The organism is Exiguobacterium sp. (assembly GCF_020832205.1).
In the GTDB taxonomy this organism is placed as follows: Bacteria; Bacillota; Bacilli; order Exiguobacteriales; family Exiguobacteriaceae; genus Exiguobacterium.
Genome location: NZ_JAFIFD010000033.1, coordinates 171,597 through 215,734, shown reverse-complemented (window position 1 = coordinate 215,734; position 44,138 = coordinate 171,597). Strand labels below are relative to the sequence as shown.

The following is a 44,138-nucleotide window of genomic DNA, read 5'->3' as shown; positions in this document are numbered from 1 at the left end:
CGGTGCGACTTCCCTCATCTTGATGGACGGTGTCCGCCGAGCTCGATCAGGAAAGCGTGTCGTGTGGAGCTATCTCGCGTTCGCCTGCACGTTTTTGTTGACGATTTTGAACGTGTTCGTCTGGTTCGCCGGGGAAATCGTTTCCTGACGTCGACGAAAACAAAGCGCCTCTCGCAAATTCGCGAGAGGCGCTTTTCGTAGTCAGTTTCCGAGCAACTCGTCCATTTTCGCTTTCGCGTCGTATGCGAGTGCGTGGTCCGGTTGCAGTTCGAGCACACGTTCGAGCTCGGCGTACGTCTTGTCTTGTTCCCCGAGGAACGCGTAAGCGATTGCCAAGTTGTAGCGTGCGTCCGTATGCGACGCGTCGAGGTCGAGCGTCATCTCAAGTGCCTCGACGGCCAAGTCGAGCTGTTCGTTTTGCGCGAGCGCGAGCCCGTACTGGAACGAGATCTCGACGTCTTCCGGCGATTGCTCTTGCGCTTCCCGGAGGCGAGGCAAGGCACGGACGAAGTCGCCCATCGCTTTGTACGTCAACCCGAGCATGAAGTGCAAGTCCGCATCGTTCATCCCGGCGAGAAGCGCCTGACGAAGCGAAGCCTCGGCCAAGTCGAGCTGCTCGAGCTCATAGGCGAGCGCTCCTTTCGCATAGTGGGCCGCACCGAACGCGCTGTCGAGTTCGAGCGCTTTATCGTAAAAGACGACAGCCCGATCGTGGTCCCCGATCGCTTGAAGGAGCGTCCCCATATTGACGTAACCTGTCGGGTCCGACGAGTCAGCTTCGATTGCGGCGTTAAAATGTTTGGCCGCTTGTTCAAACTCGCCTTGTTGCATCGCTTGGATGCCTAATTCGTTTGCGTTCACAGTCATCACCTCATCCGATATAGTCGAGTCGTTTTCCGTTTCGATACGCTTCGTCAATCGTCGCCCCGCCGAGGCAAGTGTCGCCGTCATAAAAGACGACGGCTTGTCCTGGCGTGATGGCGCGTTGCGGCTCATCAAACTTGACGAGCACTTCCCCGTTCTCAAGCGGTGCGATCGTCACCGGCACGTCTTGTTGACGGTACCGGAACTTCGCCGTCGCCCGGAACTCACCCTCAGGCGCGGCACCTGTCCACGATAGTTTCGAGGCGAGCAGCGCGTCTGAATAGAGCGCATCGTGATGGAACCCTTGTCCGACGTAAAGAATGTTTGCTTCCACGTTCTTTCCGACGACAAACCATGGGTCCCCGTCGCCGCCGATGCCGAGACCATGGCGTTGACCGAGCGTATAATACATAAGCCCGTCGTGGCGTCCTTTGACGACACCGTCAAGCGTCTGCATGGCACCTGGCTGTGACGGCAAATATTCCGAGAGGAACTCTTTGAAGTTCCGCTCCCCGATGAAGCAAATCCCTGTCGAGTCTTTCTTCTTCGCCGTCGCGAGACCGGCCGCTTCGGCGATGACACGGACGTCTTTTTTGTCCATATGCCCGATCGGGAACATCGTCCGCGCGAGCTGGTCTTGCGACAGTTGGTTCAAGAAGTACGTCTGGTCTTTATTGTCATCTTTTCCGCGGAGAAGCCGGTGCTCTCCGTCGACGTAATCGACGCGTGCGTAATGTCCGGTCGCGACGAAGTCGGCACCGAGACGAAGCGCATGGTCGAGGAACGCTTTAAATTTGATTTCCTTGTTGCACATGACGTCCGGGTTCGGCGTCCGTCCGAGACGGTACTCGGCCAAGAAATATTCGAACACGCGGTCCCAATATTCTTTCTCGAAATTGACCGCGTAATAAGGGATGCCGATTTGGTTCGCAACGGCGATGACGTCTTCATAGTCTTCCGTCGCCGTACACACACCGTTTTCGTCCGTGTCATCCCAGTTTTTCATAAAGATCCCGATGACGTTATACCCTTGTTCTTTCAAGAGATGGGCCGTCACCGATGAATCGACGCCGCCTGACATCCCGACGACAACCGTCGTGTCTGCAGGGGCTTTTGTACGTAAGTTCATTTTCTCACTCCGTTCGTGAATGTCGAGACGACTTCAGAAAGCCGTTCGGCGAGCCGCTCCACGTCTTCGACCGAGTTGCCGAGTCCGAAACTGATGCGGACCGACTGATGCGTGCGGTCCGAGGACCCGAACATCGCCGTCAATACGTGCGACGGTTCGATCGACCCGGCCGTGCAGGCGCTCCCGCTCGAGATGGCGACACCGCGCATGTCCATCATGATGAGGAACGGTTCGAGCTCGATGCCCGGAAGATACAAGTTGACGATGTGGGGCAAACGATTCGCCCCGTTCACTTCAAACTCGACCCCGAGTGCATCAAGACGACCGCATAACGCGTCCGCCAACGCTTCATAAGTCACGACCCGCTCTGTCCGTTCGGCCATGACGAGTTCAGCCGCTGTTTTAAATCCGACGGCACCTGGAACGTTTTCCGTGCCGGCTCGACGTTTCCGTTCTTGTTGGCCACCAAAAGAACGCGTCGCTAATTTTACACCTGTTTTTATAAAAAGAAAACCGATACCTTTCGGCCCGTTGATTTTATGGGCCGATGCCGACAACAAATCGACACCGAGCACCTTGACGTCAATCGCTTCCGTCCCGAGCGCTTGGACCGCGTCCGTGTGGAAGAGCGCTTGGTGGCCGCTGAGCACTTCACCGATTTCGGCGATCGGCTGAAGGGTGCCGACCTCATTGTTCCCATACATGACCGAGACGAGAATCGTATCATCCCGGAGCGCGGCACGAACGGATTCAAGCGTCACCGTTCCCGTCGCGTCGACATCGAGATAGGTCACTTCGAACCCGTCCCGCTCGAGTTGCTCCATCGCGTGCAGGACGGCATGGTGCTCGACTTTCGTCGTAATCACATGTTTCCCTTTATGTTGATTCGCGTACGCCGCGCCGAACAACGCGTAGTTGTCAGACTCGGTGCCGCCCGACGTGAACACGATCTCGTTCGGCGTCGCCCCGACGAACCGGGCCAGTGACCGACGGGCCTCATCGAGCGCGGCCCGGGCAGTCCGTCCGATGGCGTGGATGCTCGACGGGTTCCCGTACTGTTCTAAAAAGTATGGCGTCATCGCCTCGAGCACTTCTTTGCGCATCGGGGTCGTGGCGGCATGATCAAAATAGTTCATCTTCGTTCACCTCGTCCTTAAATGTAAAACATGTAGCCGTTCGTGTCTTCTTCGGCCAAATCGGCGAGTGTCGTCTCATCGAGCACCGTCTCAATCGCCACTTTGATTTTATCCCACAGCTTCCGCTTCACCGCATCGTCTGCTTCTGAGTCTTCGACAATCGTGAGCGGTCCTTCGAGCAAACGGATGATTTCTCCGGCCGTGATATCCTCGGCCGGCTTGACGAGCTGGTAGCCCCCATATGCACCGCGGACGCTCTTGACGAGGCCGCCGTTCCGGAGCGGACCGATCAACTGTTCTAAATAATGCTCCGGCAATTCGTGACGGGCTGCAATTTTCTTCAAGCTGAGTGGCTTGTTGTCGGTCTCACGGGCAAGGGCGATCATGATCGTTAGTCCGTAGCGACCTTTTGTAGATATTTTCATCTTCATGTCTCCTTCTGTTATACTGTTCGAACAAACGTTTGTCGAAAGGAATGTGTACGTATGAGTGATTTATTTCAGCAATCGAATGGCGGTCCGCTTGCCAACCGGCTACGCCCCGAGACGTTAGACGAAGTCATCGGTCAACGGCACATTATCGGTGAAGGGAAATTGCTTCGCCGCGCCATCGAGGCCGATCGGCTCGGCACGATCATTCTTTACGGACCGCCGGGAACGGGCAAGACGACGCTCGCCCGGGTCATCTCGAACTATACGAAAGCGACGTTCGTCCAGCTGAACGCCGTCACGGCGAAACTCGACGAACTGCGCAGCGTCATCCGCGAAGCCGAATCGCGTTACGACTTCGAGAATGAGCGGACGATTTTGTTTTTAGACGAGATTCATCGCTTCAATAAGTTGCAACAAGACGCCCTGCTACCGGCACTAGAAGCCGGAAAGCTCATCTTGATCGGGGCGACTACCGAAAATCCAAGTTTCGAAGTGAACGCGGCGTTGTTGTCGCGTGCGACCGTATTTCGGCTCGAACCGCCAGGATCAGACGAACTTCGCGTCGTCCTCGAACGGGCGCTTACCGACAAAAGAGGGTTCGGCAACTATCCCGTTCAAATCGACGAGGCGGCTGTTGACCATTATATCAAAATGGCGGACGGTGACTATCGTGTGCTGTTGAACGGACTCGAACTCGCCGTCTTGACGACACCCGAAATCGATGGGGTCATTCATCTCACGCTTGAAGTCGCCGAAGAATCGGTGCAACAAAAAGCGATCAAATACGATAAGACCGGGGACCGGCACTATGACGTCATCTCGGCGTTCATCAAGTCGATTCGTGGCTCGGACCCGGACGCGGCGTTATATTGGCTTGCCGTCATGATCGAGGCCGGAGAATCGCCGCGCTTCATCATGCGCCGGCTTTACGTCCATGCGGCCGAAGACATCGGTATGAGCGACCCGAACGCCCTCGTCATCGTCGATGCGGCGGCGCGGGCGAGTGAATATATCGGTTTCCCTGAGGCGCGCATCCCGATTGCCGAGGCCGTGCTTTACTTGGCGACGGCACCGAAGTCGAACGCGGTCATCACCGCCATCGACAAGGCGCTACATCACGTCCGGACGGTCGAAGGCGGGCCTGTTCCCGTCCATCTCCGGGATGCCCATAGCCCTGGGGCCCGTGAACTCGGGAACGGCGCCGGTTACAAGTATCCGCACGATGAGAAAGACGGGTTCGTCGCCCAAAACTACTGGCCGGAAAACTTGGCCCGAAAACGTCCGAATTATTATACACCGACATCCCGCGGCTTCGAGCAACAAGTACAAAAGCGGCTCGAGTATTGGGAAAAACGACGCTGACTCACTCGAGTCGGCGTCGTTTTATCATTTTTGGATACGATTGATCTCGACACCGGCTGTCTCGAGCATTTCATTGATGACGTAACCGGCTGCGACGAGGCCAGCAACCGACGGGACGAACGCGTTCGAGCTCGGCGGCATCTTCGCTTTGCGGATCGGAGCGTCTTTTTTCCCGACGACCTCGTTCACGTCTTCGCGCGTCACGATCGGTGACTCGTCCGAGAACACGACCGGCACTCCTTTATAGATGTTCTCTTTCCGCAGACGGGTCCGGACCATCTTCGCGATCGGGTCGTACGACGTATCTTTGATGTCGATGACTTGAATGCGTGTCGGATCCATCTTGTTGGCCATTCCCATGCTCGAGATGACCGGGATACCGCGGCGCTTACACTCGACGATCAAATGAATCTTGTAAATGATCGTGTCCGAGGCGTCGATGACAAAGTCGATGTTTTGGGCAAAGAACTCCTCGAACGTCTCTTCTGTATAAAACATCTTCAATTTGACGAGCTCGAGATCGGGGTTGATATCAAGCAGACGTGTCCCCATCGCTTCAACTTTCGGTTGCCCGACCGTTGACAGGAGCGCATGGATTTGGCGGTTGACGTTTGTAATGTCGATGTCGTCTTTATCGACAAGGACGATCCGTCCGACGCCGCTCCGCGCGAGCGCTTCGGCTGCGAATGAGCCGACACCGCCGACTCCAAGAATGGCGACCGTCTTCCCTTTCAATGTTTCTATACCTTCTTGACCGATGGCTAACTCATTACGTGAAAATTGGTGTAACATACTCTTCCTCCACTTTATCTCTATTTCTCGCACTATTTTACTCGGAATTATAATCAAAAAAAAGACGTCTAGCGACGTTTTTACAAATAAAATCGATGGGGCCCGGAGTGCCGTGACGATGCCCTGCTTTTGAACCTGCTTAAGCAGGTGGGTGACCTAGCGTCCCCTTCACAAGTCCTCCTGCACGTGATGAGGCAGTTGATCTGGATAGCAGTTCGGTCTCCCGTATTCAAAGTGTTGGCTCAAAATAACGAAGGCGGCTCTCGTACACCTCAGGTATCCCATCTGTTGCCTTTACTATAGCTTGTCTATAAAAAGAAGTCAATCAGAAACGATGACTTCTCGTGACAGTTTCGTCACAACCACGTGTTACGAAACGCACCGGTCGGGTCGTAGATTTCTTGTTGCCGGCTGACGTTGAACCGTCGGTCGCGCGAGTCGTTGCCGACGCCGGCTTGGTACGCCCAGTTTCCGTAGTTGCTCGCGACGTCGTAATCAATCAAATTCGCTTCAAAGTACGCTGCCCCGATGCGCCAATCTTGTCCGAGCTCTTTCGTGAAATAACTCGCGACGATTTGACGGCCCCGGTTCGACATCCATCCGGTCGCGTTCAATTCTCGCATGAACGCGTCCACGAAAAGAACGCCGGTCTGACCGGTTTGCCAACGCTCGATGACGTCAGCGTCCACACGCCACGACTTCTCTTTCGAGCGGATGCCTTGCGCCCGGAAGAGGCGCACCCCTTGTTCGAGGGCGACCCATTGGAAGAATTCTCGCCAGAGCAGTTCGAAATAGAGCCAGTACGTCGACTCGTTCGCCCCGTTCTCCCGCTCATGCGTCTCTAACTCATGCAACACACGGCGCGGCGACAACGACCCGTTGGCAAGATACGCCGACAGTTTTGACGAGTCGTCGACGCCAAAGCCGTTCCGTGTCTCTTTATACGTCCGGACGGGACCGTTCAAATAGGCGGCGAGCCGCGCTCGGCCCGCCCGTTCCCCGCCTCGGAACGGGAAGGCGGTACGGGTGTCACGCTCCGGCCGTTCATATGCGACCGGGAACTCGATGGAACGCGCTTCCCCTTCGCACTTTCGGTCAATGGGCCGTTCCGGTCTCGCGTCAGGTTCGACCGCTTTTCGGAACTCCGTGAAAAGAAACGGCATGCGCTCAAACGGGATCTCTGCACGCGGATAAAGCGTGAAGCCGTCGAACGCGTGCCATTCTCCTTTCCACTTTGCCGTGACGTCTTGTTCGCGCGATCGTTCATTATAGCCGAGCGAGCGCTGGAACAACAGGCGGTCGGTGTGGTCGAGAATATCGAGCGGATGCCCGACGTGCACGTATAACGGAATGCCGAGTGCGTTGAGCGAACCACTTAAATCTTCGAGCGATTCATATAAAAACTGTAGCCGTCTCGGTCCGATCGGTGTGACACCAAATCGATTTTCGATTAACTCTTCCGCCCGGATAAAATAATGCCCTTCGACCGGGTCGTCGTGCCGTAACGCAGTTTCTAACGGAAGATGGTCGTCGACCCTTAAATCGTTTCCGTACCAGATGATCGTTTTCAATTGCGCCACCCCCTCTTTTCATTATGCCTAGTTGGTGAGTAGAAGAAACCGCTCAACCTGCACGAAACATGTTTTCAATTCCGCCACGTGTGGAATATACATCATTAGAACAGAAAGGGGTGCAGCAACATGGCTAGAAAAGGTAAATTCGGTACACTCATTAAAGTCGCGACGGCGGTCGCTCCGTTCGTCTACGATTACTATAAAAAGAACAAAGCAAAAAAATCATCGACTCCTAAAAAATAATCACGAGCGCTTCAGACGACGTCTGAAGCGCTTTTTTTCTTGCCACAATCTGAATTGTGATATGATGATGGAACATTTTAGGGAAACGAGGCGACACACATGCAAGCGGTATGGGTACAATCTTTGCGCATCACGTTGAAGTGGGCATTGTTCATGGGCGGCTTGTTCCTCCTCGCCCTCGGCTCATCGATGATGATCACGGCCGACCTCGGCGTCTCGACGTGGGACGTCCTTCATCTCGGCCTCGCCCGCCATACCCCGATCTCGGTCGGGACGATCATTCTGCTCGTCGGGCTGTTGCTCGTGTTGGTCAAGTACATACTCGACCGTATCCGTCCCCAGTTCGGGACGCTCGTCAACGCCATCTTTGTCGGGGTGTTCATGAACCTGATCCTCGACCACCAATGGCTGCCTCGGCTTGACGGCATCGCTTTGAACGTCGGCTGGCTCGTCCTCGGCATCTTCGTCATCGGGATGGGAGCCGGTCTTTACGTTGCCATCGGATACGGGGCCGGTCCGCGCGACGGGTTAACGCTCGCTTTGGCCGACCGCTTCAACACGTCTGTCCGCATGATGCGGACGTGGATGGAGCTGACAGCTTGTCTGATCGGTTGGGTACTCGGTGGTCCGGTTTTCTTCGGGACGGTGCTGTCGATTTTCTTGATCGGTCCGTTCTTTCAATTTTGGCTCGAACAGTTCCGGCGGCTCGTCTCGTTCATCGACCGTCTGAAAGTGGATATCGCCTAACAAAAGAGGCAACCGGATGCTCGCACCGGTTGCCTCTTTTGTTGTCACGGTAGGAGCACGATCTTCCCGAACTTTCCTTTTTGTTTGAAGTACGTCTGGGCAGCTCGCGCCTCGACGAGCGGGAACGTGCGGTCGATGACCGGTTTGATCCGGCCTGCCGCGATGGCATCGAGCATCGCCTTGAACTCTTCACGTGTCCCGAGGACGGAACCGTACATCGTGATGTGCTTCAAGTAAAGCGTCCGAAAATCGAGGTGTGTCGTCTGTCCGCCGGCCGACCCGGAAATGCAGAACTTCCCGCCGTTCTTTAAAATCTCAAACGACGTCTTGAACAACGCGTCGCCGACGACGTCGAGCACCGCATCGACTGGTCCGCCGTTCGCTTCAAGAATCTCGTCCGCTAACGTCTCGGAGCGATAGGAAAAGACGCGGCTCGCGCCGAGCGCTTTCAACTTATCCGCTTCTTTTAAATCCCCGACGATGGCGTACACGTTCGCGCCGTGGACGTTCGCCGCGATTTGGACGTTGAGTGAACCGACCCCGCCGCTCGCTCCCGTGACGACGATCGTCTGTCCCGGTTGAATGTCGATTTGTTCGTTCATGTGCCACGCCGTCAGCCCGCTCACCGAGAACGCGGCGCTGTCGACAAAACTGTCGAGCGGCATGTCGTAACAAAGTGCGGCCGGCCAGGCGACATACTCGGCGTAACCGCCGTCGTATTCCGAGCCGATGAACGACATATCGTCGGCGATATGCTCTTCGCCGTCTTGTCCGCTCGAAGTGAACGGGAACAAGACGACGCGCCGACCGATCATCGAGTCATCCATCCCGCTGCCGACTTCAACGACTTCTCCCGTAATGTCGGAGCCAGGAATCCGCGGGAACTGGACGCCTTCCGGGCGCCAGCCTGACTCCTCGTCCGTCCCGTACGCCCCTTCCCGCATCCAAATCTCAGTATTGTTGATGCCGCACGCCTTCACGCGAACGAGCACTTCATCTTGTTTCGGGCTCGGGGGCAGAAGATCAACGACTTGTAATTGGTCGACATCCCCGTACCCTGTCACTTGAACAGCTTTCATCATCATTGGATTTCCTCCTCATTTCTTCTCGTTCCTGTTTGTCTATACCCGCATCACGCAACACCGCCACCAGAAATCTGATGGCGGTCTGAATGTTACAGTTGTTGACGTCTGAGCAGTCCGGCGAAAACGCCGCCTTGTTTGCTCAGTTCATCGTGCGTCCCGTCCTCGACGATGCCGTCCGATGTGACGACAAGGATGCGGTCGGCATTTTTCACGGTCGCGAGGCGATGGGCGATGATGAGCGTCGTTCGATCGGCCGCGAGTTCGTTGAGCGAATCTTGAATGATCGCTTCCGTCTCGGTATCGAGCGCGGACGTCGCCTCGTCCAAAATCAAAATCGGCGGATTTTTCAAGAACATGCGGGCGATGGCGATCCGTTGCTTCTGTCCGCCCGACAGCTTCAAGCCCCGCTCTCCGATTTGCGTCTCGAGCCCATATTGCAACTCTTCGACGAGCGAGTTCAAGTGCGCTTTCTCGACCGCGTGCATGATTTCTTCATCCGTCGCGTCGAGCTTGCCGTAGGAGATATTTTCCCGCAGCGTCCCGGCGAACAAGAACACGTCTTGTTGCACGATACCGATTTGACGGCGCAGGCTCTCTTTCGTCATATCGCGGATGTCCATGCCGTCGATCGTGATCGCCCCATCCGTCACGTCATAAAAACGCGGGATGAGCGAACAAATCGTCGTCTTGCCGGCCCCGCTCGTCCCGACGAGAGCGACCGTCGTACCCGACTCGATGTCGAGGTCGATATGCGTCAACACTTGGCGGTAGTCCGAGTAGCCGAACGACACGTCGTGGAACGCGATATTTCCTTTTAACGTCTTGACGTCGAGTGCGTCCGGACGGTTCTCGATGTCCGGCGCCTCATCTAAGAGCTGGGTGAACCGCTTGAAGCCGGCCATCCCTTTTGGATACATCTCAAGGAGTGCCGTGATCTTCTCGATCGGTTTGATGAGCAAGTTCATATACAAGATGAACCCGACGAGCTGACCGTAAGACAACTGGCCTTGATACGTTAAATACGCCCCGTAGACGAGAACGAGCAACGTCATGAGCCGCGTCGTGATGTAGATGCCGGCGAGCGACTTACTCATGACCCGATACGCCTCGATCTTCGAGCCGCGGTAAAAGTTATTGTCTTTTTGGAAGCGATCGATCTCGAACGTCTCGTTCGTGAACGATTGGACGACGCGCGCACCGGAGACGCTATCCTCGACGCGGGCGTTCACTTCCCCGATGTTCGTATACATCTTTTGCCACGCCTTGTTCATGTTCTTATTGGCGTATGTAATCATGATGACAAGGAACGGCACGGCGACGACCGTGACGAGCGCGAGTTGCGGATCGATCGAGAACATGATCCCGAACGCACCGAGCAACGTCATGATGGCGATGAAGAAATCTTCCGGCCCGTGGTGCGCCACTTCGCCGATATCGAACAAGTCGTTCGTCACCCGGCTCATCAAGTGACCGGTCTTATGGTTGTCAAAGAAACGAAACGACTGCTTATGGATGTGGGTGAACAGCTCTTCGCGCATATCGGTCTCGATATTGATGCCGAGCTTATGCCCCCAGTAGTTGACGACGTATTGCATCATCATGGCGAGTATGTACAGAATGAGCAAGCCGATGCTGATGATGATGATCCAGTTCCATTCGCCCCCTGGCAACAGGTCGTCGATGAACCATTGGACGGCGAGCGGAAAGCCGAGCTCGAGCAGGCCGACGAGGATGGCGAACGAGAAATCAAGGATGAATAACTTCTTATGTGGACGATAATAACTAAAAAAACGTGAAATCATTTCTTTTCCCCCTTCTATCCCATTAGTTTACGCCTCTTTACAGGAAGAGGAAAATGAGAAGCACGTCTTTTTCAATCTTTTTTCAGACGATGTATAATGAACATAAGGAGTGATTCATATGAACGTACACATTACAGAACGCGCGATAGAGCGCATCAACGCCTTGAAAGGTGACCGTGACGGACAGATGCACTTGTTTTACGAGACGGAAGGTTGCGGCTGCGGCAACAGCGGCATCTTCGAGATCCGCTATGTGACCGAGACGACACCGGAAGACGTCGAGATCGACTCGAACATCGGACCCGTCCTCATCAAGAACTGGACGAAAGTGTTCTTAGACGAAGACATGATCATCGACTATCGTGACGATAAACGGTCACTCGTCTTGAAGAGCAACGGCCAAGTGTTCAATTCGAACTTGCTCGTGACCGACGGGACCGGTTGCCAGTTGAACGTACCGAGCGCATGAAACAAGCGTTACGAGACCATCCGAGCCTCTGGCTATGGTTCATCTTCAGCTTCGGGCTCGGCCTGTTCGGCATCTATCTCGCTTTCACCGATTCCGTCTATACGATGACGGCGGTGATCGTGTCGTTGTTCGCGTTCGGGTTCGCGCTTCAGCAAACAGCGAAGAAAATGAATGACCAGAAAGAGTAGAGAATGGACAAGAGCTAGCCCTCAATCTACTCTGATACGTACGAAAACTTAGCATCATCGAATAGCGCAGAAAAACGTCACTCCTAAAAAGTTGGAGTGACGTTTTCTAATGCTTCAATCGAGCTCAATCGTATTGAATGTAATCAACCCATCATCTTTTAGCACCCCATAGGCCACACGCCCGTCGACAAAAATCGGTTTCGACGTCATCCCGCCCGTGTTCGGTATTGTCGCCACGCTCTCTTGGCTCAAGTCCGCAATCAACAATCGATTCATCCCTTCACGGAAAAGGATTCGGTCGTCATCGAGGAAACGAAACGCATCGAACGTGATTTTCGTCTGCGAACTTCTATGCTCAAACGTTTCAGACGATGACTTCTTGATAAATACCGCTCGTCCTTCTTTGCCGAGCGCCACATAATCGGTCCCCGTCTCAAAATCAATCAATGCGTCCATCTCTTCGTCAAACGCACCATCGACCGACACGAGCCTCGTCGTTTTGTCCCCTTGTTCGAAGAGGCTTTGATGGACGATGCCACCGTTCATACCGCCGCGGTAGTCGAATGCGTACTCACCGTCTCGGTTTTCTCCTTCTTGCAGCGTGTACGTCCGTAGCGTTTCAATCGTACGTTCCGTCGGCGAGTACTGCACCAGACTTGACGTCGTCACCGCCTCTGAGGCCACATAGTCGACCCACATGAAGCCATCTTCTGATGTGACCACATGCGGGGGAGGCGTCTGAAACGCGCTAAGCCCCTTGTCAAGTTCAGTCGGCTCCGTTTCATTCAACTTCATCCGGTACATCGTCCAGGAGAAGGCATCACCTTCGACCCGTTCATACTCAAGCCATACCAACTCGTCTTTGATTCCGACGAGGTTCCCAATCGTTTGATTCGTTTTGTAAACCGATTGATTGGACGCCTCTTCCGTGTCATAGACGAACACTTCATGAGTCGTTTCCCCCGTCGAATGCGTATAGACGATTCGCGTGTCGACGATATGCTCCGGTGCGATCATCGGTGATTGATCGGCGAAGAATAACGAGAGGTCATATGTATTCACTTCCCCGAATGATTTAACTTCCCCGGCATGCGACAATGAAATCGTACCGGCGTTCACAGGCTCTGATTTTGTTGCCGTCTCCTTGGCGACTTCCTCGACTGGCGGTGTCGCCTTCGTTTCCTCGAAACACCCCGATAAAATGGCCGCCAATCCGAGCGTCAGCCCGACCGTTGTCGCTCGTTTTTTTATTCTCATCTTTTCCCCACTTTCAAAAATACAATTTATCCCATAATCATAACATCATTTCCCTTCTTTACATATACGAAAAAAGACCCGCCAATTGACGGGTCCTTGTAACTACAAGTTATTTCTTCTCTTTCACCGCTGTCCGGATCGACAACTCTTCAAGTTGCGCGTCCGCGACCGGGCTCGGAGCTTGCGTCAACAGACAGCTCGCCGATGCCGTTTTCGGGAAGGCAATCGTGTCACGAAGGTTCGAACGACCCGCGAGGATCATGACGAGACGGTCGAGACCGAGTGCGATACCAGCGTGTGGCGGTGTGCCGTATTCGAACGCTTCGAGCAAGAAGCCGAACTGGTCGACCGCTTCTTCTTCTGTGAAGCCGAGCAGTTTGAACATGCGCTCTTGAATGTCGCGCTCATAAATCCGTTGCGATCCGCCGCCGAGCTCGTAGCCGTTCAAGACGAGGTCATAAGCGAGCGCGCGTACGCTCGCCGGGTCTGTCTCGAGAAGATGGAGGTCTTCGCGGTTTGGCATCGTGAACGGGTGGTGGTTGGCGTAGAAGCGGCCGTCTTCTTCTTCGAACGTGACGAGCGGGAAGTCCGTCACCCAAAGGAAGTTGAACTTCGACTCGTCGATGAGACCGAGCTCATGACCGAGCTTGACGCGAAGGGCGCCGAGGCTGTCAGCGACGACCGTCGGTTTTGCTGCCACGAAGAGAAGAAGGTCGCCCGCTTCCGCGTTCGTCGCTTCGATCAATTTCGCTGCATACGTCTCGTCGAAGAACTTGGCGATCGGTCCGTTCAAGCCTTCTGCCGTCACTTTGAGCCACGCGAGTCCTTTCGCGCCGTAGACGGCCGTGAACTCTTGAAGCTTGTCGATGTCTTTACGCGAGAACTTGTCGGCCTCGCCTTTGACGTTGATCGCTTTCACGTGTCCGTTTGACTCGAGCGCCATATCGAACACTTTGAAGCCCGCGCCTGTGACGGCGTCGGCGACGTCGATCAGTTCCAGACCGAAACGTGTGTCCGGCTTGTCTGAACCGAAACGGCGCATCGCTTCCGCGTGCGTCATGCGTTCGAACTTCGCTGGCGTATCGGTGCGACCGAGCGTCGCTTCCATCACTTGCGCCATCATCGACTCCATCATCGCCATCAAGTCTTCGACGTCCATGAAACTCGTCTCGATGTCGACTTGTGTGAATTCCGGTTGACGGTCGGCCCGAAGGTCTTCGTCACGGAAGCAGCGTGCGATTTGGAAGTAACGATCGAATCCGGCCACCATCAAGAGCTGTTTGAACAACTGCGGTGATTGCGGGAGCGCGTAGAACTCACCGCCGTGGACACGGCTCGGGACGAGATAGTCACGCGCGCCTTCTGGTGTCGACTTCGTCAAGATCGGTGTCTCGACTTCGAGGAACTCCTCTTCCGTCAAGAAGTTCCGGATCGTGTTCGACGCTTTCGAACGGAGACGGAACGTCTCTTGGAGCGCCGGACGACGAAGGTCGAGGTAACGATATTTGAGACGAAGGTCTTCTGAGACGTTCTCGGCCTCGTCCCCGATCGGAATTGGTGTCATCTTCGCCGCATTCAAGATGTTGATCTCTGAAGCGATGACTTCGACGTTTCCGGTCGGCATGTTCGGGTTCTTGTTCTCGCGTTCGAGGACGGTCCCTTTAATGTCTAAGACGTATTCGCTGCGGATCGATTCGGCGAGTTGGTGGACCGATTCGTTTTCTGGGCGAACGACGACTTGGACGATGCCCGTCCGGTCACGAAGGTCGATGAAGATGAGGCCTCCGAGGTCACGACGTTTCTGTACCCATCCTTTAAGTTGTACTTCTTGACCGATGAGTGACTCTGTCACGCGGCCGTTCATATGTGTGCGTCCGATCATTGTCCTGCTCCTTCCGATAGTTCACGAATTTTGTCTGCGACGGCCGAGAGCGGCACGTCGACTTGTTCCCCGGTCGCCATGACCTTGAGGGAAGCTGACCCGCGTTCGACTTCATCATCTCCGAGGATGACGGTGAACGACGCTTTCAACCGGTCGGCTTGTTTAAATTGCCCTTTGAACTTGCGTCCGAGATAATCACGGTCCGCTTTGAAGCCTTCGATGCGAAGCAGTTGCAACAGGCGTGTCGCTGTCACTTCGACTTCTTTGCCGCCTTGGGCGACGACGAAGACGTCAAGGCCAGTCTCAAGCTCCGGCAGCACCCCTTCGTTCTCGAGCGCGAGAATGAGTCGCTCGAGACCGATGCCAAAACCGATTCCCGGCATGTCCGGCCCGCCGATGTCTTGGACGAGACCGTTATAGCGTCCCCCGCCGCACAGCGTCGTGATGGCGCCGAAGCCCTCTGCTTCTGACATGATCTCGAACGCCGTGTGCGTGTAGTAGTCAAGACCACGGACGAGCGTCGGATCGACAACGTATGCGACACCGAGCGCGTCCAAGTGCTCGAGCACTTTGTCGAAGTAAGCTTTCGATTCCGCGTTCAAGAAATCGAGAATCGACGGCGCCGACTTCATCGCCGGGTGGTCGCGGTCGACTTTACAGTCGAGGACGCGGAGCGGGTTTTGGTGAAGCCGCGTCTGACAATCCTGGCATAGTTCACTCGCGACCGGCTCGAAGTGACGGATGAGCGCTTCGCGGTGGGCGTTACGGCTCTCGGCGTCCCCGAGCGAGTTGACGACGACTTTGATTTTTTTCAAACCGAACGATTTGTAGATCGAATAGGCGAGACTGATGACTTCGGCGTCAACGGCCGGGTCACTGCTGCCGATCGCCTCGACACCGTATTGGTGCAGTTGGCGGAAGCGGCCTTTTTGCGGACGCTCATAGCGGAACATCGGACCCATGTAATACAACTTTGTCGGCTGGTCGGGGCTCCCGAACAGCTTGTTCGTGACGAAAGCGCGGACGACCGAGGCCGTCCCTTCCGGACGGAGCGTGTACTCGTCCTTGCCTTTTTTCACGAGCGTGAACATCTCTTTTTGGACGATGTCCGTCGTCTCGCCGACGCTGCGTGTGAACAGGTCGGTCGTCTCAAAGATTGGCGTGCGAATCTCTTTATAGTTATAACGGGCACTGATGTCGCGTAATTTCTCTTCGACATATTGCCACGTTTCGACCGTGCCCGGGAGCAGGTCTTGTGTACCGCGTGGTGCTTTCATCAACATTCCCTCCTTAAAATACAAAAAAGGCCCTCGTCCGCAAAGGGACGAGAGCCTGTCTAGGTTTCCCGTGGTACCACCCTCGTTGCAGAGCCAATGCTTGAAACTCTGCCACTCGAAATCGGTTAACGCCCGATGAAACGGCTTCCCCTACTGAAGTTCAAGGAAGCACCTCCAAAGTGTCGTTCGGGTCATCATCCAGTCGATGCTTTCAGCCTCGGCATCGCTCTCTTTACTGGTGGGGTGACCGTACTCTTCTTTATCACAGGTGTTAGGTTATATGCTTCATGATGCCGAATTTTGACACCTTCTGTCAAGCGTTTTTTTCGAGCATGAGCGTCACCGGTCCGTCGTTGACGAGCGCGACGTCCATCATCGCCCCGAACGTTCCGGTCTCGACGACGAGACCGTGCGTGCGAAGACGGGCGTTGAACTGCTCATAGAGCGTCTCGGCGACGTCAGGCTTCGCGGCCTGCGTGAAGGCCGGCCGTCGTCCTTTTAGCGTGTCGCCGTAGAGCGTGAACTGGGACACCGACAACACTTTTCCAGCGACGTCTTGAATCGACAAGTTCATCTTCTCATTCGCGTCTTCAAACACACGGAGACCGGCCACTTTATCGGCAAGCCAGTTCACTTCCGCTTCCGTGTCCTCATGGGTGACCCCGACGAGGAGCAGGTAGCCGGCGTCGATCGCGCCGACGATTTCCTCGTCGACGGTGACGGATGCTTGTTTTACTCGTTGCAACAATACACGCACTTAAAATCTTCCTTTCGTCACGTCATCATGACTCGGCTCACCGAGTACACGTCCGAAATCTGCTTGATCCGGTCGACGACTTTTTGCAAATGGTTCACGTTCGGGATCGAAATCGTCATCGAGATGCGAGCTTGTTTGTTCGTGTCCCCGCGTCCGCTGACGGCGACGATGTTCGTGTTCGTCGCCGAGACGGCTTGGAGCACGTCGTTCAACAGTCCCGAACGGTCATATCCAGTAATCTCGATATCGACGTTGTAGTTCTTCTCTTTCGCCTGACCCGCTTCCCACTCGACCGTGAGAAGCCGTTCCGGATGCTGCTCGTTGATGATGTTCAAGCAGTCTTTCCGGTGAATCGACACGCCGCGCCCGCGCGTGATATAGCCGACGATCTCATCGCCCGGCACCGGGTTACAGCATCGGCTCATCCGGATGAGCATGTTGTCGATTCCTTTCACGGAGACGCCGGCCTCGGCCGTCTTCTTCTTCGGCGATTGGCTCACTTTCAGCTCGTTGATCGCATCAGACAGCTCGAGTTTCGGCTCTTTCCGTTGCTTCTCGGTCAACTTGTGCGCGACTTGCGCGGCGGTGATGCCGTGATAGCCGACAGCGGCGTACATCTCTTCTTCATTGCCGAAGTTGAACTTCTCAACGACAACGCTGATCGATTGGTCGTCGATGACTTCTTTCGGCTCGAAGCCGAGTTTTTTGATCTCGACGTCGACGAGTTCTTTCCCTTTCTCGACGTTCTCTTCACGTTGTTGACGTTTGAACCATTGGCGAATCTTGTTCTTCGCTTGGCTCGAGACAGCGAGTTTGAGCCAGTCCTTGCTCGGACCGTAACTATGTTTCGACGTGATGATCTCGATGATGTCACCCGTCTCGAGTTTATGGTCGAGCGGCACCATCCGTCCGTTCACTTTAGCGCCCGTCATCCGGTGGCCGATCTCGGTGTGGATGCGATACGCATAGTCGATCGGGACCGATCCTTTCGGCAACTCGAAGACGTCGCCTTTCGGCGTGAAGACGTAGAGCATGTCGCTGAAGAAATCGACTTTTAGCGACTCCATGAACTCTTCTGCGTCCGTCGTGTCTTTTTGCAGTTCAAGAATTTCGCGAAGATGGGCGATTTTCTCATCGAACCCGTTCGTCGCGACGTTCTTCCCTTCTTTATACGCCCAGTGTGCGGCGATCCCGAACTCGGCGATGAAGTGCATGTCTTTCGTTCGAATCTGCACTTCGAGCGGCTCACCTTTCGGTCCGATCACCGTCGTGTGAAGCGACTGATACATGTTTGGTTTCGGCATGGCGATATAGTCTTTGAACCGGCCCGGCATCGGCTTGTACTGCGTATGGATGATACCGAGGACGGCGTAGCAGTCACGAATCGAATCGACGATGATCCGGACGGCCATCAAATCATAAATCTCATTGAATTCTTTCTTATGTTTCACCATCTTGTTATAGATGGAATAAATATGTTTCGGGCGACCGTTCACATCCGCCTCGATGCTCACTTCCTCGAGGACAGCGTTCACTTCCGTGATGACCGACGTGACGAGCGCTTCCCGCTCGGTGCGCTTTTGTTTCATCATCGAGACGATCTTGTAGTATTGCTGCGGATTGATATATCGTAGCGAAATATCTTCGAGCTCCCACTTGATCGTCGAGATCCCCATCCGGTGTGCGAGCGGGGCGAAAATCTCGAGCGTCTCCTCGGCCTTTTGGACTTGCTTCTCTTTCGGCATATGTTGAAGCGTCCGCATGTTGTGGAGACGGTCGGCGAGCTTAATCAAGATGACCCGCACATCTTCTGCCATCGCGATGATCATCTTGCGATGATTCTCGGCGAGCTCTTCTTTTTTCGACTTGTACTTGATTTTCCCGAGCTTCGTCACGCCATCGACGAGCATGGCCACATCCGCACCGAATTCGTCCGCGAGCTCTTTGAGCGTCACGTCCGTGTCCTCGACGACGTCATGCAGGAGTGCCCCGATGATCGTCGTCGCGTCCAACCCGATATCGACGAGAATCCCGGCCACTTGGACCGGGTGGAGGATGTAAGGTTCGCCGGAACGTCTGAACTGACCGGTATGATGCAGTTTTGCGTATTCGTAAGCGCGTTTCACTTCAGCAATATCGTCTTCACTCATATACTCCCCGAGCGCGTCGAGAAGGTCCTCAATACTTACGATTTGTTTTTTGGTCATAACATTCGACACCCTTTTTCTTACCGCCCCAATCGTCTCGGATTCGACGCAGCATGGTAGTAGTAAACGTTCATATATATTCTAATTTTACTTACTATTATCAAAAAAATCTGACGACCTGTCAAAGGTTGCGGGTTATTTTCCTCAAAAACTATTCAAAAAAGGGAAGCGAAACGCTTCCCTTCGAATCAGTCTTCGTAGCGGATGAGTGAGAACACGTCGTATCCTTCGAGACGTTCCCGTCCTCCAAGGCCGTCAAGTTCGATCAAGAACCCGATTCCGGCAACGACGCCGCCAAGTTGTTCGATCATTTTGATCGTCGCTTCGATCGTGCCGCCCGTCGCGAGCAAGTCGTCCAAGATGACGACTTGTTGACCTGGTTTGATCGAATCTTTGTGCATCGTCAAAATGTCTGTCCCGTATTCGAGGCCATAAGCGACGCGAACCGTCTCGCGCGGCAATTTGCCTTCTTTACGGACCGGCACGAAACCGATCTCGAGCGCGTAAGCGGCCGGGCAACCGACGACGAAACCGCGTGCCTCAGGACCGGCGATGAGTTCTGCGCCGCGCTCCTGTGCATACGTGACGAGTTCGTCCACTGCTTTTTTATAAGCGACACCGTCTTGCATAAGTGACGTGATGTCTTTGAAGCTGATTCCTTCTTTCGGGTAATCCGCTACTTCTTTAATATGTTGTTTGAAATCCATTTTATGAGTAAGCCTCCTGCATCTTGTTCGATCGCAACGTTTGTAACCGCTCTTTTAGTTCCGCCAACGACGCATAGACGTAACGCTCTTCGAGTTGTTGTTTCCCGACTCGACGTTTATAGCATGGCGCTTCGGTCAAATCACGTTTCGGCGCTTCTGGATTTACTCCAGGCAGTCCGTCTTCCATTGTAACAAGAAATTCGAGTTCAGAGAATACTTGATGCATAAATTGAATCGTATTTTTTGACCATTTTCGCTCGATTGACAAACGAATCAAGTTTTCTCGCAAGTTTTTCCGTTCGCACGTCGCCATATGGACGTAGTATGTTCGGAAATCTTCTCGTGTCGGCAATTTCTCGAAGAACGATCCCCCGCCTTGACCGAACGCACAGTAGACACGTTCGACCCCTTCGTGCAGACGCTCAGCTAGCTCAGACTCATCATCCGGCAAATCGAGCAACACGACGAATCGATTGAGCGGCTCATCGCCTTCATGAAGCGGGAACGTCTCATCCGTCCCTTGGAACGAGACGAAGGAAGTCGCGTCTTTCGGCAAGTCATTCAGCTCTTGCCGCGAATTCTTCTTGCCGCGATAATCGAACACTTGGAAATCATCGACGCGCATGTCTTGAATCATGAGCTGAGGCTTTCGCATCCCGTTCCATTCGTTCACTTGCAGACTGCCCATGAGCGAGACGTGGGCCATCTTAGAAATTTCTGAGACGACGTGGCCGAAACCAAAACCGATGCCGTCAAGTTCACGCTTGTCACCGGCGAGTTGCACTTTCAAATGGGAATTATCGCGGCCGATTTGTCGGATGTCGCGCAGACGCGCATCTGACACGACGACGCGTGGCGACGGGTTTCCCATCCCGAACGGAGCGAGCTTGCCGATCTCTGCGATCAAGTCGAGCGTCACATCGTTCACATCAAGTTTCAAATCGACGTTCACCCGGGCGACGAACGTCTCGTCCGGGATCAACTCCGCTTGTTCGTTCAACCGTTTCCGCAGTTCGGCGACGTTTTCTGACAAGAGCGTCATCCCGGCGGCAGCCGGGTGCCCACCGAAGTGCGGCAAAATATCTTCATTCTTCGACAACTCTTTGAACAAGTCGAAGCCGTCAATCGAGCGGCCCGAACCTTTCGCCTTCCCCGTCTTCGGATCGTGGCAGAGCAGGATGACCGGGCGATAATACGCTTCGACGAGCCGTGACGCGACGATTCCGACGACACCGGGATTCCACCGTTCGCTGGCGACGACGAGGACGCGGTCGTCCGTCATCGATGCCTCGACGAGTTCCGTCGCTTCTTTGGCGATCGTCTTGACGATGTCTTGACGCTCTTTGTTCTGTTTATCGAGTTGTTTGGCGAGCTCGAGCGCTTCCGCTTCCGTCTCGGCGAGGAGCATCTGCAGCGCAGGCATCGCCGAATCGAGGCGTCCGGCCGCATTGATCCGCGGTCCGAACGCGAAACCGACCGATTCCTCGTTCAGCGGTGCGTCCGTCAAAGCGCACACTTCGCGCAAAGCAAGGATACCCGGACGTTTCGACTCATCGAGCGCCTTGAGACCGAGTTTGGCGAGCAGACGGTTTTCCCCGTCGAGCGGCACGAGGTCGGCGATCGTTCCAAGGACGGCCAAGTCGAGCAACTCGTCGGGCATCCGGTCGAGGACGGCGTGTGCCACTTTCAAAGCGACGCCGGCACCGGCCAACTTGTCGTACGGGTACGACGCATCGAGATGCGGATGGATGATGGCGAACGCATCAGGGAGCGTCTCTTTCGGCTCGTGGTGATCGGTGATGATCAAATCAACTTGAAGTTCCTTCAACAGCGCCGCCTCTTCGATCCCAGAGATGCCGCAGTCGACGGTGATGATGAGCGTGAACCCTTCCGTCGCCGCCCAACTGAACGCTTCCTTGTTCGGACCGTATCCTTCCGTGAACCGGTTCGGGATATAACACTCGGCCATGACGCCGATCTCCGTCAAAGCGTGCCACATGACGGCCGAAGCGCTCACCCCGTCGACGTCATAGTCGCCGTAAATGAGGACCATCTCCCCGTCATCAGCCGCCTGTTTCAAGCGTTTGACGACTTTGTCCATCTGTTCAAACAAGTACGGGTCGTGGAACGTGAGCTCGTCCTCGATGTGGAGAAACGCTTTCGCCGCCTCCACTTCGTGATGGCCGCGTTCGACGAGCAACGTCGCGAGTTGCTCCGATATATTCAGTTCGGTTTGGATTCGTTCGACAGCGGCCGTATCCGCTTCCGGATACACCCACCGTTTTTTCGCATGATACATGTCCTTCACTCCAATCAACTGTTGATTATATCAGAAGCAGCCGCGGATGTGCCGTCTTGACATTTAAAAAGGTCCCCCGAGCGAACTCGGGAGACCAAAGAATCATACTTCTGGGGCAGGCTCTGCTTTCTTTTTATTGAGCGTCGTCCGTTTAAGGAGCAACCACAAGTAAGAAGCGATAAAGAGCGATGAATACATCCCCATGAACAAGCCGACGAGAAGAGCAACCGCGAAGCCGCGAATCGATTCGGCACCGAACACGTAGAGCGCGAGCGCCGTCAAGAGGACGGTAATGACCGTGTTGACCGAACGGACGATCGTCTCTTGGATTGATTGGTTGACGATCGAGCGGTAGACGTCCATCGACTTGATCTTCCGCTCTTTCTCATACGCTTGAATATTTTCACGCACCCGGTCGAACGTGACGATCGTGTCGTTGACCGAGTAACCGATGATCGTCAAGATCGCGGCGACGAAGTACAAGTTGACTTCGATCCCGAAAATCGAGAAGGCGACGATCATGAAGAACGCATCGTGGAGCATCGCGACGACGGTCGCGACCGCATACGAGAATTCAAACCGGAACGTGATGTACAAAATGATCCCGAGCGAGGCGAGCGCGACCGCGTAGATTGCGTTCCGCGCAATGTCACGGCCGACTTCGGCCGAGACGGTGCTAATGTTCGGGTCGCTGCCGAACGTCTCCGTGAAGACGTCTTTCACAGAAGCGACGTCTTGTTGACCGAGCTGTCCGACGAACGTGACGTTCGCGAGCGTCCCGCCGTCAGCGTACTGGACAGACGAGATCGACTCGTCGACACCCGCCTCGCGGAATGCTGCTTCGAGTTCTTCTTGCGACACTTGCGTCTCGGTTTGGACTTCGACCCGTGTCCCGGATGCGAAGTCGATCCCGAGGTTCAACCCGCGGAAGAACAAGATGCCGAGACCGATGATGACGATAGCGCACGAGATGAGGAACATCTTGCGCATATGTTTCACATAATTCCATTCAGTGAGTTTAAAGTTCACGGATTTCACTCTCCTTCACACCAAACCAGCCTTTACGCTTGTCGAACAAGCGACTAGCGACGAGAAGGTGCATCAAATAACGTGAGATGAAGACGTTCGAGATGAACGTCATCGCGATCGAGATCATGAGCATGATGGCGAACCCTTTGACCGAGCTCGTCCCGAAGTAGAACAAGACTGCGGCCGAGATGAGCGTCGTCAAGTTGGCATCAATGATCGTGCTGAGGGAACGACGGTTACCGGCACGGAATGCCGACAAGACCGATTTCCCGGAGCGCAGCTCGTCTTTGATCCGCTCCGCCGTGATGATGTTCGCATCGACCGCCATCCCGACCCCGAGGACGAGTGCCGCGATCCCTGGGAGCGTCAAGACGGCGTTGATCCCGTTGAAGAACAACATGATCAAGTTGATGTACAGCACGAGCGTGATGATCGAGACGAGACCTGGCAAACGATAGAAGAACAACATGAATAAGAAGACCGCGGCAATCCCAATCATCGAAGCGAAGACGGTCTTGTCGAGCGCGTCTTGACCGAACTGGGCCGAGACCGACGTCGAGTAGATTTCTTCAAGCTTGACCGGAAGGGCACCGGCGTTCAAAATATCGGCAAGGCGCTGTCCGCTCTCGGCATCGATGCCGCCACCGGAGATGATCGCTTTATCCGACAAGATCGGTCCGTTGACCGATGCGTCCGATACGATTTTCGAGTTCTCTTTTTGAATCTCTGTTTCATACGTGTCGCCTTCTTCATAGTCTAACCAAATGACGAGACGGTTTTCCGGTGCCGGACGTTGCGAGATTTGCGACGTCACTTCACCGAACTTATCGGCCGATTGAAGCGTCAACTCGACGACCGGCTGACCTTGTTGGTCATAGCTGATCGAAGCCCCGCGTGGTGCGAGGTCTTTCCCGTCGAGGAGGACGTTGTCGTCAATGTCACGGAACGTGAGCTGTGCCGTCGAAGACAGCACTTCCCGGGCATCGTTTTGGTTCGAGACGCCCGCGAGTTGGACGCGGATCCGGTTACTGTCCTCGATGCGGATATCAGGTTCCGATACCCCGAGCACGTTGACCCGGTTGTTGATGGCGCGAACGGTTGCATTCATCGCCGACTGGTCGATGACGTCGCCGTCTTCGAGCGGCTGCACTTCGTACAGCACTTCGAACCCGCCTTTTAAGTCGAGTCCGAGGTTCGTGTTTTTCACGACCCAAGGTGTCGTGAGCACGGCAAGTAGGATCGTTGCGATCATGATGACCGCAAAGATCGCGATATTCCCTTTTTTGTACATACGGCTATTTCCTTTCTAAAACACATGTTCTGTTTGAAAATCTTCTCTCGTTAACATTACAAATATTCTAAACATTTATCAATCGTTTTCCTAAAATTGTAACACCAAACGGTCATTTCCCACGATTCTTTTTGCCTGAGCGACTAAATGTTGCGCAAGGGCAAAACTTGATGTATGCTGAATTTATCAAAAAATCAAATTTATTCGTAAAGGAGTCACTCGAAAATGGATAGTACGATTGTATACGCCTTTTTACTCACCTTATTCGCCGGACTCGCGACCGGTATCGGGAGTATGATCGCGTTCTTCGCCAAACGGACGAACACGGCATTCTTATCCGTGTCCCTCGGTTTCTCGGGCGGGGTCATGATTTACGTCTCGTTCGTCGAAATCTTTCCGAAGGCGCTCGAAGAACTGATTGGCGCCCACGGTGAGCAGGCCGGAACGATTTACACGGTGCTCGCCTTCTTCGGCGGGATGCTGCTCATCGGGCTGATCGACAAGTTCATCCCGTCACCGGAGAACCCGCACGAAGTGAAATTCGTCGAGACGATGCAAAACGATCCATCGACACATGAGATGGCGTCGACCGCGACGGCACAGGCCCCGCTCAACGAAGCGTCGAAAAAACGGCTTCATAAGATGGGGCTGTTCATGGCGCTCGCGATCACGATCCATAACTTCCCTGAAGGCTTGGCGACATTCATCTCGGCGCTGAACGACCCGGCCGTCGGTCTCGCCATCGCGATCGCCATCGCCCTCCACAACATTCCGGAAGGGATCGCTGTGTCGGTACCGATCTATTACGCGACCGGCTCCCGTAAAAAAGCACTCAAGTATTCGTTCTTATCAGGTCTTGCCGAGCCGGCAGGCGCCATCGTCGGCTTCTTGATTTTGATGCCGTTCTTGAGCGATACGGTGTTCGGTCTGTTGTTCGCCGCTGTCGGAGGCATCATGGTGTTCATCTCGCTCGATGAACTGTTGCCGGCCGCCCGTGAATATGGACGCGCCCACCATGCGGTGTACGGCATGGTCGCCGGGATGATGGTCATGGCCGCAAGCCTCGTTTTGTTAATGTGACCGTTTGATCCAATCCACGTAAGTATAGTTAAGCCGAAGAAATATACGTTTCTCAGCTTGTTGATTAACACGATCTTTTTATAGTGAGCAACGCAAAACGGTCGCCGTCTGGCGGCCGTTTGTTTTTTCTGATGCCTTGATGGGAGGAGAATAAGCGCTGAACGTGTCGATTTCTGTTCGTCCCCCATCTCATTGGCTTGTTAACGACTTAAAAGACATACGTCTCTATCCTTAGACTTTTTTTCTGGGGCTTTCATTCCAAAATTTAGTGTGTTAGTTTGGCAACTGTCAGGAGGTTTCATGATAAATCACTCAGCTAAAGAATGGATTTACATTGTATTGCTCGCAGCAGTGACCGTTATGTATTTTTTCGTGGACGGAATGAGCGATTCGACAAAGACGATAATCACCATTGCCGTATTTGTCATCGTTGTCGTCCTTAAGTTTGCGGTCAAGACGACTAAGGAGGACGACAGTCATGTCTAACAAGACTAAACTTCAATCTATTATGGGAGCAAAAGATTGGTTTTTCCTCATCATAGTAGCTATTTTAGGTGTCGGAGTGTATGTATTGTTCCATGACAAGATTAACAACGCTGCATTGGTTACAACTATTGCCGTGATAGGGTACGTGATTGGCAAACTCTCTAAAACGTTCACAGGTAACTGAAACAACCATTGAATTAAAAAAAGTTACAGACACGTCTGTAACCTCAGGCTGCAGACAAGTAAGCTGTCTGCAGTTTTTTGCTTTAATTGCTTAGCACAAGAATGAGTCAAAGCTTCTGTATAGTGAACAACAACGAAGTCATGTTTCAGTTCGACTGTAACACGACTTCGTCTACACGCTTTGAGGTCGAAGCAGCAAGCCTTTCTCCGCCCTATGTCATGTGTACCACTTACTGTTCATCAGACGTTTTAAAGAGGTGCAAAAGATCTTTCAACTCAACAGACATATGGCTCATCGTCTCAGCGATGCCGTTGATTTCTTGGATGGCGGCGAGTTGCTCTTCCACGTTCGCTCCCGCTTCTTCGACGCTCCGTTGCGTCGAGACAGCGTTCGTCGACATATCTTCGACCGAGACAGCGACTTCCGTCGTGTTCGCACTCACTTCTTCGGTCGCAGCGGCAATCTCGCTCATTTGGCGGGACGTCTCTTGAATGACCGAGACGATTTCTTTGAACGCTTCCGCGACTTCCCCCATTTGGGCGACACCGCTCGAGACGTGTCCGCTCGTCACGTCAAACGCCGACTCGACTTGTTTCGTGTCCCGTTGGATGTCGCCGACGACCGCTTGAATCTGTTTGGCCGACTGTTTCGACTCCTCGGCGAGTTTCCGGACCTCGGCCGCGACGACGGCGAACCCTTTGCCGTGTTCTCCCGCCCGTGCCGCTTCGATGGCGGCGTTCAAGGCAAGCAAGTTCGTCTGTTCGGTGATGGCCGTGATCGACCGGGTGATCTTCTCAATCTCGAGCGACTGGTTCGAGAGCCGCTCGACCATCTGTTGGGTCAAGTCGTTGGCACGTTGAATCTCTTGCATTCTCGCTTCGGCCAGTTGAATCGTCTCGAGTCCCCCGCTCGCCGCTTCGAGCGTATGGATCGTCTGTTCGTTCACACCTTGTGAGGCGGCCGCGATCTGATTCAGGCCGGTGACGGCTTGATTGACGCCAGACGTGCCCTCTTCCGCTCGTTTGGCCGACACTTGGGCGGCGATGTTCATATCTTCGAACAGACCGGCCACGCCTTGAGTCGTCGTCGCGACGTGATCGGTGCTTGCGTACAGTTCTTCAGAGTAGGCCGTCACTTTGTCCGAGGCCGCGCCGACTTGGCGAATCAAGCTGACGAGGTTGCGTTTCATATCGTTGAACGCCGTGACGAGGTCACCGAGCTCATCGTTCGACTCGACTTCGATGTCGCCACCGGTCAAGTCGCCTTCTGCGACGACACGTGCCTCATTCACGAGGCGGTTGATCGGTTTCAAGAACAGTTTCTGTAAGGCGAGCAACGAGAAGATTCCGATGCCGACACCGATGACGCTAATGATGATCATCCATACGATCGACTGGCCCGCACCCGCTTGGACGGCATCCGTCTCTGCCGACAATAGGTCGGCTTGGTGGGCGACGAGGTCTGTCACTGTCATCCGCACCCGGTCGGTCGTCGGCGTCACGCTCGTATTGAGCACCGTCTTGAAGCCAATCTCATCTTGTTGTTGGCGAAGCTCGATGGCACGTCCCATCTCGGTATCGAGATGTTGATTGAACTTTTCCAAGTCACCGATCCAACCGAGCACCTTCTCGTCTGTCGAGGCTGCTTTTAAAGCGTCCATCAACTCATCTCGCTTCTCCTTTGACGCTTCAAGGCTGATGAGCGTCTTCGGGTTGGAGACGAGCAAGTAATAATTTAAATAACGTTCTGCATCCGTGACGGTGAGCGCCAAGTCTTCGGCGATCAACATCTGTTTGAGCCCTTCGTTCAAGACACGGTCATACTCGGATGTCGTCCGCTGCAACTGATACGAACCGAGCGCCCCGACGAAAAGGAGGGCGATGATTGTCGGCACGAGCGCGATTGCCATTTTGCGCCGCATCGAAGACCGTCCCAACTTTTTGGCTGTTCGAGGCTTCCGTCTCCAGTTCGTCAACTGTCGTACATATCGTTTCACGTCCATGTTCATTCTCCTTCATGTCAAAAGTCTTCTCAATCCGACCTTAATGCAAACGTTTTCACGATGCAATTTGATTTTTGGAAATAAGGTCGATGAATCGAATCATTGACGAAGATTGACAAAAAACAGCCATTTCCGTTATCCTTAAATCGTAATTATTACTATTTAAGAGGTGCGTTATGATTCTTTCACATACACGACTATTAATTATCGGCGGCGGCATTCATGGGACGACGCTCGCCGTGTCTTATCTCGAACAAGGCGGCAGCCGCGACGATTTGCTCATCATCGATGCGAACGATTGCCTGCTCGCCAATTGGAAAACGCAGACGGCTAAAATCGAGATGACCCATCTGCGCTCGACCCGGGTACATCACGTCTCCTCGAACCCGCACGCGTTGAAACAGTTCGCGACACGTCACGACTACGGATCGAACCATTTCAAAGACCGGTTCGGCAGACCTTCGCTCGCTCTCTTCAACGACCATTGTGACCGAATGATTCAAGACTTGGATCTCGCCGCTCGGTTTGTCGGCAACGAGGCGGTACGGTCGATCAAACGTACGGATGAAGGATACATCGTCGTCACAACCAATCGACGCATCACGGCGGACACCGTCATCGTCTCGACGGGACAATCGAGCACGATGCATCTTCCTGATTGGGCCGATTTGGCAACGTGCCGCCACGTCTTCGCAACAGAAGACGCACGTGAACGCGATACTGTGACGATCGTCGGCGGAGGTATCACGGCGCTCCACTATACAATCGCCCGCGTGAAACAAGGACATCACGTCACTCTCGTCACGAAACGTCCGCTCGAAGTGAGCCAGTTCGATGCCGACCGCAGTTTCATGGGTCCGAAAGGGTTACGCGCGTTTTACGAACTCGACGACAACTGGCGTGAGAAGCGGTCGTTCGTGAAGCGCGAGCGAAAACCAGGCTCGTCCCCGAACGATCTCGTCTTGAAAGTGAAACGGTTGATTCGGGACGGGATCGTCCATCACGTCATCGGAGAGCCGGTCCGTGACGGCAATCGCCTCGTCATCGACGGCGTGTCCGTGCCTTCTGAAGAAGTCGTCTGTTGCACCGGCATCCGGCCGATTGACCCGAGCCAGTCGTTTTTACGACCGCTGCTTGAACAACTCGACCTCCCGCTCACCCCATGCGGCACACCGGTGCTCGACGAGACGCTCGCTTGGACAGACGGGCTGTACATGACCGGCCCGTACGCCGATTTGATTCTCGGACCGTTCGCCCGCGCCATCTACGGCGGACAAGAAGCCGCGCGCCGCATCATTCCGCAGCTCATCAAGACAAAACAAAAAGTCTGACCGGATTCGGTCAGACTTTTTGTACTTACTCGGCGAACGAAGCGTTCGCTTTCTTGACGACTTCAGCAATCGCGCTTCGGTTGAAACGAAGAAGCGACTGGTCGCATTTCAAGACGACTTGTGTGTCTTCGATTTGGTGGACGACACCGTGAAGACCGCCGATCGTCACGACGTGATCGCCACGCTCAAGCGCGTTTTGCATCGATTGTACTTCTTTCTGACGTTTCGTCTGCGGACGGATCAACAAGAAGTAGAACACGACGAAAATAAGGATCATCGGCAATAGTGCAATGAGAGTTTCCATGTGTAAAATTCACCCTTTCCTTCAATATCAGGTTCATTATACCGTGAAACTGAAACGTTGTCACACAATGACTGTGGAAGAATTAGAAATTCTTGGCGTTCGGTTTGTTATACCCATATTCTTCGAAAAACTCTTCTTTGAAGTCGAGCAGGCGATCTTCACGAATCGCTTGGCGCACTTGTTCCATCAGCTTCACGAGGAAGTGAAGGTTGTGTGTCGAGCAAAGGTGGAGACCGAACATCTCATCGGCACGAATCAAATGATGGACGTACGCGCGTGAGTAGTTTTTGCACGTGTAGCAATCGCACTTCTCATCGATCGGCCCGAAGTCCGTCTTATGTTTCGCATGCTTGATCGTCACGCGCCCTTTCGACGTCATGAGCGTCCCGTTGCGGGCGATTCGTGTCGGTAAGACACAGTCGAACATGTCGATTCCGCGAATCGAACCTTCGATCAACGCATCCGGTGAGCCGACCCCCATCAAGTAGCGAGGTTTGTCCTCCGGCATGAACGGCGTCGTGAACTCGAGCGCGCGGTACATGACGTCTTTCGGTTCTCCGACAGACAATCCGCCGACGGCATAGCCCGGGAAGTCGAGCGAGACGAGATCGGCCGCACTTTGACGGCGAAGATCTTCGTATTCTCCCCCTTGGATGATGCCGAACAACGCTTGGTCCTCGGGACGCGCGTGCGCTTCGAGGCAACGCTCGGCCCACCGGCTCGTCCGTTCGACCGACTTCTTCATGTACTCATGTGTCGCCGGGTACGGCGGACATTCGTCGAACGCCATCATGATGTCCGAACCGAGCGCGTTTTGAATCTCCATCGCTTTTTCTGGCGACAGGAACAACTTGTCCCCGTTCAAGTGGTTGCGGAAATGGACGCCTTCTTCTTGAATGTTACGAAGGTCGGCGAGTGAGAACACTTGGAAACCGCCCGAATCCGTCAAGATGGCGCCGTCCCAGTTCATGAACTTGTGCAGGCCGCCCGCTTGTTTGACGACTTCGTGTCCCGGGCGAATCCATAAGTGGTACGTGTTCGACAGGATGATGTTCGCCCCCATCGCTTTCACTTGCTCAGGAGCCATCGTCTTGACGCTCGCCTGTGTGCCGACCGGCATGAAGACAGGTGTCTCGAACGAGCCGTGCGGCGTATGGACGATCCCGTGCCGCGCCCCTGTCTGTTTACATGTGTGGATATGTTCGTATGTGACTGCGTGTTTGGTCATTTTGTTTCTTCCTTCCTCGTGATGAGCATCGCGTCTCCAAAACTGAAGAAGCGGTATCGTTCATTGACCGCGGTGCGGTATGCGTGCAAGATGATGTCGCGTGACGCGAACGCGGAGACGAGCATGACGAGCGTCGACTTCGGTAAGTGGAAGTTCGTGATCAGCCCGTCGATCGCCAACAAGTCGACGCCAGGGTAAATAAAAATGTCCGTCCAGCCCGATGACTCGACGAAGTCCCCGTGGTCGCGCACGATCGTCTCGAGCGTCCGTGTCGACGTCGTCCCGACCGCGAAGATGCGCCCGCCGTTCGCACGTACATCGCGCAACGCTTGTGCCGATGCGTCTGACAGTTCGAAGTACTCGCTGTGCATCGTATGCTCTTCAATCGAATCGGCCGACACCGGACGGAACGTGCCGAGTCCGACGTGGAGCGTGAGCGGGATGAGTTTGACACCTTTCGCTTGTGCCGCCTCGAGCAGTTCTTCCGTGAAGTGGAGTCCTGCCGTCGGTGCGGCCGCGCTCCCCCGTTCTTTCGCATACACCGTCTGATAACGGTCTTGGTCGTCGAGCTGTTCGCGGATATAAGGCGGGAGCGGCATCGTGCCGAGCTCGTCTAAAATCTCATAAAAGATGCCGTCATAATCGAACTTGAAACGGCGTCCGCCTTCCGGAAGCTCCTCGACGCACTCGGCGCGAAGAAGGCCGCCCCCGAACTCGACGATGGCGCCGACGCGCACTTTCTTCGCCGGTTTGACGAGCGCTTCCCACACATCATCTTCGGTCTGCTTCAACAAGAGCAACTCGACTTTGCCGCCCGTCTCTTGCTTCGCTCCGAACAGTCGGGCCGGCAAGACGCGCGAGTCGTTGACGACGAGGGCGTCGCCTGCTTGCAAATAGTCGAGCACGTCGCGGAAGTGGCGGTGCTCGATGTCACCCGTGTCACGGTCGAGGACGAGCAAACGTGAACTCGTCCGGTCGAGAAGCGGTACTTGGGCGATCAGTTCTTCTGGTAAGTCAAAGTCATAGTCGTTTACGTTCAATTGAATGTCTTGCATATCTGTTACTCCTCTTCATAGCCAAAATGCGTCTTCGCGTACTGGGTGATCATGCGTCCTCGCGGCGTCCGTTGCAGGAAACCTTGTTGCAACAAATACGGCTCGTAGACGTCTTCGATCGTCTGAGCGTCTTCGCCGATCGTCGCGGCGAGCGTCTCGAGTCCGACCGGTCCGCCGCCGAACCGTTCGACCATCGCCCGCAGGAGCCGGTGGTCGACTTCATCGAGACCGAGCGCGTCGACGTGCAGACGGTCGAGCGCGCTCGAAGCCATGGCCGGATCGATTTCTTTCGTCCCCGCCACTTGGGCGAAGTCGCGGACACGGCGAAGTAGCCGGTTCGCGATCCGCGGAGTGCCGCGCGAACGTTTCGCGATGGCCCCGCTCGCTTCTGGGGAAATCGACAGCCGGAACAGTTGCGCCGTCCGGCTGACGATGGCGGCGAGTTCATGCGTCTCGTAATACTCGAGTTTGAGCGTCACGCCGAAACGGTCGCGAAGCGGAGCCGAGAGCATGCCGGCCCTTGTCGTCGCCCCGACGAGCGTGAACGGCGGTAAGTCGATGCGGACGCTTCGCGCCATCTCGCCTTGACCGTAGACGATGTCGAGACAATAGTCTTCCATCGCCGGATACAAAATTTCTTCAATCGTCCGGCTGAGCCGGTGAATCTCGTCGATGAATAAAACATCGCCCGGTTCGAGCGTCGACAAAATCGCCGCCAAGTCACCCGGCCGTTCGATGGCAGGTCCGGCCGTCGTCTTGATGCCGACACCCATCTCGTTAGCGATGATTTGAGCGAGCGTCGTCTTCCCTAGCCCCGGAGGACCGTAAAGAAGGACGTGGTCGAGCGTCTCATGGCGCAGTTTTGCCGCCTGGATGAAGATGGATAGGTTGCCTTTCGCCTTCTCTTGTCCGATATATTGTTCGAACTTTTGCGGACGCAGGCTCCACTCTTCAGAGTCTTCATATTGTTGATGGGATTGTGACAACAACCGTTCGTCCATAGCTTCCTCCTTATTTCAACAACAACTGCAAGGCGCGCTTTATGTAAGCGTCTGTCGTCAAGATTTCTGCGCTCAGTTCTTTCCGGACTCGAGTGATCTCACGTTCCGAATAGCCGAGAGCGACGAGCGCCTCGCACGCCTCGTCGAGCTCGGATGCGCCTTGGGCAAACAAGCCCGTCTGCGGCACGTAGTCCGGGGCGAGCTCGGATAGCTTCCCTTTCAAATCGAGTGCCATCTGTTTGGCCGTCTTCTTGCCGACGCCTGGGAACTTCGTCAAATACTTCTCGTTCTCGGTCTCGATCGCGTCGATCAACGCGTCCATGTCGCCCGAGGCGACGATGGCGAGCGCCCCTTTCGGTCCGATGCCGTTGACACCGAGCAACTTGTTGAACAACTCACGCTCGCGGCGTGACCGGAAACCGTAGAGCGTCTGTTGGTCTTCGCGCACGTAATGGTGTGTAAATACGATTACATGTTCGTCTTGTTCACGATAAAAAAACGGGTTAGGCACATGTACTTTGTAGCCGACGCCCGAAACATCCAACGTTATATATTCCGCGCACACGTAGGCGACGGATCCTTTTACGAATTCAATCACGGTTTAATCTCCTCTTCATGGGAAAACTGCATTCATTGTACCATAACCGCCGCCACGAAAAAAGGACAGGCGATTGCCTGTCCTTACCGCGCGAGCATCCGCTCGAGAGCGAGCGTCGCCCATTTCGTCGTCTCTGAATCGACACGGATGACGTTCACCGGGTCCGTCTCAAGCGACTCGAGCGACCAGAGGAGATGTGGAAGGTCGATCCGGTTCATCGTCAGACACGGGCACATGTACGGGTTGAGCGAGATGATGTCTTGCTCGGGATGCGTCGCGGCGAGCCGGTTGACGAGGTTCATCTCGGTGCCGACGGCCCACTTCGTCCCAGGCTTACTCGCCTCGATTTGGTCGATGATATAAGACGTGGAACCGGCCTCGTCCGCTGCCTGAACGACATCAAACGTACATTCCGGATGGACGATGATGCGCCGTTCTGCGTCATGTTTCCGGAGCGCCTCGATTTGCGCGACATTGAACTTCTCGTGCACCGAGCAATGCCCTTTCCACAAGATGACACGGACGTCTTCGATGTCTCCCGTATACTCGAGCCGTTCTCGCATCGGGTCCCAGACGGCCATTTGTTCGAGCGGCACGCCTAAATCGTACGCCGTGTTCCGTCCGAGGTGCTGATCCGGAAGGAACAGAATCCGTTCTCCCGCTTCGAGCGCCCACTGGACGATGTCATGGGCGTTCGATGACGTGACCGTCGCCCCGCCGTTCTTACCGACGAACGCTTTGATGGCCGCCGTCGAGTTGACGTACGTGATCGGGATGATACTGTCGCCGAACGAATCGGTCAGTTCTTCCCAGGCGATTTCCGTCTGGTCGATATCGGCCATGTCGGCCATCGAGCAACCGGCCCGCATGTCCGGCAAGATGACGAGCTGGTCGTCACGTGTGAGCATGTCGGCCGTCTCGGCCATGAAGTGAACGCCGCAAAAGACGATGAACTCAGCGGCGTTCATCTGTTCGGCGAGCCGTGCGAGCTGGAGCGAATCTCCGGTCGCGTCCGCGAACTGGACGACCTCATCTTTTTGATAATGGTGGGCCGGTAAAAACAATCGGCTGCCGAGCCGAGCTTTGATCGCCTCGATCCGCTCTTCCATCTCTTCAATCGACAGATTCGTATATGCGGTTGGCATCGTTCCTAATAGTTGCATGTTTGACTCCTCCTTTAAGATTCAAGCTACAGTCGAGCGCCGTCACGGAATGCGTCAATTGTCCAATCGACAGGACGTCGACTCCGGTACCGCGATAGGCGGCGATCGTATCGACCGTGATGCCGCCCGACGCCTCAGTCGTGATCGTTGGCGGGATGAGCGCGACCCACGCTCTCAACTCGTCCGGCGTTCGATTGTCGAGCATGATGATGTCCGGGGCGGCCGCGATCGCCTCGTGCAACTGCTCGAGCGTCTCGACCTCGATCTCGATCGGTGTCGTGTGGCCGTTGTTCGCCCGCGCGATGGCAACGGCCGACGTGACCCCGCCGAGCGCCGTAATATGGTTGTCTTTGATCATGACGGCGTCATCGAGCCGGAGCCGATGGTTCTTGCCGCCTCCCGCGCGGACGGCGTGTTTCTCGATCATCCGGAGCCCGGGTGTCGTCTTCCGGGTGTCCGTGACGGCGATGGACGGATCGTTCAGCGCCTCGACGCAGCGACGCGTCATCGTCGCGATGCCGCTCATATGTTGCACGAGGTTAAGGAGCACCCGCTCTGTCTCGAGAAGCGTCCGCGCCTTGCCGTGCAAGATGAACAATACGTCGCCTTGGCGGATCACCGTACCGTCCTCCACGCACGACTCGACGACGAGCCGTTGCATCGCCGCGAGTTCAAGCACGACGTCAAGCCCACAGAAGACCCCGTCGGCTTTCGCGGTGACGACGGCGGTCGACATGATTTTCGCGTCGATGAGGGCGCTCGAGGCGTCCCCGAATCCGATATCTTCAAGCAAAAACTGTGTCAGTTGATCGCGCAGTGCCAATCGGTTCATCCAATCCCTCTCTTTCCATAAAAGCGTGCGCAAGAAGGCGCGCCGCCTCGAGTTGTAATGTTTGTTCCGCCAATTGTCTTGTCACGTGTTTCGTCCGTGTCAATTGTTGGGTATTTTCTAAGAAACTTCTTATTTCGTCAATCGCTGGCGAAATGGTTAACCACTTCCCAATCTGTCGGCGAAATGACTGAAACACTTCATCCGTCATCTCGTACGCCGTCCCGCCTTTCTCGCCGCTGTCGCAATCTAACAATTCAACCGCTGCGGCGACCCGTTTGCCGAACACCCAGCATTCGAGCAATGAATTCGAAGCGAGCCGATTCTTGCCATGGACACCCGTCTCCGCCACTTCTCCGACCGCATAGAGCCCTTGCACCGTCGTCCGTCCCTCTGCATCGACGGCGACCCCGCCCATTTGAAAATGAAGACCCGGCCGGACCGGGATGCTCGAGGCGTCGAGGTGATGCGCCCGGCACGACGCGGCGAGTTTCGGGAACCGTTCCGCCAAACGTTCGACCCGGGACGTCTCGAGATAGACTTGTCCGGGAAAGGCCGTCAAGACGGCCGCCACGTCATCACGCGGGGCGAGACTGCCGAGCGGATGGTGCCGCATCACATGTCGTCCCTTCGCGTCGACGAGCGTCGCACCGGCGCCGCGGAGCGCCTCGGTCACGAGTACGGGCGTCTCGACGGCTAATAGCGTCGGGTGGAATTGGATATTCGTCAGATTGGACAACTTGGCACCGGCCTGTTTCGCTAGCACGAGCCCGTCGCCGGTGACCGCTCGACAGTTAGACGTCCAATCGACGAGGCCGCCGACTCCACCGGTCGCGAGCACGACGGCACCGGCCTGGATTTGAATCCGCGCCTCGCCCTTGAATCCGGACGCGCCCATGACGCGTCCCTCGCTCTGGAGCAGGCGATCGATCAACACGTGTTCCATGACGTGCACGTTATTAGGCAGCCGGTCCCGGAGCGTCGCCATGACGTGCCGTCCGGTTTCGTCCCCGCCGACGTGGAAGATGCGGGACGTCCCGTGGGCCCCTTCCCGGCCAAGGGCATACGTATCACCGTCCCGGTCGAACGACACCCCGTACTGTTCCATGTCGCGCACGACGTCGCGCCCTGCTTCAACGAGCAAGCGGACCCGGTCGGCGCGAGCTGTCTGTTTCGACGCCGCGAGCGTGTCCTGGACGTGCGCTGCACCCGTCTCTTCTAAATAGGCACTCGCAATCCCGCCTTGGGCGAGGTCAGAGTTCGTCTCGGTCATTCGGCCTTTCGTCACGAGCAGCACGCGGAACGTGTCAGGCAAGTGAAGCGCGACGGTCACGGCCGCAAGACCCGACCCGATGATGAGCACGTCGGTTCGTTCTAACTGTAAAGACATCTGTATATCACCTGTTTTTCATATGTAATGTTGACTTGTAAACTAGTTTCGCATAATTTTATGAAGAAAACAACATGAGAAAAGAGGGATACTTGATGATCCGTTACTTCGACTATGCGGCCACTCATCCGATGACGAAATCCGCGCTCGACCATTACACGGCGATGGCGCGGAACGTTTATGGCAACCCGTCCTCCCTCCACAGCGCAGGTTTCATGGCAGAAGACTATTTGACGGAGGCGCGTCGGCTCGTGAAGCAGGCGCTCGGCCTCGACATGCTCCGCGGTAAGCTTTTGTTCACCGGGAGCGGGTCTGAGAGCAACTACATCGCGCTGACGAGTCTCCGGAAACGAATGAAAGGAAAAGAAGTGATCACGTCATGGCAAGAGCACGACTCCGTCTCCTTGCTCCTTGACGAATGGGAGGCTGAAGGCGTCACCGTCCATCGCTTGAAATTAAAAGACGGCCGTTTCGACCATGAGGCGTTCACGCACTTGCTCGACCGCGATATCGGGCTCGTCACGATGCAACATGTCAACTCGGACACGGGCTGGGTGTTGCCACTCCATCACATCCTTTGCCAATTGAAATACAAGAAAGTGCTCTTTCACGTCGACGGGGTCCAAGCGCTCGGGAAGATCCCGGTCTCCGTCGATGGAATCGACGCCTACTCGTTCAGCGCCCATAAAGTCGGCGGACCGAAAGGGGTCGGCGGGCTCTACATGGAACGCCTATTGCCGCCGCCTTACTATCCGGGGCATCATCAATACGGGATTCGTCCCGGCACGATCGACGTGCCCGGCATTTCTGCTTTCGTCAAGGCGTTCACAGAACGGCACGAACAACGGACACGTCATGAAAGAAATTTCTTGTCGTTTCGTGCTATCTTGAAAGAGAAGACATCGTCTCACGTACAATGGCTCGAATTCGACGACCAAAGCCCGGCCATCTACTCGTTCGTGTCGAACCGCCGCGACGGTCAGTGGTGGATGACCGAACTCGATGCGCTCGGGTTCCAAGTGTCCGCCGGATCGGCTTGCCGGGCCGGACAGAACGGTCCGAACCGGATGCTCGAATCGCTCGGGTTTGAGACGAGCGCCTGTCACGGTCTCGTCCGAATCTCATTCGGCGAGGGCACGACCACGGAAAGTGTGTCAGCGCTCGCGGATGCCATCGTCACTTTAGCAAGGAGAGTTGAAAGTTATGAACAAACGCTTAGCCGGTGAAGAACGCCGGCGCACGTTACTTGAATTGATTGAATCGAGCACGGAACCGATCACCGGGGCCGAACTTGCCCGCCACGTCGCTGTCAGCCGGCAAGTCGTCGTCCAAGACTTGTCGCTGTTGAAAGCGAAAGGGCATCAGATCGTCGCGACCGCTCGCGGCTACGTCTATCTCCCAGGAGAGGCGGCTCCGTCAGCCTATACACGAAAAATCGTCTGCCGGCATACGGCCGACGAGATGGAAGCCGAGATGAACGCCATCGTCGATGAAGGCGTCACGATTCGCGACGTCATCATCGACCATCCCGTCTACGGATCGATCACCGGCCAACTCATGGTGAAGAGCCGCCGGGACGTCCGTGCCTTCCTCGAACGGGTCGTCGCGAATCAGGCGGCCCCGCTGTCACATTTGACAGACGGCCTGCATATCCATACGCTCGAAGCCGACAGTGAGGACGCGCTCGATGCCGCCGTCCATGAACTCGACCGGCTCGGCATTCTCGTGTCCGCCCTCGATTAAAAGATGTCACGTTTTTGTGACATCTTTTCTTTTGCTTTCTTGTCCCGTCCGTTATACTGATGGATGGGTATGATTTCCTATTCTTTTATGAAAGGAGTGACGCAGCATGTGGCACTTCCTCGAGCAGCTTTTAGTCGGGTGCGGTGTGTTCAGCATTCCGCTCGGTATTTTTGTCCAATTGATTCCGAACGAGCTCGTCCTCGCTTACGGCGGCTATCTCGTCGGGTCCCATGACGCGTCGTTCCTTCTCATTTTCCTGCTCGCCTGGTCAGCGTTCGTCACGAGCCAGGTCGGCCTCTATTGGATCGGACGCTACGGCGGACGTCCGGTCGCCCTCAAGCTGTACCGTTCGTTCCGCATCAAGCACGACAAACAACTCCAGGCGGAGGCTTGGTTCGAGACGTACGGGGCTTGGATCGTCTGCCTCAGCTTGATTTGGCGTCAACTGTTCGCCATCAGTGCCGGCGTCATGCGCTTGTCGTTCCGGAAGTTTTTCGTCGTGACGACGATCGTCTTCGCCGTCTGGTCGTTTGCGTTCGTGAAAGTCGGCATGATGCTCGGGAGCAACTGGCGCCAAATCGGTGAGTTCATGCACGGGTTTGGCCCGTACGTCGGCTTCGGGATCGCCTTGTTCTTCCTCATCCGGTATATCCGCTCGAATCCGAGCTTTATGAAAAAGTCAGCTTGAGCCTTTGCGCTCGAGCTGACTTTTTGAATAGAGGGAAATTATCTCGTCACGGCGAATACGTCAATGTGAGGAAATCACGACTCGTCGTATCAAGACGGCCAACCGTCAAAGGAGGAATTTTCATGTTCCATCGTCGAAAAACGTATACGATTCGCCCTGAACGTCTAGAAGAATTCACAGAGTTTTTCCATACATACCTGTATCCAATCCAGGTATCGCATGGCGCACGGCTCGTCGGCCGTTGGGTGACCGAAGACCAGACCGAGGTCATGGCGCTCTGGGAATACCGGGACCGGGAACATTACGAGCAAGTCGAACGGGACTACCGGTCGAGCTCGCTCCGCCGTGAGGCGATGAAGAAACGGGCCCGGCTCGGGAAAGACTTGTACATCAAATCGAGCGAGGAGTTCATGATGCCGACCGGGCACTACACGCCGCCGCGCACGATCGTCTCGGTGACAGCGTACGTCACGAACGAGCAAGGCGAAGTGCTCCTCGTCCAAAACACGCACCGGAACGACACGTATGAGATGCCGGGCGGTCAAGTCGAAGAACACGAGTCAATCGTCGACGCCGTGCATCGCGAAGTGAAAGAAGAGACCGGCGCCGACATCGAGATCGACGGCATCACTGGTATTTATCAAAACGTGTCCTCGCGCGTCCTCTGCATCACGTTCCGGGCCCGTTACGTCTCGGGCGACCTCGCCCCTCAAGCAGGCGAGACGCAAGAAGTCGGCTTCTTCAACGTCGATGCGACGAACGTGTCGGACTACATCAAGCGCGAGCATTTCCAAATGCGTTTCCTCGATGCGATCGATCCGACGTATTTGCCGCACGCGATTTACAAAGTCCGGCCGTACGAGTTGCTCGAGCGTGCCGAACGCCATCATACCGTGTAACGACGAAAGGGACCCCCGGCTGGAGGTCCCTTTCATGCTATTGACGAACGAGATGCTCTCCCCGACATAAAATTGAAAAAATGCTACGCATCCGCTCCTTCCTGATCAAAAGATTGGCCAGCTTCTTCCGACCGTCAATGCATCAGAAAAAGACGAGAAGTCATCCGATGGCGCCGTAGACTCCTGAGGGGTCAGCGAGCGAAGGGAGACCCAGCAGCGTTTAGCGATGCGGTTCCCTGCTCGCCCCTAGGAAAGCGGAGGCGCCAAGAGGATGAGCGAAAAGCATTGTGTTACTCAACAAGCTGAAAGGGACCTCCAATTTGGAGGTCCCTTTGTCTTATGCTTCTTCAGCCGGTTCAGCTTGGTTCGTCTCGACCAACAGCTTACGGACGCGGCGTTTTTCGACGTGGAGAACGGTGAACGTCATGTCCTCATACGTGACACGCGCCCCTTTCTCTGGGATGTCGCCGAGCAATTCGACGAACCATCCTCCCATCGTATTCGAGTCTATTTCAGGTTCTTTAATGCCCATCTCTTCAGCAAACTCATCGACGTCCATGTCAGCCATACATTCGTATACGCCGTCACGGAGACGTCTCAAGTAGACGACCGATTCGTCGTGCTCATCCCAAATGTCGCCGACGAGCTCCTCGAGCATATCCTCGAGCGTGATGAGTCCGGCCGTTCCGCCGAACTCATCGAGGACGACGGCCATGTGCGATTGTTTTTGCTGCAGGACAGGGAGCAGTTCGATCAACTTCGTCTGTGGCGAGACGTACGTGAGCGGACGGATGAGTGCCCGGATGTCGGTCACTTCATCCCGTACCATCGAACGGAGGAAATCCCGTTCGGACAATACCCCGATGACGTTGTCGATCGAGTCTTTATAGACCGGCAAGCGAGAATGCCCGCCGCTGAAAATCGTGTCTTTGATTTCTTCGAGCGAATCGTCGATATCGACGGCGAGGATGTCGATCCGCGGCGTCAACACGTCATCGACCGTAATGTCGTTGAACGCGAAGGCGCTATGGACGAGTTCGGCCTCGGTCTCACCGAGCACCCCTTCCTCTTCCCCCATATCGACGAGCACTTTCAGCTCTTCTTCCGTCACAGACGGCTCTTTCGCCTTCATGCCGATGACACGAAGCGTCAGACGCTTCAGCCCAGTGAAGACGATGGTGATCGGCTTCAACACTTTGACCAAGAAGACGAGAATTCCGCTAATGAGCAGCGAATACTTCTCGGCGAACTCTTTGGCGAGCGATTTCGGGAGAATCTCCCCGAAGATCAAGATGAGCACCGTCGTCGCGAACGTCGAAACGAGCAGCCCCGTCCCTCCGCTGAAGATGGACGTGGCGATTGCCGTCGCGACGGTCGCCGACCCGATGTTGACGATGTTGTTCCCGACGAGAATCGTCGAGAGCGTATCGTCGAACCGGTCGACGAGGTCAAGGACGCGCTTGGCACCCTTATCCCCGTCTTCACTCATCCGGATCATCCGGACCCGGTTGACACTCGAGAGCGCGGTTTCCGCTGACGAGAAGAAAGCTGATAACAAAATCAATACTGCATAAAGAATTAAACTAGACGAGGGCACAGGGTCCACGTTTACTTCACACTCCGTTTCCTATTTCAAAAGATTATTCGACAAACTCGAACTCGAAGTCGAGGATGGCTACGACGCTTCCGTCCTCGGCACCGAGTTTGCGGAGATCGTCGTCGATTCCCATTTGGCGCATCTGACGGGCGAATCGTTTGATCGACTCGTCATGGTCGAAGTTCGTCATCTTGAAGAGTTTCTCGATGCGCGGCCCCGTGATCACGAAGCGGTCATAATCATCGATGTGGATTTGATATCCTTTTTCTTCTTTCTCGTAACGATAGACGACGCGTGGCGTGGCCGTCTTCTCTTCGAGTTCCTCGAGTGGGAACTCAGGCGTCGAATCGACGAGATTGGCTACTTCGATAAGAAGGTTACGAAGTCCTTCTTTGGCGAGTGCCGAAATTGGGAAGACTTTGACGTCTTCTCCAATCTTTTTCTGGAACTCGGCAAGATGCTCTTGTGCATCCGGCATATCCATCTTGTTGGCGACGACGATTTGCGGACGCTCGAGGAGGCGTAGATTATACGACTCGAGCTCGCGGTTGATCGTCGTGTAGTCTTCGAACGGGTCGCGTCCTTCCATGCCGCTCATATCGATCATATGGACGATTACTTTCGTCCGTTCGATGTGGCGCAAGAACTGGTGACCGAGACCGACACCTTGGCTCGCTCCTTCGATGAGTCCAGGAAGGTCGGCCATGACGAAGTCACGGTCGTCCGCTGTTTTCACGACGCCGAGGTTCGGTGTGATCGTCGTAAAGTGGTACGCCCCGATTTTTGGCCGTGCCGATGAGACGACCGACAAGAGCGTCGATTTCCCGACTGACGGGAATCCGACGAGACCGACGTCTGCGAGGAGTTTCAACTCGAGGCGCAATTCGCGCTCTTGACCTGGCTCCCCGTTTTCAGCGATTTCTGGTGCCGGGTTCGATGGTGTCGCAAAACGACAGTTCCCCCGACCACCGCGTCCGCCTTTAGCGATCGTGGCCCGTTGGCCGTGCTCGGTAAGGTCGGCGATGACAGTGTCTGTCGCGGCGTCAAAAACGATCGTGCCTGGCGGGACTTTGACGACGAGCGGTTTCGCTTTACGTCCATGCATCCCTTTCGACATTCCTTTTTCACCGTTATGGGCGATAAACTTTTTCGAGAAACGGAAATCAACGAGTGTCCGTAATCCTTCTTCTACTTCAAAGACGACGTCGCCACCGTGACCACCGTCACCACCTGCTGGTCCACCGTCTGGAACATACTTCTCGCGGCGGAACGCGACCATTCCTTTACCACCGTCTCCAGCTTTTACAAAAATATTAACCTGATCGACAAACATTTAATTCCCTCCTTTTAAACGAAACGTAGAACATTCTACAGTCTGTTCGTACACTTCGTCTGACGCGAACACACCTTCCGGCACGTTGCCGAAGACGCGAACCGTCAGTCCGTCCGTGAACGTCACATGAATCGGTCCATCCGTTCCTGACAGAAGACGGACAAGTTTGTCCGCCACGCATGCGTCGTCTAACGACACGCGGTCGGTCGATACCTTATAGGTCAACCGCCCTTCCCAATTCGCCTGTATGATAACGAGACTAGTCGCCGGCATGTTTAAGCGAATGAGCGCACTCTCCTCGTCGGCGTGCTGACGATATCGATCGTACAGCTCCTCGAGTCTATCAGGCTCGAGCGCCGCGTACAAGGAGATCATCTGAAGCCGATTCATCCATTCGTGACGGACGGTCGATAATAATTTCAGTGCTGCCTGTGAGTCCATTTGATCCTCTCCTAGTAAAAAAGACTCTAACCAAATAAGTGGCTAGAGTCTTCTGCGTGGTTCTACTTACGCAACTGGGTAAACGCTCACTTGTTTCTTGTCGCGACCAAGACGCTCGAAGCGTACTACGCCGTCAACTTTAGCAAACAATGTGTCGTCGCCACCACGGCCGACGTTTTCACCTGGGTGAATTTTCGTACCGCGTTGACGGTAGAGAATCGATCCAGCTGAAACTGTCTGTCCGTCAGCGCGTTTAGC

The 44,138-nt window shown here is 55.0% G+C and carries 39 protein-coding genes, 1 other RNA gene, 1 pseudogene and 1 other annotated feature (1 of these 42 only partly in view); of the genes and pseudogenes, 11 read left to right on the top strand and 30 right to left on the bottom strand.

Going from position 1 to position 44,138, the window contains the following annotated elements; translation table 11 throughout:
• Positions 1 to 201: 201 nt before the first annotated feature.
• From JJU47_RS08555 to cymR, 4 genes are read right to left on the bottom strand one after another with little or no spacing between them, the layout of a single operon-like run.
• Complete coding sequence (locus tag JJU47_RS08555) at positions 202 to 867, bottom strand: tetratricopeptide repeat protein (RefSeq protein ID WP_228618236.1); 666 nt, start codon at positions 865 to 867, stop codon at positions 202 to 204.
• 4 nt (positions 868 to 871) lie between these two features.
• The gene (gene mnmA, locus JJU47_RS08550; RefSeq protein ID WP_228618234.1) at positions 872 to 1,993 is read right to left on the bottom strand and encodes a tRNA 2-thiouridine(34) synthase MnmA; all 1,122 of its coding nucleotides are present in this window, start codon (positions 1,991 to 1,993) and stop codon (positions 872 to 874) included.
• On the bottom strand, positions 1,990 to 3,129 hold the full coding sequence (locus tag JJU47_RS08545; RefSeq protein WP_228618232.1) for a cysteine desulfurase family protein: 1,140 nt from the start codon (positions 3,127 to 3,129) through the stop codon (positions 1,990 to 1,992). The genes mnmA and JJU47_RS08545 overlap by 4 nt, the downstream gene beginning before the upstream one ends.
• A 17-nt stretch (positions 3,130 to 3,146) precedes the next feature.
• Positions 3,147 to 3,554, bottom strand: coding sequence for a cysteine metabolism transcriptional regulator CymR (gene cymR / locus JJU47_RS08540; protein ID WP_024369905.1), 408 nt, complete (start codon positions 3,552 to 3,554; stop codon positions 3,147 to 3,149).
• A 60-nt stretch (positions 3,555 to 3,614) separates the two neighbouring features.
• Between cymR and JJU47_RS08535 the strand changes: the two genes are divergently transcribed.
• On the top strand, positions 3,615 to 4,922 hold the full coding sequence (locus JJU47_RS08535; RefSeq protein ID WP_228618230.1) for a replication-associated recombination protein A: 1,308 nt from the start codon (positions 3,615 to 3,617) through the stop codon (positions 4,920 to 4,922).
• Between the two features lie 24 nt (positions 4,923 to 4,946).
• Here JJU47_RS08535 and JJU47_RS08530 read toward each other — a convergent pair whose 3' ends face one another.
• The 3 genes from JJU47_RS08530 to JJU47_RS08520 all read right to left on the bottom strand — a co-directional run bounded on the left by JJU47_RS08530 (position 4,947) and on the right by JJU47_RS08520 (position 7,294).
• Entirely contained in the window at positions 4,947 to 5,714 is a 768-nt protein-coding gene (locus tag JJU47_RS08530) for a tRNA threonylcarbamoyladenosine dehydratase (RefSeq protein WP_228618228.1), read from the bottom strand.
• 95 nt (positions 5,715 to 5,809) lie between these two features.
• Positions 5,810 to 5,996: non-coding RNA, 6S RNA (gene ssrS, locus JJU47_RS08525), on the bottom strand.
• Positions 5,997 to 6,070: 74 nt separating this feature from the next.
• Positions 6,071 to 7,294 (bottom strand): DASH family cryptochrome, encoded by a 1,224-nt coding sequence (locus JJU47_RS08520; RefSeq protein ID WP_228618226.1) that lies wholly within the window; start codon positions 7,292 to 7,294, stop codon positions 6,071 to 6,073.
• Between the two features lie 336 nt (positions 7,295 to 7,630).
• Here JJU47_RS08520 and JJU47_RS08515 point away from each other — a divergent pair, with 336 nt between their 5' ends.
• Positions 7,631 to 8,278, top strand: a complete 648-nt coding sequence (locus JJU47_RS08515) for a YczE/YyaS/YitT family protein (protein WP_228618224.1) — start codon at positions 7,631 to 7,633, stop codon at positions 8,276 to 8,278.
• A 44-nt stretch (positions 8,279 to 8,322) separates the two neighbouring features.
• Here JJU47_RS08515 and JJU47_RS08510 read toward each other — a convergent pair whose 3' ends face one another.
• Together JJU47_RS08510 and JJU47_RS08505 are read right to left on the bottom strand one after the other, a co-directional pair.
• Complete coding sequence (locus JJU47_RS08510; RefSeq protein ID WP_228618249.1) at positions 8,323 to 9,357, bottom strand: zinc-binding dehydrogenase; 1,035 nt, start codon at positions 9,355 to 9,357, stop codon at positions 8,323 to 8,325.
• 95 nt (positions 9,358 to 9,452) lie between these two features.
• Positions 9,453 to 11,165 carry an ABC transporter ATP-binding protein gene (locus tag JJU47_RS08505; RefSeq protein WP_228618222.1) on the bottom strand — a complete coding sequence of 571 codons (1,713 nt, stop codon included), beginning with the start codon at positions 11,163 to 11,165 and terminating at the stop codon, positions 9,453 to 9,455.
• Positions 11,166 to 11,283: 118 nt separating this feature from the next.
• Between JJU47_RS08505 and JJU47_RS08500 the strand changes: the two genes are divergently transcribed.
• The gene (locus tag JJU47_RS08500; protein WP_228618219.1) at positions 11,284 to 11,634 is read left to right on the top strand and encodes an iron-sulfur cluster biosynthesis family protein; all 351 of its coding nucleotides are present in this window, start codon (positions 11,284 to 11,286) and stop codon (positions 11,632 to 11,634) included.
• Positions 11,607 to 11,822: a hypothetical protein gene (locus tag JJU47_RS08495; RefSeq protein ID WP_228618216.1), complete on the top strand. Its 216-nt coding sequence runs from the start codon at positions 11,607 to 11,609 to the stop codon at positions 11,820 to 11,822. Before JJU47_RS08500 ends, JJU47_RS08495 begins: the two co-directional genes overlap by 28 nt.
• A 114-nt stretch (positions 11,823 to 11,936) precedes the next feature.
• On the opposite strand, the gene JJU47_RS08490 is transcribed toward JJU47_RS08495, so the two are convergent.
• The 8 genes and pseudogenes from JJU47_RS08490 to secD form a co-directional block, all read right to left on the bottom strand.
• The gene (locus tag JJU47_RS08490) at positions 11,937 to 13,079 is read right to left on the bottom strand and encodes a hypothetical protein (protein ID WP_228618212.1); all 1,143 of its coding nucleotides are present in this window, start codon (positions 13,077 to 13,079) and stop codon (positions 11,937 to 11,939) included.
• A 109-nt stretch (positions 13,080 to 13,188) separates the two neighbouring features.
• Complete coding sequence (aspS, locus tag JJU47_RS08485) at positions 13,189 to 14,961, bottom strand: aspartate--tRNA ligase (protein WP_228618210.1); 1,773 nt, start codon at positions 14,959 to 14,961, stop codon at positions 13,189 to 13,191.
• On the bottom strand, positions 14,958 to 16,238 hold the full coding sequence (gene hisS / locus JJU47_RS08480; protein ID WP_300997681.1) for a histidine--tRNA ligase: 1,281 nt from the start codon (positions 16,236 to 16,238) through the stop codon (positions 14,958 to 14,960). The genes aspS and hisS overlap by 4 nt, the downstream gene beginning before the upstream one ends.
• Before the next feature lie 40 nt (positions 16,239 to 16,278).
• Positions 16,279 to 16,513: a binding site (T-box leader), on the bottom strand.
• Between the two features lie 38 nt (positions 16,514 to 16,551).
• On the bottom strand, positions 16,552 to 16,995 hold the full coding sequence (gene dtd / locus JJU47_RS08475; RefSeq protein WP_228618205.1) for a D-aminoacyl-tRNA deacylase: 444 nt from the start codon (positions 16,993 to 16,995) through the stop codon (positions 16,552 to 16,554).
• A gap of 17 nt (positions 16,996 to 17,012) precedes the next feature.
• The gene (locus tag JJU47_RS08470; protein ID WP_228618203.1) at positions 17,013 to 19,202 is read right to left on the bottom strand and encodes a RelA/SpoT family protein; all 2,190 of its coding nucleotides are present in this window, start codon (positions 19,200 to 19,202) and stop codon (positions 17,013 to 17,015) included.
• A 188-nt stretch (positions 19,203 to 19,390) separates the two neighbouring features.
• Positions 19,391 to 19,909 carry an adenine phosphoribosyltransferase gene (locus JJU47_RS08465; RefSeq protein WP_024369891.1) on the bottom strand — a complete coding sequence of 173 codons (519 nt, stop codon included), beginning with the start codon at positions 19,907 to 19,909 and terminating at the stop codon, positions 19,391 to 19,393.
• A gap of 1 nt (position 19,910) precedes the next feature.
• Entirely contained in the window at positions 19,911 to 22,208 is a 2,298-nt protein-coding gene (gene recJ / locus JJU47_RS08460) for a single-stranded-DNA-specific exonuclease RecJ (protein ID WP_228618201.1), read from the bottom strand.
• A 102-nt stretch (positions 22,209 to 22,310) separates the two neighbouring features.
• Positions 22,311 to 24,528: pseudogene (secD, locus tag JJU47_RS14730) on the bottom strand (protein translocase subunit SecD).
• 225 nt (positions 24,529 to 24,753) lie between these two features.
• On the opposite strand from secD, the gene zupT reads away from it, so the two are divergent.
• Positions 24,754 to 25,608, top strand: a complete 855-nt coding sequence (gene zupT, locus JJU47_RS08450; RefSeq protein ID WP_228618198.1) for a zinc transporter ZupT — start codon at positions 24,754 to 24,756, stop codon at positions 25,606 to 25,608.
• Between the two features lie 478 nt (positions 25,609 to 26,086).
• Complete coding sequence (locus tag JJU47_RS08445; protein WP_228618196.1) at positions 26,087 to 26,278, top strand: hypothetical protein; 192 nt, start codon at positions 26,087 to 26,089, stop codon at positions 26,276 to 26,278.
• A 229-nt stretch (positions 26,279 to 26,507) separates the two neighbouring features.
• Here the strand turns inward: JJU47_RS08445 and JJU47_RS08440 are convergent, their stop codons facing one another.
• The gene (locus JJU47_RS08440) at positions 26,508 to 28,199 is read right to left on the bottom strand and encodes a methyl-accepting chemotaxis protein (protein WP_228618193.1); all 1,692 of its coding nucleotides are present in this window, start codon (positions 28,197 to 28,199) and stop codon (positions 26,508 to 26,510) included.
• A 257-nt stretch (positions 28,200 to 28,456) separates the two neighbouring features.
• On the opposite strand from JJU47_RS08440, the gene JJU47_RS08435 reads away from it, so the two are divergent.
• Positions 28,457 to 29,611: an FAD-dependent oxidoreductase gene (locus tag JJU47_RS08435; RefSeq protein WP_228618190.1), complete on the top strand. Its 1,155-nt coding sequence runs from the start codon at positions 28,457 to 28,459 to the stop codon at positions 29,609 to 29,611.
• Positions 29,612 to 29,636: 25 nt separating this feature from the next.
• Here JJU47_RS08435 and yajC read toward each other — a convergent pair whose 3' ends face one another.
• From yajC to JJU47_RS08395, 8 genes are all read right to left on the bottom strand, one after another.
• Positions 29,637 to 29,915, bottom strand: coding sequence for a preprotein translocase subunit YajC (yajC, locus tag JJU47_RS08430; RefSeq protein ID WP_024369885.1), 279 nt, complete (start codon positions 29,913 to 29,915; stop codon positions 29,637 to 29,639).
• Between the two features lie 82 nt (positions 29,916 to 29,997).
• The gene (gene tgt, locus JJU47_RS08425) at positions 29,998 to 31,143 is read right to left on the bottom strand and encodes a tRNA guanosine(34) transglycosylase Tgt (RefSeq protein WP_228618186.1); all 1,146 of its coding nucleotides are present in this window, start codon (positions 31,141 to 31,143) and stop codon (positions 29,998 to 30,000) included.
• Complete coding sequence (gene queA, locus JJU47_RS08420) at positions 31,140 to 32,183, bottom strand: tRNA preQ1(34) S-adenosylmethionine ribosyltransferase-isomerase QueA (protein ID WP_228618247.1); 1,044 nt, start codon at positions 32,181 to 32,183, stop codon at positions 31,140 to 31,142. Before queA ends, tgt begins: the two co-directional genes overlap by 4 nt.
• A 20-nt stretch (positions 32,184 to 32,203) precedes the next feature.
• On the bottom strand, positions 32,204 to 33,199 hold the full coding sequence (gene ruvB, locus JJU47_RS08415; protein ID WP_228618184.1) for a Holliday junction branch migration DNA helicase RuvB: 996 nt from the start codon (positions 33,197 to 33,199) through the stop codon (positions 32,204 to 32,206).
• A gap of 10 nt (positions 33,200 to 33,209) precedes the next feature.
• Positions 33,210 to 33,797 carry a Holliday junction branch migration protein RuvA gene (ruvA, locus tag JJU47_RS08410; RefSeq protein WP_228618181.1) on the bottom strand — a complete coding sequence of 196 codons (588 nt, stop codon included), beginning with the start codon at positions 33,795 to 33,797 and terminating at the stop codon, positions 33,210 to 33,212.
• Between the two features lie 83 nt (positions 33,798 to 33,880).
• A complete protein-coding gene (nadA, locus tag JJU47_RS08405) occupies positions 33,881 to 34,960 on the bottom strand; it encodes a quinolinate synthase NadA (protein ID WP_228618179.1) in 1,080 nt (359 codons plus the stop codon).
• Positions 34,911 to 35,792 (bottom strand): carboxylating nicotinate-nucleotide diphosphorylase, encoded by an 882-nt coding sequence (gene nadC, locus JJU47_RS08400; RefSeq protein WP_228618177.1) that lies wholly within the window; start codon positions 35,790 to 35,792, stop codon positions 34,911 to 34,913. The genes nadA and nadC overlap by 50 nt, the downstream gene beginning before the upstream one ends.
• A complete protein-coding gene (locus tag JJU47_RS08395; RefSeq protein ID WP_228618174.1) occupies positions 35,746 to 37,179 on the bottom strand; it encodes an L-aspartate oxidase in 1,434 nt (477 codons plus the stop codon). The genes nadC and JJU47_RS08395 overlap by 47 nt, the downstream gene beginning before the upstream one ends.
• A 95-nt stretch (positions 37,180 to 37,274) precedes the next feature.
• Between JJU47_RS08395 and JJU47_RS08390 the strand changes: the two genes are divergently transcribed.
• The 4 genes from JJU47_RS08390 (at position 37,275) to JJU47_RS08375 (ending at position 40,509) form a co-directional block, all read left to right on the top strand.
• Positions 37,275 to 38,405 carry a cysteine desulfurase family protein gene (locus JJU47_RS08390; protein WP_228618172.1) on the top strand — a complete coding sequence of 377 codons (1,131 nt, stop codon included), beginning with the start codon at positions 37,275 to 37,277 and terminating at the stop codon, positions 38,403 to 38,405.
• Positions 38,383 to 38,922, top strand: a complete 540-nt coding sequence (locus JJU47_RS08385) for a transcription repressor NadR (RefSeq protein ID WP_228618169.1) — start codon at positions 38,383 to 38,385, stop codon at positions 38,920 to 38,922. Before JJU47_RS08390 ends, JJU47_RS08385 begins: the two co-directional genes overlap by 23 nt.
• 106 nt (positions 38,923 to 39,028) lie before the next feature.
• Positions 39,029 to 39,610: a DedA family protein gene (locus JJU47_RS08380; protein WP_228618166.1), complete on the top strand. Its 582-nt coding sequence runs from the start codon at positions 39,029 to 39,031 to the stop codon at positions 39,608 to 39,610.
• 122 nt (positions 39,611 to 39,732) lie between these two features.
• Entirely contained in the window at positions 39,733 to 40,509 is a 777-nt protein-coding gene (locus tag JJU47_RS08375; RefSeq protein WP_228618164.1) for an NUDIX domain-containing protein, read from the top strand.
• Between the two features lie 337 nt (positions 40,510 to 40,846).
• On the opposite strand, the gene JJU47_RS08370 is transcribed toward JJU47_RS08375, so the two are convergent.
• The 4 genes from JJU47_RS08370 to rpmA all read right to left on the bottom strand — a co-directional run.
• Complete coding sequence (locus JJU47_RS08370) at positions 40,847 to 42,106, bottom strand: hemolysin family protein (protein WP_366511950.1); 1,260 nt, start codon at positions 42,104 to 42,106, stop codon at positions 40,847 to 40,849.
• Between the two features lie 43 nt (positions 42,107 to 42,149).
• Entirely contained in the window at positions 42,150 to 43,439 is a 1,290-nt protein-coding gene (obgE, locus tag JJU47_RS08365) for a GTPase ObgE (protein WP_228618160.1), read from the bottom strand.
• Positions 43,440 to 43,880: a Spo0B domain-containing protein gene (locus JJU47_RS08360; protein WP_228618158.1), complete on the bottom strand. Its 441-nt coding sequence runs from the start codon at positions 43,878 to 43,880 to the stop codon at positions 43,440 to 43,442.
• A gap of 66 nt (positions 43,881 to 43,946) precedes the next feature.
• Positions 43,947 to 44,138, bottom strand: partial view of a 50S ribosomal protein L27 gene (gene rpmA / locus JJU47_RS08355; RefSeq protein WP_016508537.1) — the 3' portion only. 90 nt of this gene lie beyond the right edge of the window; only the last 192 of its 282 coding nucleotides appear in the window; its start codon lies off the right edge, out of view; its stop codon occupies positions 43,947 to 43,949.

Excerpts from the sequence above, each read along its gene's own strand:
- JJU47_RS08530 (WP_228618228.1), bottom strand. The coding sequence starts at position 5,714 with ATGTTACACCAATTTTCACGTAATGAGTTAGCCATCGGTCAAGAAGGT.
- JJU47_RS08390 (WP_228618172.1), top strand. The coding sequence starts at position 37,275 with ATGATCCGTTACTTCGACTATGCGGCCACTCATCCGATGACGAAATCC.
- JJU47_RS08385 (WP_228618169.1), top strand. The coding sequence starts at position 38,383 with ATGAACAAACGCTTAGCCGGTGAAGAACGCCGGCGCACGTTACTTGAA.
- JJU47_RS08360 (WP_228618158.1), bottom strand. The coding sequence starts at position 43,880 with ATGGACTCACAGGCAGCACTGAAATTATTATCGACCGTCCGTCACGAA.
- hisS (WP_300997681.1), bottom strand. The coding sequence starts at position 16,238 with ATGAAAGCACCACGCGGTACACAAGACCTGCTCCCGGGCACGGTCGAA.
- JJU47_RS08535 (WP_228618230.1), top strand. The coding sequence starts at position 3,615 with ATGAGTGATTTATTTCAGCAATCGAATGGCGGTCCGCTTGCCAACCGG.
- JJU47_RS08555 (WP_228618236.1), bottom strand. The coding sequence starts at position 867 with ATGACTGTGAACGCAAACGAATTAGGCATCCAAGCGATGCAACAAGGC.
- JJU47_RS08395 (WP_228618174.1), bottom strand. The coding sequence starts at position 37,179 with ATGTCTTTACAGTTAGAACGAACCGACGTGCTCATCATCGGGTCGGGT.
- JJU47_RS08490 (WP_228618212.1), bottom strand. The coding sequence starts at position 13,079 with ATGAGAATAAAAAAACGAGCGACAACGGTCGGGCTGACGCTCGGATTG.
- JJU47_RS08445 (WP_228618196.1), top strand. The coding sequence starts at position 26,087 with ATGTCTAACAAGACTAAACTTCAATCTATTATGGGAGCAAAAGATTGG.
- yajC (WP_024369885.1), bottom strand. The coding sequence starts at position 29,915 with ATGGAAACTCTCATTGCACTATTGCCGATGATCCTTATTTTCGTCGTG.
- JJU47_RS08375 (WP_228618164.1), top strand. The coding sequence starts at position 39,733 with ATGTTCCATCGTCGAAAAACGTATACGATTCGCCCTGAACGTCTAGAA.
- cymR (WP_024369905.1), bottom strand. The coding sequence starts at position 3,554 with ATGAAAATATCTACAAAAGGTCGCTACGGACTAACGATCATGATCGCC.
- JJU47_RS08500 (WP_228618219.1), top strand. The coding sequence starts at position 11,284 with ATGAACGTACACATTACAGAACGCGCGATAGAGCGCATCAACGCCTTG.
- JJU47_RS08545 (WP_228618232.1), bottom strand. The coding sequence starts at position 3,129 with ATGAACTATTTTGATCATGCCGCCACGACCCCGATGCGCAAAGAAGTG.
- nadA (WP_228618179.1), bottom strand. The coding sequence starts at position 34,960 with ATGCAACTATTAGGAACGATGCCAACCGCATATACGAATCTGTCGATT.
- JJU47_RS08380 (WP_228618166.1), top strand. The coding sequence starts at position 39,029 with ATGTGGCACTTCCTCGAGCAGCTTTTAGTCGGGTGCGGTGTGTTCAGC.
- JJU47_RS08435 (WP_228618190.1), top strand. The coding sequence starts at position 28,457 with ATGATTCTTTCACATACACGACTATTAATTATCGGCGGCGGCATTCAT.
- recJ (WP_228618201.1), bottom strand. The coding sequence starts at position 22,208 with ATGTATCATGCGAAAAAACGGTGGGTGTATCCGGAAGCGGATACGGCC.
- JJU47_RS08465 (WP_024369891.1), bottom strand. The coding sequence starts at position 19,909 with ATGGATTTCAAACAACATATTAAAGAAGTAGCGGATTACCCGAAAGAA.
- tgt (WP_228618186.1), bottom strand. The coding sequence starts at position 31,143 with ATGACCAAACACGCAGTCACATACGAACATATCCACACATGTAAACAG.
- JJU47_RS08510 (WP_228618249.1), bottom strand. The coding sequence starts at position 9,357 with ATGAAAGCTGTTCAAGTGACAGGGTACGGGGATGTCGACCAATTACAA.
- JJU47_RS08515 (WP_228618224.1), top strand. The coding sequence starts at position 7,631 with ATGCAAGCGGTATGGGTACAATCTTTGCGCATCACGTTGAAGTGGGCA.
- JJU47_RS08505 (WP_228618222.1), bottom strand. The coding sequence starts at position 11,165 with ATGATTTCACGTTTTTTTAGTTATTATCGTCCACATAAGAAGTTATTC.
- JJU47_RS08470 (WP_228618203.1), bottom strand. The coding sequence starts at position 19,202 with ATGACCAAAAAACAAATCGTAAGTATTGAGGACCTTCTCGACGCGCTC.
- mnmA (WP_228618234.1), bottom strand. The coding sequence starts at position 1,993 with ATGAACTTACGTACAAAAGCCCCTGCAGACACGACGGTTGTCGTCGGG.
- obgE (WP_228618160.1), bottom strand. The coding sequence starts at position 43,439 with ATGTTTGTCGATCAGGTTAATATTTTTGTAAAAGCTGGAGACGGTGGT.
- zupT (WP_228618198.1), top strand. The coding sequence starts at position 24,754 with ATGGATAGTACGATTGTATACGCCTTTTTACTCACCTTATTCGCCGGA.
- aspS (WP_228618210.1), bottom strand. The coding sequence starts at position 14,961 with ATGATCGGACGCACACATATGAACGGCCGCGTGACAGAGTCACTCATC.
- ruvB (WP_228618184.1), bottom strand. The coding sequence starts at position 33,199 with ATGGACGAACGGTTGTTGTCACAATCCCATCAACAATATGAAGACTCT.
- JJU47_RS08440 (WP_228618193.1), bottom strand. The coding sequence starts at position 28,199 with ATGCGGCGCAAAATGGCAATCGCGCTCGTGCCGACAATCATCGCCCTC.
- nadC (WP_228618177.1), bottom strand. The coding sequence starts at position 35,792 with ATGAACCGATTGGCACTGCGCGATCAACTGACACAGTTTTTGCTTGAA.